46 protein-coding genes, 1 tRNA gene and 3 pseudogenes are annotated in these 41896 nt (G+C 42.6%); 27 read left to right on the forward strand and 23 right to left on the reverse strand.

What is annotated here, in order from left to right; genetic code table 11:
• The first annotated feature begins 233 nt into the window (after positions 1-233).
• Positions 234-485, forward strand: a complete 252-nt coding sequence (locus PUQ00_RS17815) for a hypothetical protein (RefSeq protein WP_300419043.1) — start codon at positions 234-236, stop codon at positions 483-485.
• Positions 482-877, forward strand: coding sequence for a PIN domain-containing protein (locus PUQ00_RS17820; RefSeq protein WP_300419045.1), 396 nt, complete (start codon positions 482-484; stop codon positions 875-877). The genes PUQ00_RS17815 and PUQ00_RS17820 overlap by 4 nt, the downstream gene beginning before the upstream one ends.
• Before the next feature lie 582 nt (positions 878-1459).
• Here PUQ00_RS17820 and PUQ00_RS17825 read toward each other — a convergent pair.
• The 3 genes and pseudogenes from PUQ00_RS17825 to PUQ00_RS17835 form a co-directional block, all read right to left on the reverse strand.
• Positions 1460-2424, reverse strand: a pseudogene (locus PUQ00_RS17825) (DUF4351 domain-containing protein).
• Positions 2425-2667: 243 nt separating this feature from the next.
• Positions 2668-3051 (reverse strand): toll/interleukin-1 receptor domain-containing protein, encoded by a 384-nt coding sequence (locus tag PUQ00_RS17830; protein WP_300419047.1) that lies wholly within the window; start codon positions 3049-3051, stop codon positions 2668-2670.
• A gap of 3 nt (positions 3052-3054) precedes the next feature.
• Positions 3055-3565: pseudogene (locus tag PUQ00_RS17835) on the reverse strand (hypothetical protein).
• 186 nt (positions 3566-3751) lie between these two features.
• Between PUQ00_RS17835 and PUQ00_RS17840 the strand changes: the two are divergent.
• From PUQ00_RS17840 to PUQ00_RS17855, 4 genes are all read left to right on the forward strand, one after another.
• On the forward strand, positions 3752-4072 hold the full coding sequence (locus tag PUQ00_RS17840; protein WP_300419049.1) for a 2Fe-2S iron-sulfur cluster-binding protein: 321 nt from the start codon (positions 3752-3754) through the stop codon (positions 4070-4072).
• 139 nt (positions 4073-4211) lie between these two features.
• Complete coding sequence (locus PUQ00_RS17845; protein WP_300419051.1) at positions 4212-4391, forward strand: hypothetical protein; 180 nt, start codon at positions 4212-4214, stop codon at positions 4389-4391.
• Between the two features lie 171 nt (positions 4392-4562).
• A complete protein-coding gene (locus PUQ00_RS17850) occupies positions 4563-5699 on the forward strand; it encodes a DUF3326 domain-containing protein (RefSeq protein ID WP_300419052.1) in 1137 nt (378 codons plus the stop codon).
• A 209-nt stretch (positions 5700-5908) separates the two neighbouring features.
• Positions 5909-6511: a CPBP family intramembrane metalloprotease gene (locus PUQ00_RS17855; protein WP_300419118.1), complete on the forward strand. Its 603-nt coding sequence runs from the start codon at positions 5909-5911 to the stop codon at positions 6509-6511.
• A 465-nt stretch (positions 6512-6976) separates the two neighbouring features.
• On the opposite strand, the gene PUQ00_RS17860 is transcribed toward PUQ00_RS17855, so the two are convergent.
• Positions 6977-7050, reverse strand: a tRNA-Pro gene (locus tag PUQ00_RS17860).
• A gap of 136 nt (positions 7051-7186) precedes the next feature.
• Here PUQ00_RS17860 and lipA point away from each other — a divergent pair.
• The 3 genes from lipA to sigC all read left to right on the forward strand — a co-directional run bounded on the left by lipA (position 7187) and on the right by sigC (position 11017).
• Entirely contained in the window at positions 7187-8065 is an 879-nt protein-coding gene (lipA, locus tag PUQ00_RS17865; RefSeq protein ID WP_300419053.1) for a lipoyl synthase, read from the forward strand.
• 68 nt (positions 8066-8133) lie between these two features.
• A complete protein-coding gene (locus PUQ00_RS17870; protein WP_300419054.1) occupies positions 8134-9060 on the forward strand; it encodes an NAD(P)H-dependent glycerol-3-phosphate dehydrogenase in 927 nt (308 codons plus the stop codon).
• 706 nt (positions 9061-9766) lie between these two features.
• Positions 9767-11017, forward strand: a complete 1251-nt coding sequence (sigC, locus tag PUQ00_RS17875; protein WP_300419055.1) for an RNA polymerase sigma factor SigC — start codon at positions 9767-9769, stop codon at positions 11015-11017.
• 461 nt (positions 11018-11478) lie between these two features.
• Here the strand turns inward: sigC and PUQ00_RS17880 are convergent, their stop codons facing one another.
• Positions 11479-13299, reverse strand: a complete 1821-nt coding sequence (locus tag PUQ00_RS17880) for an ABC transporter ATP-binding protein (protein WP_300419056.1) — start codon at positions 13297-13299, stop codon at positions 11479-11481.
• A gap of 88 nt (positions 13300-13387) precedes the next feature.
• Complete coding sequence (locus PUQ00_RS17885) at positions 13388-14188, reverse strand: DUF6816 family protein (RefSeq protein ID WP_300419058.1); 801 nt, start codon at positions 14186-14188, stop codon at positions 13388-13390.
• Between the two features lie 305 nt (positions 14189-14493).
• On the opposite strand from PUQ00_RS17885, the gene PUQ00_RS17890 reads away from it, so the two are divergent.
• A complete protein-coding gene (locus PUQ00_RS17890; protein ID WP_300419059.1) occupies positions 14494-14832 on the forward strand; it encodes a carbon dioxide-concentrating mechanism protein CcmK in 339 nt (112 codons plus the stop codon).
• Positions 14833-14837: 5 nt separating this feature from the next.
• Here PUQ00_RS17890 and PUQ00_RS17895 read toward each other — a convergent pair whose 3' ends face one another.
• The 5 genes from PUQ00_RS17895 to ffh all read right to left on the reverse strand — a co-directional run bounded on the left by PUQ00_RS17895 (position 14838) and on the right by ffh (position 18777).
• Positions 14838-15242: a ChuX/HutX family heme-like substrate-binding protein gene (locus PUQ00_RS17895; protein ID WP_300419061.1), complete on the reverse strand. Its 405-nt coding sequence runs from the start codon at positions 15240-15242 to the stop codon at positions 14838-14840.
• Positions 15243-15326: 84 nt separating this feature from the next.
• Positions 15327-16280 carry a PhoH family protein gene (locus PUQ00_RS17900; RefSeq protein WP_300419062.1) on the reverse strand — a complete coding sequence of 318 codons (954 nt, stop codon included), beginning with the start codon at positions 16278-16280 and terminating at the stop codon, positions 15327-15329.
• Positions 16281-16536: 256 nt separating this feature from the next.
• Complete coding sequence (locus PUQ00_RS17905; RefSeq protein ID WP_300419064.1) at positions 16537-16971, reverse strand: KH domain-containing protein; 435 nt, start codon at positions 16969-16971, stop codon at positions 16537-16539.
• A complete protein-coding gene (rpsP, locus tag PUQ00_RS17910; RefSeq protein WP_012409382.1) occupies positions 16934-17194 on the reverse strand; it encodes a 30S ribosomal protein S16 in 261 nt (86 codons plus the stop codon). The genes PUQ00_RS17905 and rpsP overlap by 38 nt, the downstream gene beginning before the upstream one ends.
• A gap of 113 nt (positions 17195-17307) precedes the next feature.
• Positions 17308-18777 (reverse strand): signal recognition particle protein, encoded by a 1470-nt coding sequence (gene ffh / locus PUQ00_RS17915; RefSeq protein WP_300419068.1) that lies wholly within the window; start codon positions 18775-18777, stop codon positions 17308-17310.
• Positions 18778-18858: 81 nt separating this feature from the next.
• On the opposite strand from ffh, the gene PUQ00_RS17920 reads away from it, so the two are divergent.
• The 7 genes and pseudogenes from PUQ00_RS17920 (at position 18859) to PUQ00_RS17950 (ending at position 26048) form a co-directional block, all read left to right on the forward strand.
• Positions 18859-18984 carry a hypothetical protein gene (locus tag PUQ00_RS17920; protein ID WP_300419070.1) on the forward strand — a complete coding sequence of 42 codons (126 nt, stop codon included), beginning with the start codon at positions 18859-18861 and terminating at the stop codon, positions 18982-18984.
• 245 nt (positions 18985-19229) lie between these two features.
• Positions 19230-19679: pseudogene (locus PUQ00_RS17925) on the forward strand (DsbA family protein); the annotation flags it as partial.
• Between the two features lie 583 nt (positions 19680-20262).
• A complete protein-coding gene (locus PUQ00_RS17930) occupies positions 20263-21165 on the forward strand; it encodes a cation diffusion facilitator family transporter (RefSeq protein WP_300419072.1) in 903 nt (300 codons plus the stop codon).
• A 269-nt stretch (positions 21166-21434) separates the two neighbouring features.
• A complete protein-coding gene (locus PUQ00_RS17935) occupies positions 21435-21683 on the forward strand; it encodes a hypothetical protein (protein WP_300419074.1) in 249 nt (82 codons plus the stop codon).
• A gap of 32 nt (positions 21684-21715) precedes the next feature.
• A complete protein-coding gene (locus PUQ00_RS17940; RefSeq protein WP_300419076.1) occupies positions 21716-23665 on the forward strand; it encodes an alkaline phosphatase in 1950 nt (649 codons plus the stop codon).
• 338 nt (positions 23666-24003) lie between these two features.
• The gene (locus PUQ00_RS17945; protein WP_300419078.1) at positions 24004-24510 is read left to right on the forward strand and encodes a PEP-CTERM sorting domain-containing protein; all 507 of its coding nucleotides are present in this window, start codon (positions 24004-24006) and stop codon (positions 24508-24510) included.
• 335 nt (positions 24511-24845) lie between these two features.
• Entirely contained in the window at positions 24846-26048 is a 1203-nt protein-coding gene (locus PUQ00_RS17950; RefSeq protein WP_300419080.1) for an argininosuccinate synthase, read from the forward strand.
• A 159-nt stretch (positions 26049-26207) separates the two neighbouring features.
• Here the strand turns inward: PUQ00_RS17950 and PUQ00_RS17955 are convergent, their stop codons facing one another.
• Complete coding sequence (locus tag PUQ00_RS17955; protein WP_300419081.1) at positions 26208-26840, reverse strand: DedA family protein; 633 nt, start codon at positions 26838-26840, stop codon at positions 26208-26210.
• Between the two features lie 495 nt (positions 26841-27335).
• Here PUQ00_RS17955 and PUQ00_RS17960 point away from each other — a divergent pair, with 495 nt between their 5' ends.
• Positions 27336-27689: an STAS domain-containing protein gene (locus PUQ00_RS17960; protein ID WP_300419083.1), complete on the forward strand. Its 354-nt coding sequence runs from the start codon at positions 27336-27338 to the stop codon at positions 27687-27689.
• Positions 27690-28169: 480 nt separating this feature from the next.
• Here the strand turns inward: PUQ00_RS17960 and PUQ00_RS17965 are convergent, their stop codons facing one another.
• A complete protein-coding gene (locus PUQ00_RS17965; protein ID WP_300419085.1) occupies positions 28170-28730 on the reverse strand; it encodes an Npun_F5560 family protein in 561 nt (186 codons plus the stop codon).
• A gap of 266 nt (positions 28731-28996) precedes the next feature.
• Positions 28997-29323: a 30S ribosomal protein S6 gene (rpsF, locus tag PUQ00_RS17970; protein WP_300419087.1), complete on the reverse strand. Its 327-nt coding sequence runs from the start codon at positions 29321-29323 to the stop codon at positions 28997-28999.
• Between the two features lie 405 nt (positions 29324-29728).
• Between rpsF and PUQ00_RS17975 the strand changes: the two genes are divergently transcribed.
• Complete coding sequence (locus PUQ00_RS17975; RefSeq protein WP_300419089.1) at positions 29729-30502, forward strand: fumarylacetoacetate hydrolase family protein; 774 nt, start codon at positions 29729-29731, stop codon at positions 30500-30502.
• 3 nt (positions 30503-30505) lie between these two features.
• On the opposite strand, the gene PUQ00_RS17980 is transcribed toward PUQ00_RS17975, so the two are convergent.
• On the reverse strand, positions 30506-30982 hold the full coding sequence (locus PUQ00_RS17980; protein ID WP_300419091.1) for a Tic20 family protein: 477 nt from the start codon (positions 30980-30982) through the stop codon (positions 30506-30508).
• An 81-nt stretch (positions 30983-31063) separates the two neighbouring features.
• Positions 31064-31264 (reverse strand): hypothetical protein, encoded by a 201-nt coding sequence (locus PUQ00_RS17985; RefSeq protein ID WP_300419093.1) that lies wholly within the window; start codon positions 31262-31264, stop codon positions 31064-31066.
• A 598-nt stretch (positions 31265-31862) separates the two neighbouring features.
• Here PUQ00_RS17985 and PUQ00_RS17990 point away from each other — a divergent pair.
• The 7 genes from PUQ00_RS17990 to PUQ00_RS18020 all read left to right on the forward strand — a co-directional run bounded on the left by PUQ00_RS17990 (position 31863) and on the right by PUQ00_RS18020 (position 38504).
• A complete protein-coding gene (locus PUQ00_RS17990; RefSeq protein ID WP_300419095.1) occupies positions 31863-34715 on the forward strand; it encodes a hypothetical protein in 2853 nt (950 codons plus the stop codon).
• Positions 34716-34923: 208 nt separating this feature from the next.
• Entirely contained in the window at positions 34924-35562 is a 639-nt protein-coding gene (locus PUQ00_RS17995) for a glycosyltransferase (protein ID WP_300419097.1), read from the forward strand.
• A 76-nt stretch (positions 35563-35638) separates the two neighbouring features.
• Positions 35639-36784 (forward strand): hypothetical protein, encoded by a 1146-nt coding sequence (locus PUQ00_RS18000; RefSeq protein ID WP_300419099.1) that lies wholly within the window; start codon positions 35639-35641, stop codon positions 36782-36784.
• Between the two features lie 10 nt (positions 36785-36794).
• Complete coding sequence (locus PUQ00_RS18005; RefSeq protein WP_300419101.1) at positions 36795-37478, forward strand: hypothetical protein; 684 nt, start codon at positions 36795-36797, stop codon at positions 37476-37478.
• Positions 37459-37707, forward strand: coding sequence for a hypothetical protein (locus tag PUQ00_RS18010; RefSeq protein WP_300419103.1), 249 nt, complete (start codon positions 37459-37461; stop codon positions 37705-37707). Before PUQ00_RS18005 ends, PUQ00_RS18010 begins: the two co-directional genes overlap by 20 nt.
• 294 nt (positions 37708-38001) lie before the next feature.
• A complete protein-coding gene (locus tag PUQ00_RS32850; protein WP_366145964.1) occupies positions 38002-38130 on the forward strand; it encodes a hypothetical protein in 129 nt (42 codons plus the stop codon).
• A 131-nt stretch (positions 38131-38261) separates the two neighbouring features.
• Positions 38262-38504, forward strand: a complete 243-nt coding sequence (locus tag PUQ00_RS18020) for a hypothetical protein (RefSeq protein WP_300419107.1) — start codon at positions 38262-38264, stop codon at positions 38502-38504.
• Between the two features lie 61 nt (positions 38505-38565).
• On the opposite strand, the gene PUQ00_RS18025 is transcribed toward PUQ00_RS18020, so the two are convergent.
• Positions 38566-38778: a hypothetical protein gene (locus PUQ00_RS18025; RefSeq protein ID WP_300419108.1), complete on the reverse strand. Its 213-nt coding sequence runs from the start codon at positions 38776-38778 to the stop codon at positions 38566-38568.
• A gap of 99 nt (positions 38779-38877) precedes the next feature.
• Here PUQ00_RS18025 and PUQ00_RS18030 point away from each other — a divergent pair, with 99 nt between their 5' ends.
• On the forward strand, positions 38878-39027 hold the full coding sequence (locus PUQ00_RS18030; protein WP_300419110.1) for a photosystem I reaction center subunit VIII: 150 nt from the start codon (positions 38878-38880) through the stop codon (positions 39025-39027).
• A 178-nt stretch (positions 39028-39205) separates the two neighbouring features.
• Here the strand turns inward: PUQ00_RS18030 and PUQ00_RS18035 are convergent, their stop codons facing one another.
• The 6 genes from PUQ00_RS18035 to PUQ00_RS18060 form a co-directional block, all read right to left on the reverse strand.
• On the reverse strand, positions 39206-39325 hold the full coding sequence (locus PUQ00_RS18035) for a photosystem II reaction center protein J (RefSeq protein WP_292759492.1): 120 nt from the start codon (positions 39323-39325) through the stop codon (positions 39206-39208).
• 70 nt (positions 39326-39395) lie between these two features.
• Entirely contained in the window at positions 39396-39518 is a 123-nt protein-coding gene (locus PUQ00_RS18040; RefSeq protein ID WP_012411802.1) for a photosystem II reaction center protein L, read from the reverse strand.
• A gap of 8 nt (positions 39519-39526) precedes the next feature.
• On the reverse strand, positions 39527-39664 hold the full coding sequence (psbF, locus tag PUQ00_RS18045; protein ID WP_012411801.1) for a cytochrome b559 subunit beta: 138 nt from the start codon (positions 39662-39664) through the stop codon (positions 39527-39529).
• Between the two features lie 9 nt (positions 39665-39673).
• Complete coding sequence (gene psbE / locus PUQ00_RS18050; protein WP_012411800.1) at positions 39674-39922, reverse strand: cytochrome b559 subunit alpha; 249 nt, start codon at positions 39920-39922, stop codon at positions 39674-39676.
• Positions 39923-40144: 222 nt separating this feature from the next.
• The gene (locus tag PUQ00_RS18055) at positions 40145-41167 is read right to left on the reverse strand and encodes a photosynthesis system II assembly factor Ycf48 (protein ID WP_300419114.1); all 1023 of its coding nucleotides are present in this window, start codon (positions 41165-41167) and stop codon (positions 40145-40147) included.
• Between the two features lie 115 nt (positions 41168-41282).
• Positions 41283-41618, reverse strand: coding sequence for a rubredoxin (locus tag PUQ00_RS18060; protein ID WP_300419116.1), 336 nt, complete (start codon positions 41616-41618; stop codon positions 41283-41285).
• Positions 41619-41896 lie beyond the last annotated feature (278 nt).

Below are 41896 nucleotides of genomic sequence, written 5' to 3' on the forward strand. Positions count from 1 at the left end.
AAACCTCTCCGTATTCTCTCTTAGTCTTGTTCAGAAATCAAATAGGAGTCCTATAGCAGTCCTGAATCATTTGTGAGACAATAGATCGCCGACAACTTTTACGAAGTAGGATCGCACTTTTACTTCATACTCAACAGCGATCGCAGAGTTTGAAAAACCATAATCGCATCTTCAAGTTCTAGAATACAGTACAATATTTTGTATAATTCACCGCAATTGTTCAGGTCAAGTTGATGAGTCCGTCACTTGAAAAAATTTTAAGCGAGATTGAGCAATTGACTCCAGAAGAGCAATTGATAGTGATGGGGCATTTAGTAGAGCGTGTAAAAAAACACGTCACTCAAGCGCAAGCAAAACGCAAGTGGAGCGACTTGAAAGGTATGGCTTCCTATCCGCTTTTTGGTGAAGATGCTCAAGAGTGGGTTTCGCGGAATTGGCGGGAAGGTGATGAGCTTCGAGAAAGGTTCTTACGGACACAGCAATGAAGATTAGTGATGCTTTAAACGGAGTTTCTCGCTTATTTATCGATACAGCACCTGTGATTTATTTTGTAGAACGGAATCCGCAATTTGTTGATTTAATCGATCCAATTTTTGAGTGTTTAGATACTGACATTACAGCAGTAATATCTGGGATAACGTTGTCAGAGTGCTTAGTCGGTGCTATTCTTCTGGGGTTAGCAGATTTAGAGCAGGCTTTTGTTGATGTGTTGCAACAAGATGAAGTGGTTTTTGTGGAGATTAATGCTGTAATTGCACGAGAAGCAGCAAGAATGCGAGTACGTTATAACCTTCAGTTACCCAATGCGTTGCAGGTAGCAGCAGCTTTAATGGTTAGTTGTGAAGCTTTTTTAACCAATAGACCTATCCACAAATAAACCTCAAAATAGCTGAAACCCTTACATAGCTGACTTTTTAGCTTATATAAAACAGGAACCTCTAAAACCCTCTCCAGAGCTAGGTTTCAGCCAAATAAAGTTCTCATTTCCGGATAAGTCTAATGATATAGCTTTGAAGCAAGTGAATGAATTGAGAGTTTTGGTAGTAAGTGAGTTGGAAGTGATGTAGTCAACAGCGATCGCTTTAACCTTAAGCCTTAATGTTGTAACCTTAAGGCTTGATGTTCTAGCTTTAAGGCTTGATATTATAACCTTAAGCCTTAATGTTGTAACCTTAAGGCTTTATGTTCTAGCTTTAAGACTTCATCATATAACCTGAAGCCTGAATGTTCTAGCCTTAAGGCTTAATGTTGTAACCTTAAGGCTTGATGTTATACCTTTAAGGTGAGTGCAATCATCGCTACATAGTGTAGTTAAAGCTAAAAACTAAAACTAGCGTAGGTTGGGGAGCCACTGCCTTGGGCGGGTTTCCCGACTTGTTCGCTTTTAGCGTTCCCGCAGGGTAGCAAGTGGCGTTTGAAGAACGTAGCTTGCTTACCGCAGAGTAACCCAACATTATTATTAGTTTAACCAAGCTTCTAAATCAGCAACACTATAAAAATCTAGCAATGCCTCTCCTAAATTCTCTAATTGTTCAATAGATAAGTCTTTAATTCGCTCGATTAATGAGGCATCAATTTCACCAATACGGCGATTTAATAGACGCAGTATCAAGTCTTGTTCTCCTTTTTGTTTTCCCTCTTGCCTTCCCTCTTGCCTTCCCTCTTCTTTGGCTTGTTCTCTATCTCTTTGATAAAGTGGTTCTAGTCGCATAATTAACTCCCGATCATCTGCTTCTAATTGTTGATTTACTCTCAAGTTTTCGCGCAAGTTATAAACTAATTCCAAGGTTGCTTTCTGGTATGGATAATCTAATGGTAACTCTTGCAACTCGATAATCGCTTGCGACTGCACGCTTCCCCTTCCTAAAAGCCTCAACCATAACGTTTCCGGTGTTTGCGGTAGTTGGTGTATCGCCACAATTGCTGTCCGCAAAGCATCTGGTAGGAAATGTACTCCTGATAACCAACCTGCTTTTTGCATAGTTCCAAAGCTAGACAATCTAGTTTCAGATATGGTTGGTGTAAGAACCCACAATTTGGGCATATCTGAGTCCGGAAGTTTGGTTTTATTGGCTTTAGCTTCTCGTCGCAATAAAGCCTTGACTTCTAATAATTTGAGAATACAATCGCAGATTTCATCGGTAGAAGCTGGATTGCGGTATGGTGAGCCAGCGCGGTCTTGGGGGTTTCCCCCATGAGCGACTGGCGAACCCGTAAGGGTTCTATTATTGCAGGATGTTCAGCCAATCTTCCTAACAAACCGAGTATTTGTAAATTAGAGTTTTGCTGTTTGGTAGGAGTGAATAAAACATCTATTTCTTTAATCTCTCCTGCAACTTTTTCTGATGCTTTGACTTCTCCGTAATCTTTTAATAATTCTTCTAGATAGTCTTTAGCAAATTTATCATGTATAAACCTGGTCATTCAATTTTCAGATTGCAGAAGTTCTCGGTTAATGCAAAGTTTTATTATATAGCAGTCTTGAATCATTCGTGAGACAATAGATCCCCGACTTCGTAAAAGTTGTCGGGGATCTAGACACCTTGAATGTCATATTTGGCTAACTAATTTTAATTTTTCATGTCTCGCCCTCAACGCAACTTTCAATCAGGTTTCTGCTACCACATCACGACTAGGTGCAATAACCGCGAATTTCGTCTAACGCGCTTAGAATGCCGCGAAGTCTTTCTGTATGCCATTAAGAAGGCACAAATAATAGAAATCCTCTGGAATATCATGAATACCAGGAAGCAAGATGGGAATCACGCGAAAACCTTGTGCTTTGTTTTTTCTGAGAAAAAATAGGATAATTCTACCAAGTTCAAGATTCTCCTGAAAAGTCCCTAATCCATTTTGGCTAATAAAAAAAGCACCTACTTTAGACTGCGAAATCCCTTGGAAGACAACTTTCTGAATATTGTCTCCTGCAAAAATTTGCTCCTCATCTAACCACGGGTTCAAACCATTGGCTTTGAGATATTTAGCAATTTCTATAATCTCAGGCTTGTCTAAACTATTGTGAGCAAGAAACACATCAAAGGGCTGTTCCACTTATCACTCCTCCACCCCAGCAATTTTTGCCAACGCCTTGGCGTAATCTTCCAACCCACCTCGCAAAGCTTCCAACTCACTTTGCAACTTGGGTTCCTCCGACCAACTCTGCTCATGTTCTTTAGCACTCACCCCCAAAGGTCGCCAAACTTCTCCCATGCAACAACGGATGCCATTTAGCCAAAAACGGTCTTAAACCATTATTTAACACTGCGATGCCTGCGGCGGGCTGCGCCAACGCAATTCCTCCCACTGAATCACGAGAAGCACCCACATCCGGCCCGGCTGCTTTGAGAACTCCGCGGGTAGTGCCAAATAAACTATAAAGAGAGTTCAAAGCTTCCCGTACCAAACCCTGGTCAACTTCCAATGCTTACACAGCAATGCGCGTCACCAATTCCACATAAAGCGACCAAGCGGCTTTCCGTTCTGTGGGGTCAGTATTCCAAGACATCGAACCAATGTCAAAAGGCAGACTGACAGATACAGTTTTTAAGACAACGCGATCGCGCATATATATTTATAGTAAATTTAACTAATAATTCTAATTATAGTAATTAATGTTACTAGTCTAAAAATTGTTCAGAATTAGTGACTATAATCTCAGTATTTAACCTAAACTTTTATGGTAGTATCTAGATATTTTTAACTAATTCAGATAGAATAATAAATTTGTTCGTTGCATCACCTTCGTTTCTATATGCCCAAAACTTACACAGTAGAAATTCATCACCAAGGCGAAATTCATACCTTGCAAGTTCCTGAAGATAAAACAATCTTATCAATTGCCGATGCTGCTGGTTTGGATTTGCCGAGTTCTTGTCATGCAGGTGTTTGCACAACTTGCGCCGGTCAAATAAGCGAGGGAACTGTGGATCAAACTGATGGTATGGGCGTTAGCCCTGATTTGCAAAAGCAAGGTTACGTATTGCTTTGTGTTGCCAAACCCCTTTCTGATTTGAAAGTTGAGACAGAAAAAGAAGATGTAGTTTATCAGTTGCAATTTGGTAAAGACCAATAATCAGTGAACAGTTATCACTATACGAGTTGATTATTGATAACTGTTCACTTACATTACCAAAGCTGAGAAATAACATAAGTATTTCTTAGCAACTGATATCAGCTATTCTAGAAATTACAAATCAACAGGATTTACTAAGATGACGACTCATTTTATTACCGCAGAAATTGATTTACAAGAAACTCCCGCAGAATTACTAGAAGCAATCGAAACAGAGTTGAATAAACAGGGGGAACCCCTTCGTTGGGCAATTACTTCTGTGGACGTTGACCAACAAAAAGCGACAGTTGAAGCCGTGGTGACTACACCTAAGAGTTAGGAGTTAGGAGTTAGGAGAGACGCGATTAATCGCGTCTGTACAAAGTTAGGAGTTAGGAGAGACGCGATTAATCGCGTCTGTACAGAGTTAGGAGTTAGGAATTTGGAGTTAGTATTTGATGGCTTCTGATTCATAAATTTATCACTCATAACTCAGCACTCATAACTTAAGATGAATCGTCCATACACCGCTATCTTAATTGTACCAACTGGCGTTGGGGCTGCCATTGGGGGTTATGCAGGAGATGCTTTACCTGTTGCCAAAGTTATAGCACAGGTCTGCGATCGCCTAATTACTCACCCCAATGTCCTTAATGGCGCTTCTTTGTACTGGAATCTTCCCAACGCTTTCTATGTTGAAGGTTACGGGCTTGACAAATTCGCCTCTGGATGCTGGGGTTTACGTCCAGTCCGCACCAACAAAGTAGGGTTGCTTTTAGACCAAGCCATTGAGCCAGAGTTACGACTACGACATATACAAGCAGCAGATGCAGTCAGAGCAACTCTGGGATTGACCCTAACAGATTATGTAATTACTGATGCACCATTAAATGTAGAATTACGGACTACACTATCAGGAGCTAGTTGGGGAACAATTGGCAACCCAGATAGCTTGTTACGCGCAGCTGAGATATTAATTAAAAAAGCGGGTGCAGAAGCGATCGCAGTTGTTGCCCGTTTCCCCGATGATATAGACTTAGAAGCAGTACAGAAATACCGCCACGGTGAAGGTGTTGATCCTTTAGCAGGTGCAGAAGCCGTAATTAGCCATTTGCTAGTGCGAACCTTTCAAATTCCTTGCGCTCATTCTCCCGCCTTTTTGAGCGAACCTCCAGAACCTAATTTATCGCCCCGTTCCGCCGCCGAAGAATTGGGCTATACCTTTTTGCCGTGCGTCCTTGTAGGATTAAGTTATGCCCCACAATTTATAATAGAGAAACGAGCGATGTCTACGATGGTCACTGAGCTTTGCCATGCACTGAGCTTGTCGAAGTGTCGAAGTGTGGGCTATGCCGACAAATCAGATCAAGAAGATATTTGGGTAGATCAAGTAGATGCTGCGATCGTACCTGCAACAGCTTGTGGTAGCAATGCCTTACTAAGCTTAAGCCAAAGACGATGCCAAATTATTACAGTTGAAGAAAATAAAACTCTTATAAAAGTTCCTCCCCAACCCTTGGGGATCAAAGCTATACAGGTAAACTCATATTTAGAAGCAGTGGGTGTATTAGTAGCACACAAAGCAGGTATCAATCCCTCCGCTCTCCGTCCCAAATTATTACCTTTGCAGTCAGTGGGCAGGAGTTAAAATTCATCCTATAGGGCTTCTGTGTTGAGTCCAATACAGACCTAACCCTCAGCCCCTTCCCTACAACGGAAAGGGAGTAAGATTCAAAACCTCTCTACTAAAAGGAGAGAGGAATGGAAGTGAGGTCAGAGTGTATTGCATACAAAAAACCATTCTCCCTTGCTCCCCTTACTCCTCTTGCTCCCTCTGCCCCACTCCCCTTAAAACCCGTGGTTGAACAACACAAACAAGAGCCAGAAATTCCATACCTGACCCGCATCCAAGTACTTGGGGCGATGGGAGCGACTGCAATCATTTTGTTGATAGTCGCCAAACTGTCGTTGCACCTTGGTAACTTTTCCCTATTTTCTTGGGATTTGAACCAAAGAGAGTTGCTGTTGGGTGTAGGGTTGGGGTTCGTCATCACCGCGTTAAGTGGCTTAACTTATCGCCTTTGGACTGCCTATCGTAAAAGTGCAGATTATTACCTAGAAGTGGTACTGAAACCTTTAGCTTTACCAGACTTAATTTGGCTGGGGTTGCTACCAGGATTGAGTGAAGAATTATTATTTAGAGGTGTGATGCTGCCAGCTTTAGGCTCTGATATTACAGCTGTAATTGTATCCAGTCTTTGCTTTGGTATCTTGCATTTTAGCGGTTCCCAACAATGGCCTTATGTGATTTGGGCAACCATTGTCGGGATGATATTAGCATATAGCGCCTTGTTCACTGGCAACTTATTAGTGCCGATTGTTGCTCACATTATTACCAATTGGATTTCTAGCTATTTCTGGAAAATGTGGCAATTCCGGCAATTAAAAAGTAAATTTTGAGCTTGAGGGAAAGTTGCACATAACGTTAGTATTGTTGAATTTTTATTTAAATTCCAAGCTTTTTGGGAGGGTTGAAAGGTACACTTCCTTCGAGATTATCCTGAATGTTTGCAGATATAGCGGTTCTCGACCCAGTGAGGTACAATTTTGACCTCGCTTCCATTCCTGTCTCCTAAAAGGAGGAGCCACTGCGTTGGGCGGCTCTGCCGACTTGTTCGCGCAGCGTCTCCCCTTGGGAGAAGCATGTGGTGTCAGAGGCTTTCAATTGTTCCCCCTTCACCCTTAGGGAAGGAGGTTGGGGGGTTAGGTCTATTTGTATACCTGTACTTAACTTGATTGAAAATGGCTATATATTAGAATTATGGTGAGCTTATAACTGAGCCTCCTACTCAACTCAAAAAAAGTCAGCTATATTTAAGTCCATAGGAGAGCGGTTGACAAATAATTTGTCGCTTTACAAAAGAATCGGGATGACTGGATTCGAACCAGCGGCCCCTTCGTCCCGAACGAAGTGCGCTACCAAGCTGCGCCACATCCCGCCATAAGAATGGCATCCTAAATAAAGAATATCACAACCTGTGCCAAATCAGAGAATTACATATATATATGATCACTTCATCAAAGGCTTTGCTTGCTACGATTAAATTTATATAACTCTAATGGTAAAAGCGGATTGTGACTGTAAAACCAGACTGGTTGCGGGTGAAAGCACCTCAGCGTGAGCGCATCGGTAACGTTAAAGAAATTTTGCGGGATTTAGCCCTCAATACAGTTTGTGAGGAAGCGTCCTGTCCGAATATTGGTGAATGTTTCAAAGCTGGGACTGCCACCTTTTTGATTATGGGCCCGGCTTGTACACGCGCTTGTCCCTACTGCGATATTGATTTTGAGAAAAAACCCAAACCACTAGACCCCACGGAACCTGCACGACTGGCGGAAGCTGTTCGCCGCATGAAACTGAATCATGTAGTAATCACTTCTGTAAACCGAGATGACTTGCTTGATGGTGGTGCATCTCAGTTTGTGGCGTGTATTGATGCGGTTCATTGTGTTTCACCCAATACGACAATTGAGGTGCTAATTCCTGACTTATGCGGTAATTGGAATGCTCTAGAGATAATTCTACAAGCTGCGCCAGAGGTATTAAACCACAATACAGAAACTGTCCCACGCCTGTATCGCCGGGTGCGTCCCCAAGGGAATTATGATCGCACATTAGAATTATTGAAGCGATCACGCCAACTTTCTCCTAGCACATACACTAAATCCGGTATCATGGTTGGACTTGGTGAAACTGATGCCGAAATCCACCAAGTCATGCAAGACTTGCGAACTGTAGATTGCGACATTTTGACAATCGGGCAATACCTCCAACCAAGTCAAAAACACTTGCAGGTAAATGAATTTATCAACCCAGAACAATTTGCTGCTTGGAAGGCATTCGGGGAAGAAATCGGATTTTTACAAGTTGTTTCTTCGCCATTGACAAGAAGCTCGTATCATGCTGAACAAGTCAGGGAATTAATGGAACGTTACCCCCGCAACCAATTTTAGATTTTAGATTTTAGATTTTAGATTGCTAAGAAGATGGTGTGATTGGGTGATGGGGAGACTCTTGATTAATGACTAATCTAAAATCTGTAGCAATTCTTGGTGCGGGTGCTTGGGGTGCATCTCTAGCAAATCTCGCCGCAGCGAATGGTCATCAGGTGCGCGTCTGGTCGCGTCAAGGTTCCCAAATCCAAGCAGTTTTAAAAGATGTCCAAATAGTCCTGTCCGCTATCTCAATGATTGGTGTGAGAGATGTTGCTTCTCAAGTCCAGTCTTTCCCCCTTTCTCCAGAGACAATTTTTGTGACGGCGACGAAAGGCTTAGACCCCCAAACTACCTGCACGCCGTCGCAAATTTGGCAAACAGTATTCCCTAACCATGCAGTGGTTGTCCTGTCTGGGCCTAATTTATCAAAAGAAATTCAACTAGAATTACCAGCAGCAACGGTGGTAGCCAGTAATATTCCCACGGCTGCGGAAGTAGTGCAGTTAGTATTTTCTTCTCAACGTTTCCGGGTATATACCAATCCCGATCCCTTGGGGGTGGAACTGGGGGGAACACTGAAAAATGTCATTGCGATCGCAGCTGGTGTGTGCGATGGTTTACAGCTGGGAACCAATGCCAAAGCTGCTTTAGTCACCCGTGGACTTACAGAAATGGTTCGCATTGGCAATGACTGGGGTGCAAAGACAGAAACATTTTATGGTTTATCGGGTCTAGGAGATCTGTTAGCAACGTGCAATAGTCCCTTAAGTCGCAATTACCAAGTCGGCTACCAGCTAGCTGGTGGTAAGTCACTTACAGAAACTCTCGCAAATTTACAAGGAACTGCTGAAGGAGTGAATACTTGTCGGGTTTTGATGCAACGAGCCAAGCAACAAAACATCGCAGTCCCAATTACTGAGCAAGTTTATCGGTTACTTCAAGGCGAAATCACACCCCGACAAGCACTTGATCAACTGATGCTGCGAGATATCAAGCCAGAATACAACTACTAAGCACACTACGGCGTAAATAGCGCAAAATCTGAGCGGCGGTTCCCGCCGTTGGCATCAGAACTTTGCAAGACAACATACCATTTCAAATGGGGCAAGAGCTTGAAATACAGTTCTTTTGAGTTTTGACTTCCGCCTTGCGCTACTAGTAGTCTGTCAATTTGAAATTGACGGGTTAAGACTGACACAAAAGAGGACACGTCACTCACTCTTTGCATCTTCTATCTCCGTGTCGAGAGAATTTTTGCCGTTAATACTAATCACTCCTCCAATATTTATTAGTTCTACTTATACCTGAATAATCCTGAGAAAAAATTGCTAAATCGTCAGGATATTACTTTTGTTGCCATGTAAATGTGACTATGCCAATTAATAAACATGATATTCACTGAAGTATGTTTATACCGTGTTATAAAAGTTACTATCACGAACCTTGAAGGTTGAAATGTTAACTAAGTAGTTTAAATATTGAAAACCTAGCTGTGGATTTGAATAGCTATTGGTTCAATCAAAAGTTTAGCAGCCGATTAAGTTCAGTAATAGTGTATCCAATCAAACCTTTACAGTTAATTTCTAAAAAAATTGTAATGGAACCTTCAACTGTGTTAGTTCATCGTAAATCACGGGAACAATAGCAACAGTTGAATAGCTGACCGTAATCTAAGCTGACCGTAATCTATTGTTACCTGGAGCCATTGAGACGATCTTTATGCCAGCAACATCTTTTTATGCAGATGCCCCCTACAATACCAGAAAGTCCCGCCAGGCTTTGGACTCGGATCTGACGGTTGATGACAGTGAGTTATCGGTAGATGACCTACAGGAGCTGGAGATGGCTTCTGTTGACCATGCTAACTTTGCTGCAAACAATAACCGTCGTAGTACAGACCTAGTACGTCTATATCTTCAGGAAATTGGTCGAGTTCGCTTGTTAGGGCGAGATGAAGAGGTTTCAGAAGCTCAAAAAGTCCAACGCTACTTGCGGATGCGGATAGTGCTTGCTAATGCCGCCAAGCAAGGCGATGAAGTGATTACACCCTATCTTCGATTAATTGAAGTTCAAGAACGTCTGACCTCCGAACTCGGACATCGCCCGTCTTTGGAAAGATGGGCTGCCACTGCTGAAATAATTTTATCGGATCTCAGACCGACTTTGGCAGATGGCAAACGTCGCTGGGCGGAAATTGGCAAGTTGACAGTCGAAGAGTTGGAGCAAATTCAGTCCCAAGGACTGCAAGCAAAAGAACACATGATTAAGGCTAATCTTCGCCTAGTTGTGTCTGTTGCTAAGAAGTATCAAAATCGCGGTTTGGAATTGTTGGATTTAGTCCAAGAAGGCACACTAGGTTTGGAGCGGGCTGTAGAAAAATTTGACCCCACTAAGGGTTATCGCTTTAGTACCTATGCTTACTGGTGGATTCGTCAGGGAATTACACGGGCGATCGCTACTTCTAGTCGGACGATCCGCCTACCTGTTCATATTACCGAAAAGTTAAACAAAATCAAAAAGGCTCAACGCAAAATTGCTCAAGAAAAAGGTCGCACTCCGACTTTAGAGGATTTAGCAACTGAGTTAGAGATGACACCGACTCAAGTACGAGAAGTTTTGTTGCGGGTGCCTCGCTCCGTTTCTTTAGAAACCAAAGTAGGCAAGGATAAAGACACTGAGTTAGGCGAATTACTCGAAACTGACAGTGTAACCCCAGAAGAGATGTTAATGCGAGAATCTTTACAAAGAGACTTGCATCATCTTTTGTCAGATTTGACTAGCCGGGAGCGCGATGTAATTTTGATGCGCTTTGGTTTGGCAGATGGTCATCCTTATTCTTTAGCAGAAATTGGCCGCGCTCTCGACTTATCGCGGGAACGAGTCCGACAAATAGAATCCAAGGCTTTGCAAAAGCTACGTCAACCGAAGCGACGCAACCTCATCCGCGACTATTTGGAATCTCTAAGTTAGTCATTTGTCATTAGTCATTTGTCATTAGAAAACTGCACTTGACAAATGACTAGGGACAAAAGGCTGATTTTATCCTCAGGTCAAAAGCCTTTTAGAGGCTTGTAGTAAATGATTTGCATTTAATTGTACAAGAGTTTCCCCAGACCTTTGCTGAGATATTTTGAAGGTGGTGATTAACTAAGTATTTCATTAATTCGTAGCGAATTCTCTGCCCTTTCCTCTGCCCCCATACCCTGCGGATCGCGCCGCGCTTATGCGTTTCAATTTCAGCAATCGTTACAAGTATCTTAACTATTAACCCAAGTTGCTAGTTATGCGGGAGTGCGATGCCTACTCACGTAACCACTTAAGCAATAAAATCCCCTCCAGTCAGAAAGTTCGGGGGTGTATAGGTTATTAGGGTAAAGCATCTATTCAAAACCTTTCCCTTTTCCCTTTCCCCGAACGTATTGGTATGTCGCCTAACTCAGGAGTTCTCCTGTTTCTTGCAAGGAGTGCAAGCGGCGGTAAATACCCTCGTGACGCAAGAGTTCATTGTGGCTACCCACTTCTACAATCTTTCCTTGCTCCAGAACCACAATTTTATCTGCTTCTCGCACTGTGCTTAAACGGTGGGCAATGACGATAGTAGTGCAAGTGCCCTGAATTGATCGCATCGCTAGCTGAATTGAACGCTCAGACTCATAATCTAAACTAGAGGTGGCTTCGTCAAAAATTAGTACGTCTGGTTCCACTAGCAACGCCCTCGCAATTCCCAAGCGTTGTCTTTGTCCTCCAGATAACCTGACACCTCGTTCTCCCACGACGGTGTAATAACCTTGGGATAAGTGCTGCACTACTTCATCGACTCTGGCAATTCTACAGGCTTCGTGAACCTGCTCCAAACTAGCATTTGTCCTACCATAAGTCAGGTTATCCAATATAGTACCGTTGAAAACGTCTACTTCTTGGTGAACGATCGCTAATCTTCGTCTATATTTACCCACATCCAAAGTCCGAATATCTTGACCATCAATCAGAATTTGACCTTCTTGAGGTTCAAAATATCGCAACAGCAATTTCACTAAAGTAGACTTACCAGAACCGGAACGTCCGACTAATGCTACTGTTTGGTATGGCTCAATCAACAAGTTTATATCTTGCAAAACTTGACGATTGGCATCATACCCAAAACTGACGTGCGACAACTCAACTTTTCCAGTAAATTTATAAGGTGATTCTGTCTGGTTGCTCTCTTCTAAAAGATTAGCTGAATCAGATGCAGTTGGCTCTTGAAGAAATTCGTGAAACCGTAGCATGGAAGAATAACGACGGGCAAAAACTTCTGCCAAATTGTTAATAGGTTCTAATTCGGCATATGCCATGCTAGAAAGAGTTAAGGTCATGATAAAGTGACCGAGAGAAATTTTTCCATCTACTGTTGCTGCTAGAGTCAAACCCAGCATAATAAACACGCAAAACTGAATTACAGTCCTTTGCCAAGTAGCCAGTTTCACATAACCTTTGTGGATGCGATACTCAACCAGCATTAATTCACGATCCAAGCGTTGCTTTTGCCGTTTTAGTTCCTTAGTTTCTGTACCAAATGCTTTTACCGTTTTGATGTTGGTGATCAGTTCAGAACTGCGGCTTTCTGTATTCTCTGCATATTTATCCAGAAGAGTTTCGTGCAAACTTATCTGCTGTAAATTCCTCAAGCTCAAGGCAAGAATAACTACAAAGGAAATCAGATATAAAATCGCAATTCGCCACTCAATCACCAAGATAAACACGAAAATTCCCAGTACACGAGCTAGTCTAGGAATCAACTGTCCGGCAACTTCGGGGTACGTAAAAGTGTGGTTAGTAATACCTCTAGCTATTCTTCCAGCAATGCGCCCGGGGTTATTTTCATCATAAAATTCTAGTGGAAGTGTGAGAATTTTTTCTATGGCTGTTTGGGTTTTCTGCCGACGCAATCTTAAGGATATATCCCAATGAAACCAATGGGTTAACCAAGGTTGTGTTGGCGCTCTCACTACGCTGACAACGAAAATTAAACCCAGTAATACAGCCAAAGATAGACTTTTAGTAACTGGGTAATTGGTGATGTCGGAAACAGTTGCGATCGCACTTTGAAGTGGTTTATCCAACGGTTGACCAGACAAAACGTTTAGAATCTGCCCGATCGCATAAGGGACAACCAAATGAATAATCTCGTAAATGCTGGATGTTGTAATACTGAAAACACTCAGCTTCCAATCAGAGCGAAAGTAATTGACAATATCTTGAAATTTGGCCATGATGCACACCGTCCAAGAGCGCGATCGTAAGCTTGGAACTAATATGTTACAAGCGTATTACAATTTAGTCAAGGGCTATAGGTTTAAATTATTCCTTTGGAGTTGTAGGTATTTGTGCGGGGATAAATTCTAAGCGATAGCGATAGAGAGCAACTGGTCGAGAACCAGCTTTAAAGTAATCTGGATCTTGTGGTGAAAGATAGACAGCAGTAACTTGATCTGCCTCAATTGCCGGATTAGCTGTTGAAAGTTTATGATAAGCAGTGGTAGATTCTACAGAGTTTAAATAGGGGCGTGAACCGCCTTTGAATAGTTGTTGAAACACTTCTGTGGTGATGAACTTGCCATCAGGGGTAGTTTCTATCGCTCGTGCAGTCACAATGGAAACTAGTTGGCGACTGCTACGCAAGAACGTAATTTGACGATTAGGTGAATCTGGATCTACTTTGACTAATAACACTGCTTCATCCCCTAAATAAGCCCTTGCCAAATTTAAGCTATTAAACGCTCTATCTGCTACTAAAATTGGGGATTTATTATCTATCTGAGGAAATATTTTCAACCCAGGAACATGTGGTTGCTCTTTCACAAATCTTACTACAAAACTCACAGGCTGATTTAATTGTCGGCGATTACCTTCAAATCCAGGCGTTACGATATCTGGTGCTAAAGGCGCAACTAAATCCACCAACGTACTTGTAACTTGCCAAGTACCAGCCATCCATTCAGGGTAAACCAAATCACCCGCAGCTGGTTGCACTGAAGTTAATTTTTCCCATTGGGGAAAATTTGTTAACCGCTCAGACAACTCTCCTGCAAGAGCTTCGCCACCCCACAATAGGAATAAAACCAGCAAGCAACAACTCCAAATTACCTTCATTGTACGCATTAGCAATTTTGTATTTATTGATTAAAAATTAAGTAATTTTTTGTAAAAAATTAAAAGTTTCTAGTAAGTGGTTCAACGCTCAAGCGCTTGCTAAAAAGTAATCACAGAGTTTTACTTTTTTTTGGATAGTTCAGTTTATTTGCGCCAATTTACTTAATCTATGAGATAATAATGAACTTAAGCTATTATGTATTATTCTGCTAGCTATTCACCCACTGAATATCGTTTAGTCACTAATTTTCCATCACAAGCAGCCAACATAGTTAAAGATACTTAACCCCACAATCCCAAATTATGGTAACAGCATGACGTTGGCATTAGGCATGATTGAAGTTTATGGCGTTCCCACAGCAGTAGAAGCGGGAGATGCCATGTGTAAAGCTGCCCGTATTACCCTTGTTGGTTATGAAAATACTGATTTGGGACGAATTACCGTGTTAATTCGGGGGGTTGTGGGCGAGGTAAATGTGGCGGTGACAGCAGGACTAAAGGCGGTTCTGCGAGTTAATGGTGGCGAGGTGCTTTCTTATCATATTATTCCTCGCCCCCACGGAAATTTAGAATATGTTTTACCGATTCATCGCAGCGTTAATGTGGAGCAGTTCAGTGCAGATATCCGATTTCCTCCACCCCTATCAGTTTAGCTGTATTAAATTTCTGCTGGTAAAGGTTGCCAAATATCTCCATACTGTTCTCGTAAAGCTTGCCAAGTTTCCACCTGTCCGGGTTCATATTCTCCCGGTTTACCCCATTGCAAAAATAGGCTTAAAGCAGGCTCCTGTTTCTCATCTAAAAACCGAATAGCAAAAGTTGTAAAATTACCCCTCTTCGCTTCACCTGTTTCAAATTTCACTTGAGTAATTTTGTCCATATTCAAGTGAAACTCAAAGCCTTCGGTGTGCATATTCGCGTACTTACCTTTGGGCAATTCTGCATAAAATAACTTTTCTAGTTTACCCCTTGCTTCTAATACAGCAGCGCTGCTAGTCACAATTAGACGCAAAGTTCCTAAATTTTCACAAGCGGCTAAAAATTCTTTTAATGTTGTGGTCATTTGTCATTTGTCCTTTGTCATTTGTTAAACGATGAGTCCTAACTAATGCCCAATGCCCAATGCCCAATGCCCAATGCCCGATACCTATTTTTCGTATTGTTCATAAGCAGCGACAATGCGCTGAACTAGGGGATGGCGCACGACATCTTTTTGGGAAAATTCGCAAAAGGCAATGCCTTCAACGTGTTTTAGAATTTGTAAAGCCACTCCTAAACCCGATTGTTGGTGAAGTGGTAAATCAGTTTGTGTCATGTCGCCTGTAATCACCATCCGTGAACGGAAACCCAAACGAGTTAAAACCATTTTCATCTGGGCGGGTGTAGTATTTTGAGCTTCATCCACAATTACAAAGGCGTTATTGAGGGTGCGTCCCCGCATATAGGCGAGTGGTGCGACTTCAATCACACCGCGTTCCATTAAACTAGGTACTTTTTCTGGGTCAATGAATTCATAAATAGCATCATAAAGTGGGCGAAGATAGGGATTAACTTTCTGCTGTAAGTCTCCAGGCAAAAAACCGAGTTTTTCACCAGCTTCGACGGCAGGGCGAGTTAAAATTAACTTTTCAAACTGGTTAGCAAGGAGTGCTTGCACGGCGACAACAACAGCGAGATAAGTCTTACCAGTACCAGCAGGCCCAACGCCGAAGGTGAGATCACGTCTACGGAGTGCATCGATATATTGACGCTGGCGGAAGGTTTTGGCACGGACTTCTTCACCCCGGCGACTTTTGGCGAGGACATCTCGCTGTAAGTCTTGCAGTTCCCCTTGACGATCGCTATCTATGGCTTGACGGGCTGTTAAAATATCGGCAATGGAAATAGTATTGCCTTTAATCCAGAGGTCTTTAAGCGATCGCACTAATCGAGAAGCCAGATCAATTTGCCCTTCAGTACCAGAAATCAGTAATTCCTGTCCACGTAGCACTAAAATAGCTCCTGTTTGCCGAGATAAGATTTTGAGATTTTCTTCTCCATCTCCGGCTAAAGCGATGGCACTGGGAACATTCGGCAGTTGAATTGTTAAGGACCCTGCCATAGTATTTCTTAATTCGTGAGGATCTGTGTTTGACAAAGGTTGGTATTTTCTCGCTAATGGCGAAATTAGGCTTTTATTACTTACATTTTGGAAAATCTTTGCAACAAATTAATCGGCAGTAGGGGCGTACATCTGTACGCCCCTACTGGTGAAGAGTCCAAAAAAAGATCCAAAAATCTTTTTGCTACTTTCCATCCTGACAAAAATTCTGAGCGGAGGTAACGACAACCGCTCAGACTTGCTCTCTAGTTTTAATCTAGCGGAGGCGGGGTTTAACAATGGGTTTAGGCCCATCATTTCCACGTGGTTCTCTCCTAGTCGGCGGTGGCGATCGCTCTTCTGTGTCTTCATCAAAAGACATACCCTCGCGGCCCGGCGTGGTGCTGCCGTAGATATCCAGGTATACTGATTGCCCAGCAGTAGCAGCTGCTGCGGCAATTACTGTACGAATCGCCTGAATATTGCGTCCTCCTCGACCAAACACTTTTCCTTTATCTGTGCTTTCAAAGGCGATGCGAACCCAAACCCGGTTGAGGGTCTGAGAAATTTCACAATCGACGCTTAGAGTCTCTGGAGATTCCAAAAACGGTTGCACCAAAAAATTAACCAGCCCAACATAATTGGGACTAGCTATTGGGAATTTTGTTCCAAAATTATGATGCGGCTGTTGCACTGACCTGTTCAAAAACATTAGCTTTTACTAGAATGCGACGGACGGTATCAGTGGGTTGAGCGCCTTGTTGTAGTCGCTTGACGATGCCAGGAACGTCTAGTCGCACTTCATCGGTTCTGGGGTTATAAAATCCCAACTCTTCTAAGGGACGGCCATCGCGGCGAGCGAGGTTGTTAATGGCGACAATGCGGTAACTTGCTTCCCGCTTTTTACCGAATCGCTTTAAGCGCAGTTTGATCATGGTTGAAGAATCATTCTCCTGTTAGTAATTATGCTGAAATGCTAATTCTAGCACTGACCTAGCGTTTGCTGCTATTAGTCCTGAGTCAATGACTAATGACCAATGACTCTTAACTAAAGATTGCCAAAACCTTTTTTCTTTTTCTCTTTCTTTTTCTTTTTGGTGGCTGGGGCACCACCACCATAACCTCGCCATCCGGGGGCTGCGGGACGATCGCCTGCACCTGCGAAGGCATTACCCATACCGCCACCACCACCGCCGAACATTCCCGGCATTCCAGGAAAGCCACCTTGACCCATTTGCTGCATGAGCGATCGCATTTTTTGGAAATCACCCACCAGTTTTGTGACATCGGACTCTCTATAGCCGGAGCCAGAAGCAATCCGCCGCCGCCGACTGGGAGAACTGGCTAATAAATCGGGGTCGTGGCGTTCTTGGCGAGTCATGGAGTTAATCATCGCCTCACACCGCTTCAGCTGCGTTTCTCCCTGTTTGAGTTGATCATCTGAGAGCTTGTTCATCCCTGGAATCATTTTGATCAAGCCTCCCAGAGATCCCATATTCTTCAGCATCCGTAACTGCTTGAGAAAGTCAGTAAAGTCAAACTTCGCTGACAGGATTTTCTCCTGCATTTTCTCCGCATCTGCTAAGTCAAACTCTTCTTGAGCTTTTTCTACCAGAGTGAGAACATCACCCATTCCCAGAATCCGCGATGCCATGCGATCGGGATAAAACGGTTGCAGTGCCTCGACTTTTTCACCCACGCCCACAAACTTAATCGGCGCTCCCGAAATCTTTCGCACCGAAAGCGCTGCACCGCCACGGCTATCACCATCCAACTTGGTGAGAATCGCCCCAGTAATTCCGATCTGCTCATGGAAGGTGCGGGTAAGATTAGCTGCCTCTTGACCAGTCATCGCGTCCACCACCAAGAGAGTTTCATGGGGTTGGACTGTTGCTTTGATGCGGGCTAATTCCGCCATCATTTCTTCGTCAATTTGCAGGCGTCCAGCAGTATCAATAATTACTGTGTTTACACCTTCTGCTCTAGCGCGTTCTACACCCTGTCGAGCAATTTCTACGGGATCTGCGTCGCTTCCTAGTTCAAATACTGGTACTTCAATTTGCTTACCCAACGTCACCAGTTGGTCGATCGCGGCTGGGCGATATACGTCTGTCGCCACCAATAAACAGCTACGATCTAATTTTCGCAGATGTAAGGCTAACTTAGCGGTAGCTGTGGTTTTACCAGTACCTTGCAACCCAGCCATTAGCACAATAGTAGGCTGTTCCTGGGCTTCTGCTATGGGAACGTTTTCTTCTCCCATCACCTGCACCAGTTCATCGTGAACAATTTTGATGAACTGTTGGTCAGGTCGCACGCCGGTAATCACCTCGGCTCCCTGTGCTTTGGCTTCGACTTCGCTAATAAAATCTTTGACTACCTGGAGATTGACATCTGCTTCCAACAGGGCGCGGCGCACTTCGCGCAAAGCATCTTGAATGTTGGATTGAGAAATTTTGTCCTGTCCCCGCAGTTTCTTCCAGGCGGATTCTAAACGGTCAGATAATGCATCAAACATAATGTAATTACAAGTAGTTCGCCAATGGAGAATTCTAAACCGCCGATGAATGCGATTGCGAATTTCCGCTAAAGTTTTAACGTGCTATTTACCAGCTTAGTATTTTTCACCCCGACTGTAGCAACCAGATACTTAGGATGGGCATGGGGCATGGGGACTCTGATGCTTGAATACTCTCTAATGCAACCCGATCGCGGCGATCGCTAATTCGTAATATTATGAGTTAGGTGTCTATGCCAGCTAAGATGTCGCAGCGAATCAAAGTGTACTCCTACTCGATATACCACTCGTCAAATTCATATATTGGTATTGCTCTTGCGGAAAAAGCATTGCGGGGATTGCCGGTTGATATTGAACGACGACCAATCTATATACCGAAGGAGCGCGGGATAAAGGTAGCTGACCTACAAGGACGAAGTGAAAGCGCCTTGTGATCGTCGTATCACAAAGAAGATTGTCTGCGGTGGGCGAAAAAGTACGGCATTGAAATTCGGCTCAAGGAGTATGAAGAATTTGGTAGGTGGGTCAAGCGCTGGGAGAAAATGAAGTTTGGTCGGGAAGAACTGCCCGCCAGAGCGTATTACGCTGCTTGTGGAACCGGGAAGGAGCATCTGCTTGATGCCGCTTTCTTTCGAGCGTCGTACATTGACCTGCTTGATGTCAACGATGAGTCTGTGATTAGGAAAGTTGCAAATGATGTTGGGCTGAATGGCGATCGCATTCTGGAATTAGTATACGGCGAAGCAGCTAAACAAGCAGCAGTCGCAGCTTTGGCAGAATACGAGCAATTTGGTTGTCCTGGAGTCCCAACCTGGATAGTGCAAGGTGAAAGGTTTTGGGGAAAGGATCGTGTCGATTGGGTAACAGAAAAGGTCAAACAATTAGTAATTAGTTATTCGTAGCGAATTCTTTTTGGAAAAACTCTTCCTCACCTCCCCGCAGGGTAGACGAAGTGCCTATGGGCTTACTTTGCGTCTTTCTGGCTTTAAAAACGCTAGGATTTTACCAAAAAATAATGGTTATCATTTTCATAATTTAGAGTCAGGTTGTTTACAAGTTTTAATTACAAATAAAAGTAATTGTGTAATTAGTAAGAAGTTACTAGCAGGATTGTATTTAATTTGTAAATAATGGATGTTAATCTGCTATGATTCATAATTTTTAACGTAATCATTACCATTCCTTAAATTAACCAAGATAATTTTTATATAGTCTTGGTAAATTAATACATTTTAAATTATCTATCTCTAAAATAGAAAATTAGTGAGTAATTTCCAGAAATATATAGTCTCTATTTGAAGATAATGTTTGATAACGTAGCATTCTAAATTTAAAACAGGGCCATCACAAATATTGAGGTGGGGATTTTTGAGGACAATACTTTAGATTTAAAGGTTTTTTTGGTTAATGCTTTTACTTAAAGGGGATAAATGTAGGTGCGAAAATACTTCGGCGAAAGTACTTAAAAGTCGGCAAAAAGCCAAGATGTTGTGGATAACATTAGGTTTACTTGCTTGTTTTTTTGTTGCTGAGTGGAGTGTGGGTTTGTGGAGTCAAAGTTTATCTCTACAAGCAGATGCAGGACATATATTATCTGATATTACAGCCTTGCTGATATCAGTATTTGCAAGTTTATTAGCACAGCAACCAGTTAAGAGTCAGGCAACATTCGGACATCAGCGTATCGAAGTTTTAGCAGCTTTGTTGAATGGATTAGGTTTGCTAGCGATCGCTACTTTTATCACATGGGAAGCTATTGGGCGCTGGCAACATCCAGCAACAATTTTGGGCTTACCAATGTTAGGAATTGCGGTGTTAGGTTTAATCGTCAATTTACTCAACATTACTTTGCTTCATCCCCACACTCACGACGACTTAAACTTACGGGGTGCTTTGCTTCATGTCATCGCCGATACTGCTAGTTCTGTTGGCGTAATTATAGCTGCTTTAGCAGTTCATCTTTGGGATTGGTGGTGGGCAGATGTCGCGATTAGTTTAGTAGTTGCAATTTTTACTGGTTTAAGTGCTTTACCCTTAGTCCAAGAAAGCCTGAAGATTTTTTTGGAGTATGCACCGGAATCAATTGACCCCATCGAGGTGGAAATATCTCTCAAATCTTTTCCTGGTGTTGTCCAAGTAGAAAAACTTCATATCTGGGCAATTAGCTCAAATAAGGTAATGCTTTGCGCTAATTTGACAGTTGAATGTGTAACGACCCAAGAACGCGATCGCTTACTCACTCAGTTGCAAGCTCACATCCAAAAAAACTTTAATATTGCTGAAATAACTTTGCAGCTAACTAGCTGTAAAAACCCTTCATTAATGCCAATTCATCCTTTATTTAATCAAGATATAGTTTTAATGTTGTCTGCGAGTAAAACAAATTAAAACCAAATAATAGCTAAATATCTAATGCTAGTATAGCACGGTCTAAATCCAGCTACCATCTCAATTAACTAGGCAATTAGCTCAGAGTAACTTATTAAATGTAGACAAACTTTTTCCACAGTCTACTAGGAATAATTATGATTTTTTAGTTAAGGATTTTGGCTATTGTTTGCATAAGTCATGTTTTTCTAAAATCAATATTTAAATATGATGCTTATTGGCATTATTTCGATTTTCAATCGGTTATTTACTCGGAGGTTTACTCAATCATGACTTTAATTCCAAAATCTCAAATGATTTCATTACTGAAACAGTACAAACACTCATTAGTTTGGTTCATATCTGGTCTGTTTGTGGCAATCCTATTGTTCTTCGGAACATCGAATCAACAACCAGCAACTGCCTCTAACCCTGCCTCTAACCTGAGTCATACCACACCCTCTACTCAACTAGATGTAACTGCTACGTACTCAGACTTCAGTGCTACTCATCTAGAACCCAATTTTTATCAGTATTAACGGCTAACAAATTAACTTTAAGGCGCACTGAAATGATTTCATTTTTGCGAAAGTACAAGCGATCGCTATCCTTGACTATGGTTGGCTTTCTCTGTACCATTCTGCTGATATTTGCTAATTCTGTTTTTCAGCCGACTATGGCCGCTGGTAATGGAATTAATGTAATTATCATGATTGGCGATGGTATGGGTTGGAATCTGGCACGGGCCGCAGCCGTTGCCAAAGGTGCCCCCTTTTACACTAGTGGTAAAGGCTCAGGTCTGAGCTTCCAAAAGCTAACTGGATATGCACTAGTGACCACTTATGGCACAACAATTCAGGGAAATACACCAGAAAAGCCAACAGGTCAGCCCCACTTAACAACTAACTCTGCTCTGGATGGGTCTGATACATTCACAGGTGCAAGTCCTGTTCGTCCCAACTTCTCATTTCAGCCTACTCCTTTTAATCCAGGCGATCGATTTGATGGCAACAGTTTGGCAGATGGCAATCTGACAGGTTACGACCCTACTAAGGGCGGCCCTGTTCCCTGGATTCCTCTGACCCCTGCTAATCCTGGTACATACGACAAAGAGTACATCAAACACAGTTATCCCGACTCTGCTAACACCGCTACGACTCTTTATACGGGTGTAAAGAGCTTTAACAACGCGATGGGTGTAGACATTTACGAGAAAAAGTTGAAAACCATCCTGGAAATTGCCAAAGAAAAAGGTAAGTCTACAGGACTAGTTACTTCCGTACCCATTAGCCACGCAACGCCTGGTGCTGCCGCTTCTTTTGTAAATCGTCGCAGCAAATACGACAGTAAGTACGACCCCACCAAGACTAATCAAGACAGTATTCTGCAACAGACATTGCTAAACTTTCAGCCTAATGTCTTGTTAGGTGGCGGTCATCCTAAAGACTTTGACAATAAAAGTAGTACAACTACAGCCGAAGGTGTTTTTAACTACATTTATATTACAGAAGACACTTACAAACATCTCAGTGATAACCCTAAGTCCAATCGTTATGGCTATACCTTTTTGGAACGTGGGCCAAATGCAACTCAGACACTGCTAAAGACGGCTGCTAACATCGGCCCAAATAAGGGAGGCAAATTATTTGGTCTATACGGTGCCCGTGGACAAGAAGGCAACCTTCCTACTAGCTCTTCTAAGGGAGACTACAGTTTGACAGGTCTGAACAACGCCTCGCTCTATAGCTCTGTTGTTAAGAGTGTAAGTCCCTGTCCATCAGGTAAGATCATTCCTGGTACAGTTGGGGATTGTGTTCCTGTGGTTGACGCAGCAGGGAATCCAATCGCTGGCCCGACACCTGATATTGTCCGTCCTCTAGCTCCCGGTGAAACCGATGCTAGCTTTATCGCCAAAGAGATTAATGAAAATCCAACTTTGGCTGATCTGAGCAAAGCAGCTCTAAAGGTTCTAGGTAAAGACAAAGACGGTTTCTGGCTGATGATTGAGGGAGGTGATGTAGACTGGGCTGCTCATGACAACAACATGGATAACCTAATCGGTACCATGAATGATTTTGATAAAGCAGTCCAGGAGGTCATTGGTTGGGTAAACAAGCATGGAGGTTGGAGTAAGAACCTGTTGCTTGTTACTGCTGACCATGACCACTACCTGACTCTGAATAATGACTTTGTTTCAAAGCTAACTCCCAATCCTGATCCTAATCAGGCTAGAGGCTTGAAGTATAACGCCAAGGACATCACCTTCAACAAGCACAACCCTAAAGACGCTGGTCACTTCTGGGGAGCTGATCCAAATTACAAGTACCTCTGGGGTAGCCATAGCCGACGAATTGTACCTGTTTACTACCAAGGTGCTTATTCATCAACTTTGACCCAATCCTTTGGAGAAAAGCTCAAGTTCACAGATAGCTCTGGTACTTACAGTGCGCCCGGTGTTCGAGGAGTGGTTGATCAGAGTCATATCTTCCAGGCGATGAAAACTGCGATCGTCAGTCCGTGAACTTAATACAGCGCTTCACTGAACACTGACTGAATTTTAGATTTTGGATTTTCAATTAAAACAGGACTTACGCACTCAAAACCTGAAACCTAGATCCCCCCTTAAAAAGGAGTGAACTTTAAAAGCCCCCTTTTTAAGGGGGTTGGGGGATCTCTTGTGCCTAAGTCCTATAAAAGATCCAAAATCCTTATAGCAAGCGGATTGATCCGTAGGGTCAATCTAAAATCCAAAATTGTGTAACTGAAAAACTTTGTGTTGCAGAGACGTGCGAACACACGTCTCTGTTTCATAAAACTATTTCGGTATTTTTATATCTGTTGTTTAATCAAGGTAAAAAAATGACTGACTCCATCTTTAAGAAGTTAGCAGCTGTAACGGTGGGAACTGCTCTGATTTTTGCGGTAGGGGAAACTATGCCCGTCCAAGCTAGACAACTCACTTATAATTTCTCTAATGAGAATAAAACTCTCACAGGCACTTTTTCGTTTGACGAAGCAGCAGCAGACGATCAAGAAGTAACGATCGCAGAAGGTTTAAAGATTTTTGCTACCTACGGTGGTCAGTCATACACTGAAGCCAATGATCCTTTAGCATCAGTTTTAACCGACTTTTCGGGAACAATTTTGAACCAAGCGGGGTTGGGGTTGAATTTTACACCTACCAGGTTTAATGTCTACCGTGATACTTTTATCGATCTGAATGATTCGACTGCTGCGGGTGTTCAAACTATTATTTACACAAGTGTTCCAGAGCCAAGTTTTATGCTTGGATTGTCTGTGTTTGGGTTGGGTTTGTTGTTGGCGAAAAAAACAGCATCCTCTAGGTCATCAAGTACAAAAGCTTAAACCAAATTATCAAAAATAAACTGTTAAGCGGTTGATTGGCATCTATAATCTCTTTACTCTGTGTTCTCTGCGCCTAATAAGGTTAAATAAATTACTTTTAAACCGCAGAGACGCAGAGAGCGCTGAGAGAAAAAAGAGATTTTACTAGTCACCTTGAAAGGGCTAATTATATATATAACAGGGTGGGATTATCCATACTGCAAATTTGATTATACAGATGGTGCTATCTAGGTTTGCTGACAATCTGCCTATAGGTTGTTACATCAAGAAAATATACATGGATTAGTTCAGATATAATAATGACTCATTGTTTGTTTTCCTAACTGGAGAAATTAATGGGTCGCGCCAAAAAGGTTGTCCTGGCATATTCTGGCGGAGTGGATACCTCAGTTTGCATCCCCTATCTCAAACAGGAGTGGGGTGTGGAAGAGGTGATTACCCTGGCAGCAGATTTGGGTCAGGGAGATGAATTAGAGCCAATCAGAGAAAAAGCGCTGAAATCGGGTGCAATTGAATCCCTAGTGGCGGATGTTAAAGACAGCTTCGTTAAAGATTACGCCTTTGGAGCGATTCAAGCCAACGCCCTTTATGAGAATCGTTATCCTCTAGGAACTGCCCTTGCCCGTCCACTGATTGCTAAGGTATTAGTAGAAACGGCTGAAAAATATGGTGCTGATGCGATCGCTCATGGTTGCACCGGTAAAGGTAATGATCAGGTTCGCTTTGATGTCTCCGTCACGGCCCTAAACCCCAACCTGAAGATCCTCGCACCAGCCAGAGAATGGGGGATGAGCCGTGAGGAAACGATCGCCTATGGTGAAAACTTTGGTATCCCCTCACCAGTCAAAAAATCGTCTCCCTACAGCATTGACAAGAATTTGCTCGGTCGTAGCATTGAAGCTGGTTTACTCGAAGATCCGTCATTTGAGCCACCAGAAGAAATTTATGAAATGACCAAAGCTGTTGCTGACACTCCCAACGAGCCAGAATACATCGAAATTGGTTTCCACGGTGGTATTCCCACAACCCTTAACGGTATAGCCAAAAAGCCAGTTGAGCTAATTGAACAACTCAATCAGGTGGTAGGAAATCACGCCATCGGCCGGATCGATATGATTGAAAACCGTCTGGTGGGGATCAAATCGCGGGAAATCTATGAATCACCAGCGATGTTAGTCCTAATTCAGGCACATAGGGATTTAGAAAGCTTGACTTTAACAGCAGATGTTACCCATTACAAACGCGGGATTGAAGAAACTTACAGCCAAATCGTTTACAACGGTTTGTGGTACAGTCCACTCAAAGTTGCACTGGATGCCTTTATTCAAAAGACACAAGAGCGAGTCTCTGGAACTGTGCGAGTGAAGTTGTTCAAGGGCAACTCTACGATAGTTGGGCGTTCGAGCGATAATTCTCTCTATACTCCCGATTTGGCAACTTACGGAGCCGAAGACAAATTTGACCACAAAGCTGCTGAAGGCTTTATCTACGTTTGGGGACTACCGACTCGCATTTGGTCACAGCAAACTAAAAGTTAGGAGTCATTCAATTTTAGATTTTGAATTTTGGATTTTGGATTAAAGGAGAAATCTAAAATCTAAAATCCAAAATTGGTAGATTTAGGAGTTAAAAATGCAAAATACAAGAAGTGAAAGTTAAAAAAATAACTTTTTACTTTACTCCTAACTCCTAACTCTTCACTCCTCATTACTCACTTCCTTAACTTGGCGAGCCTCTAACCACAGGGGCACAACAATTAAGGCAGCCAGAATCAGTAAGGCTGCGATCGCAAATTGACCCACCCAAGCAACCAATTGTTCTAAAGAGATAATTTTGCCAGCAAAGAAAGCCAATGTCACCATCAAACTAGCCCAACCAACTGCTCCTAACAAGTTGTATAAAAAGAATTTTCCGAAGGGCATTTCGGCTATACCAGCAAGTGGTGCAGCAAAAACTCGCAACAATGCCAGAAAACGTCCAAAAAATACCGCTTTAGCAGCATTTTTACTAAATTGCTCTTTAATATTCAGTAGACGCACTTCCGAAATCCGAAATATGCTACCAGCTTTTACTAGAAAATCCCAACCGCTAACTCTACCAATCCAATAGCCACAAGTGCCGCCAATGACAGCACCCATAATTGCATCACCGAGAACCAGCCAGAAATTTAGTTCATCGCTACCAGCTAGAAACCCGCCTACTAAGGTCACGGTTTCACCAGGAAGGGGAATGCCTAAATTTTCTAGCAAAATGCCCAAAAAAATTGCCCAATAGCCGTACCTATGGGCGACTTCCTGGATATTTTCTAGTGAAATCAACTCTAAAGACATTCCGCACCGCCGCCTTTACAAATTTTTACTTTTACTATATTTTTGCTTGTTTTTGAGTAGGGTGTCAATCAAACCCCTACATTCAGTGATTAAGTCATTATCATTAGTTATTATTCTGAATAATCCATTACTTATAGTCTATGGTATTTATTAATTTTTGACTATTAACTAGGCAATTATTAGAAATTAATACCACAAATTAATATTTTCTTTTAAAAAAAATAAAAATTTTATAAAATATTTATAAATATCCCGTACAATTATGAAAATCTTGTAAAAGATACGGTTGATACCGAAATTGTTAGGCGCTTATGCCTATATTGATGAAAGTTATCACAAATTATACGGCATGAATACTGAAATAATCGCTCTCAATTGCAAAATTGCAATTACCCAAATATCTGGGTAAAACAGTCATTTTGCCGTTGAAAGAGAGGAGGTATTGATGTCTTTTTTCAATTTTCTGTCAAGTGTTCCAATTACCCTCTTAAATTCATGACTCTCACACAAGAACTTCAAGTGATTTTGTTTAAACCCCAAGGAAGTATAGATTTGCAAGGCGGTAAGGTTTTGAGTGAACAGATGGCTGGAGTAGTACCCCAACCTCATCAACTCTGGGTTATCGACCTCACAGAAGTTAATTTCATGGACAGTTCTGGGTTAGTGCCTTTAGTAAAAGGGTTGAAGGCTGCACGTCAAAGTGGTTGCCGCTTGGTTTTATGCAACGTGCAAGCTCCTGTACGGTTAATTTTAGAACTTACCCAATTAGATTCAGTGTTTGAAATTTTTCACACTTACGAAGATATTTTTACCATCGGCAAAGATAACAATCTGATGCTAGGACGCTAACTAAATAAATCTACCTATAGAAGGATGGTGGAGTCAAGCAATATTTGCATTCTTTCACATTTTCAAAGATAACAGTTTGGTGCTAGCAGGCTGATTTTCTTTTCTGTGTCGAGAAGAATGTTAAGAAAAACTCATGGTTTTGAGCTAGGTAATATCAACGGCAGATGAATGTATCTGCTTGTTGTCAGCCGGTCTACTTAAACCAGTAAAGTAGGAAATGGCCAAAATTGGTCAAAGCAATGCAATTGTTTGTGACACTCCCCAGCCTCTGAGAGAGGGCTTTTCAGATTACTCTGAGCTAATTGCTTTATGTCCGACGCAACTAGTTTAAGGAAGCAGGAGGTAAGAAAGTTTAGAATCTCAGCCTTTGCATTATTTCTAACTTTATAGTTATTTTTGCCTTGATGTACTACTTGGATATCTTCAAAACCCTTTGCCCCGCTAATTTCTTACCTATTTTATCCCACCATGATGGTAACTTTAGGCATTCTGGGGAGTCGAAATGTTAGTTTCTTCGGATGCTGGGCGGGGAAAATTTGGTAAATCAATGCCACTGTGACTAGCATTGCGAGTTTTGAGTGCTAAACGGTAACTCACACTTTGCAGTTCTGCTTGTAGTTGGCGGTTTTCCCGTTGTAGCATTGCTACCTTTTCTCTGACTGGTGTCATCCGCTCTTCAAACTTCCGCCGGTAAATTTGAGGTAACTCTTGTACTACTTGCTCCAACATCCGACTGCGATCGCTGAGTTCTTGAACTGACTGTCGCAATTGGTAAATTTCGGAGTCACGAGTTTTAATTTGCTCTTGGTAGAACGCCACCTGCTGCTCTACAGCTTGAAGTTGTTCTTGCAAAGCCTGTAACTGGGTGAGATCGTGCTCAAGCTCCGGCTGCTGGGGCATAAAACTCGTGTTACCCTTTACCAGCCGGAAGAGTTCTTGAGATAGTTGTTGCACTAATTGATCGCGAAGTTGCAACTCTTGGCGTAGCTGCGATACTTCCGTAGAGAGAATTTGAGTGTTGGGTGTATCAGATTGGCTCACAGTAGCTTACAGCTCCCATTCAGAATCTTGTCCACTCTTAGGTATAACTGCGGGAGTACTACCTTTGGCAAGTATTTGTTAATTTAGCATTCCCAGACAAGTTACGGAAAAAGAAAAAGACAAAATTTTACTGAATGGAATTGGGAATTGGGAATTGGGCATTGGGCATTGGGCATTGGGCATTGGGCGTTGGGAAGAATTTATTCACTATTCTTTACTCCCTAATCTCCCCTACTCTCTACTCTCTACTCCCTACTCCCTAACCACTAAACCGTTGCAGCTACTTTAGCGGGTTTTTCCTCTTCGATTTCCTGCTTAACTGTCAGATAGCGAATCACTTCTTCACTCAAACGCATGGCTCGTTCAAAGGGGGCGATCGCAGTTGCAGGCGCATTGTAGTTTAACTGGATGTAAATGCCATCGCGGTGTTTTTTGATTTCATAAGCCAGACGTCGCTTACCACGATTTTGAATTTGGATATCCTCAGCGCCTTGCTCGCGAAGCAAATTCTGATATTTAGTAATTGCTTGCTCTGCCTGTTCGTCTCCCAGGTCAGGACGGAGAATGTACATTGTTTCGTAACTTGTAGTCATATTTTCAGTCTCCTCATGGACAAAAATGGCTGCTGATAATAATTTATACCTGCTTTTAATTTAAAATGCCAGTATTAATCAACATCTGAAGCAACAAGGAACTATAATCTTACCAGTTTTCTATTTGAATCATTAGCCAAACTGCCAAAGTTTGGATTTTTTGGATGTCCTTAATGAAAACTAGGTCGGGAGGCGACCCGGATATTTCTTTAGCAAGTAAGAATCCAGCTTTTGATGCTGGCCAGCAAGTTGATCTATCAGCTTCGCCAACGAGTATCTTTCTTTAAGGGCATCTATAGCGATCGCTTTTTTGCTCAAGGCTCAATCGGTTCCCTAAATAGCTAACTGAGGATTGCTACCCGCTCACAGCTTCTAATCGCAGAAAAAAGGATATTCATCAAGGTTATGGCGCAGCGCTATGTGCGAATTCAAAATCAAGAAGGGCAGATTTACTATGGGTTACTCCAACTATCCCTCAATGTCCAGGTGCTAGATGCTCCGCCCTGGTTACAAGGACAACCTACTGATTTAACTTTGACACCAGAAAATTACCAAATTCTAGCTCCTTGCGCTCCCTCAAAAATTGTGGCGGTGGGTAAGAATTATGCAGACCATGCAGCTGAAATGGGAACTCCAGTACCTTCTGAGCCACTAATCTTTCTCAAGCCACCCACATCGATCATTCCGTCTGAGAGGGAAATTAAGTATCCTCCGCAGTCACAAAGAGTTGACTACGAAGGAGAGTTAGCATTAGTGATTGGCGATTACGCCTTTGAATGTACACCAGAGGTAGCCCAAACCAAAATTTGGGGCTACACCATCGCCAATGACGTAACAGCAAGGGATTTACAAAAACTGGATGGTCAATGGACGCGAGCCAAAGGTTTTGATACTTTCTGTCCTTTGGGCCCTTGGATTGTGCGGGAATTAAATCCAGGAGCGAGATTGCAGACTTTTGTGAATGAGGACACCAATCCAGTCCAATCTGCCTGTATCGATCAGATGGTGTTTTCGCCCGATGTTCTAGTTTCCTATATTAGTCAGGTGATGACACTACTACCTGGTGATTTGGTGCTTACAGGTACGCCGGAGGGTGTAAGTCCATTGCATCCAGGCGATCGCGTCCGCGTAGAAATTGAAGGTATTGGTCGCCTGGAAAACACCGTAGTGGCTCGTTAACTTCTAACGCACTTGCATATAGACTGCATCGGAAATCGCCGGAATTTCCGCATAACGCCCGCTTACAGACTGGATGACTGAATATGCAACTGCTCCCACTATGCCGATAAAAATGGTTGTGGATAGAGTTTGGATTGCAAAACCACCAGAGGGAACTAGTCCCACAACATCAGTCAGGATGCTAAACAAAAAGATAATGATGTCTAAAAGGATTGCTTGCATAGTGTTGAAACGAATAAAGTGACTAATTTTTTCGTTTCTCACTACCAGCAAAAATAAAGCAAAGAAAATAATCATTCCTGCATAACGCACGCCGTAGTAGATTTTCAATAATGGCACAAGCGGCAGAAATATCAGTTGTAGCGGTGGAAACTCTGAGAGCAAATATCTACCAAATACAAAAACTTCAATTAGAGGAAGCAAATAAGGCAAGGAAGCAAAAATCCGATCTGAAACGGTTGTAGACCCACGCCAAGACATTATGCGTTCTCCTGTGGTTAAATTTTTATAGTTACTTGAGCTTAGGATAACGCAGTTGTTTAGTCTTGCTGGCAAATTCAACTATGTTTCTATATCGGCGATACGAAAGCCCATCATACACTCATACTGGTCTGCCTGCTGTTGAGTAAGTTTGCGAATGGCTTGACCACAGCGCAGTTGACCCCCACGCCAACGGGGTTGACCGCGACCGTCAGCGAGTAAACAAGACTGGCAAACTTGCTCAGGGGCAAGGATTTGCTCGTCTATTAAAATGACTAGCATCGAATCCCTCCTGTAAATTCTCATTGTCACCCACATTTCACTTAGGTGAGGACACGCTTTGTAGCGGCTCTTTAAACCGCTTTAGATAGATTGGATGCGTTTTGCGCGGTTAAGTGTTGTAATTGGCGATCGCAGAGGACACTTAAGAGCCACATCCTACCTCTTTGTAGCAAAAATATGAACAATCACAATTCAGTAAAAATTGTCAAGTGAATCTTAATTTATTGTATGTTGTGTCTATTGCAAAATGAAATTTTAGTAAAAAATAATACAAAATTACTCGCAATAAGTTTAGCAGAGTCGCCAACGGTATTCATCGCAATACACCTGAGAATAGTCAATGCGTGCCTGTTAATTTAGCAATAGATAGTGTCAAACTTAATATTTAGGAAACAACAAAAGCTTTACACATAAGCAACACGGCAACCCTTTTAAATTCATTTGACGCGACTAGTTAAAGGGCGAGAATTCAAGTAAGTAAAACTGAGTTCACTTGATAGCCATTTAAGTGATGCATTTACAAAATACTGAGGTAAACTGGCAAGCAAGGTAATACACAATATTATTGGGCGGCTCGTCGGTCTGGGCATCACTCACAATGGAACACTGGCAATTTCTGATACAGAAACAAGGCGCTCGCTCGTGGCATATCCTAGAATCGCCAAATTTGGAAATTTTGGAAGGGCAGTATAGAGTTTTGGCTCGTTCTAAACTTCCTGATACCGACGTGGAAGTGCGAGTAACTCACTCTTCAACCCAGGAAGTTCAACCCATGCGGCGAATTTTGAAGCGATCGCGTCGCACTAACTCAGAAGGCTTAATGGCGGTAATTCCTTTTACCTACTTTCAGACAGGAGTTTGGGAGTTGCGCTGTTCCGGCGATTTGATGTCGGATCTGTTCGGTAAATCTTGGCAGTACAGTATCCAACTTCAAGTATTGCCCCAGGAAAGAAAGGGGGAGCAAGGAAAGCAAGGAAAGCAAGGGGAGCAAGGGGAGCAAGAGAAGAATGTAGAATCAAATTCACCTGATCACCCAGATACTGTTTCTGAAAACTTGGAATCTATTGCCCCAACAGAACCCACAATTACCTTAGATAAAGCGATCGCTGTCTCCCCAGAACTGGCAATTGCTACAGACAGCAACCCTGCTACCATTGTTCAAGAAAACTTGGAATCTATTGCCCCAACAGAATCTGCAATTACCTTAGATAGAGCGATCGCTGTCTCCCCAGAACTGGCAATTGCTACAGACAGCAACCCTGCTACCATTGTTGTGCCAGATGAAACGGAAGAAGATATAGTTTTTGATGAGCCTGTAAGTCCTGTGTGGCTTAAAGGTGAGACGGCAGAGCAGATTTTACAAAATTTAATAGATTTAGCTTTACCCGCTTCTGAACCTCTGGTAAAAGATGAAAAGATTACAGATTCTCCAGCAACACAACCACTGCCACCATTACGGCTAACTTTAGGTCAGGATACTTACATTGCTCGTTGGGGACAAGCTCTTACAATCAATGGAGAGATAGAACTCAAAGAAAAGACAAATCTAGATCAGGGTGAAACATTATCCCCAAAAAGCTTGCGGGCGCTTGAACTAGAAATTGAACTGCGATCGCCCAAGAACTCGAAAATCTTGACCGAGGTACGGCAACGCTTGCCAGACCAGGAGTTACCCTTTACGATCAATACCTCAATTGATATTCCTGCTGACTGTGAATCTAAGTTAATTTTGGCAGATATCAGTTTGTATGGTAGATTCGCCGATGTTGGTGAAGTCATCCGGTTAGCTAGTCAGTCGTTCACCATTACAGCAGATGTAAAAGAATTACTGGCAATCACAGCCCTAGCAAAACCTAGTACATCAAATGGAAATGGCCTTATAGCACCATCGGACTCATCTGCTACTTTCACAGAACCAGAGACAGCTATGAGGCTCGATTTGAAACTATTCAATCTGGTCAAGATTCCAAAAACACACCAGTCTCTAATACTCAATCCATCCCCAAACACACCCCTACCACCCCAAATTAACCTGCAACTTCTGCGAGAAGCCACCCTGCGGACATCTAAGCTCAAGAATTCCGGCACTTCGCCTCAATTGCCGAAACTGCCACCTGTTCAAATCGATGCCAACCCTTCTACAGATGTTGTTGCAGAACGCGCTACACAGCAGGAGCTTCTAGAAAAGGATGCTACTATAGCTACGATCAACTTGGAGCAGTTGGTCATCAGCCAACGTCGAATGCCAATACTCAACACTACTTTTCCATACTTGAGACGGCTACAAGCTTTGCCAGGTGATGCAGAGGAAGTAAAAAGCAATGTCCCCTCAGATGCATTGCAAGTTTCAGCTGCTGAAGACTTGCCGCAGTTGGATGCAACTGTAGCTGAAGATGAAAATACACCTGAATTAGTAGTAAGTGATGCACAATTCCAGGAGGAATCTGTTGCTGAGGTAGTAGCCCAAACAAGTACACAATTCCAGGAGGAATCTGTTGCTGAAGTAGTAGCCCAACCAAGTACAGAATTGATTACAACAGGCAACCTTTACTCATCTCCCCTACTCAGGAAGTGGATGCACAGCCAAGGATACTCTTTACCTGAATCCATCAATGATCTGCAACCTCAAGACTACGATAACTATGTTCTCGCGCAGCAGACGTCGCTTTCTCTAAGTGCAGAAAATGGGAATGTTGATGTCAATTTACCGTTAAACCTAGATGCCAACACGGAGACGGGCAAAGGACAGGGGAAATGGGAAGAAGTCCAAGAGTTGGCTTCCGAACTGGGGAATTTTGGGGAAGATGTAGACACAGCGAAAGAAGCGGATCTGGGGATAAAAGAAAATACGGAAGTAGAAAAAGTATTAGAACCAACAATCTCATCGGCTCTGTTAACACAACTACCCCTCCCCTCTGCTGCGATAAAAATAAATATAGCTTCAGCTTGGTTAGCCCAGGAAATCGTTGTAGATGATACATATAATGAACTGGAAGTCGATGCAACTAGAAGTTACCCCTTTGAAGAAGAGGAGCAACCACTGTTAAATTTATCGCCTTCCTTACCTATAAATGCGGTAGCCACTGAGCCTTTGCCAATTCCCCAACTGCATATGCCGGAAGGCGAACTAATCGCTGGTAAGCCTATCATAGTGCGCGTAGTACTGCCTGAAGTACCTCCGCAAGTTGTTGTCAAGTTATGGGTTGAAGATTATCAAACTCGCTGGTTACTAGATGGACCCCATTTATTGACAAATTTACTATCTAATGCCTTGGGAGGGTTAGAAGTGATGACGCAATTAAACATTCCCTTTGGGTGTTTGGAAATTCGCTTGGAAGCGATCGCACTTGATCTAACAACCCAACAGGAGAGTCACAAAGTCACAATATTACGAACTGTGATTCCTCCAGACTTGCCAAACTTGCAGCTAGATGAATTATTGGGTATGTGATCTGAAGAGGTTTTGGTAAAGGTGCGGTGCGATCGCTATTTTGGCGGCATAGCGCAATCTGCTTGCCACTGCCAGGAATTGAGGTAAGTAATTAACAGCGTAAAAATAGTACCAAGATTGAGCAATGCCTACTCAATAGTAAATATTACCGAGTTGCTGAAGTTAAAATTCACAAATATTTCCGTAGACTTCGTGGCGGCAAGTGTTAATGCTTAAGCTTCCCACTTACAATCGGAAGCACTATCTGAGTTCTGCTCTCGATAGTGTCTTTTATCAAACCTATACTGACTACGAAATTATTATTATTGATGACGGCTCAACCGATGGGACTGCTGATTGGATTCAAAAACACTATCCACAGGTCAAACTCTTACAAATACCCACTAATACTGGTGCTGCTGCCGCTAGAAATTTGGGCATCAAAAACGCGCTGGGACAATTTATCGCCTTTCTCGATAGCGACGACCAATGGCTACCAGACTACTTGCAACATCAAATTGAAACTCTCAAACAAACACCCACTGCTGTCCTCAGCTACTGCAACTATATCGCCATCACTAGTGAAGATCATAAAGGCGACCGAATGAGCCTCAGTCCAAGCCATCCAGATGACCTAATTCTTTCAATGCTTTGGCGATGCTTCATTCACACACTCTCTCAAGTCGTCATACCCAAATCTGTCTTCCAAACTGTTGGTTTATTAAACGAACAGTTGAAAGGCTGTCATGACTGGGAGTTTTACTTAAGACTGTTTGCACACGGGCAAACAGTACATATCCCCAAATATTTAGGAGCAAATCCTTGGAGATGGCTACATCGGAGGACAAAATCACCAATTCCTTCTTAACCCCATTTCTACAACAGCAACACCCAAAGATGGCATTACTGTAGGCAATATTTCCACTCAAGGTAGTTCTGTCTTTTTGCAGGGACTTAAGATTAATCTCACTGGCTCCAAAGTTGTCACCAAAGGCGGCAATATTACTTTTGATGGCCCCACAATCCTCAATAGCAGTACGGGTGCTTACACTTTTAACTCTGCTAAATCTACTGCTATTTCCAAGGGCGGCGATATTACCTTTAAAAATACTCTCGATAGTAATAGTGCAGGTGCTTCATCCCTCAGTCTGACAGCAGGTTTGGGCAATATTACTTTCAATAATGCAGTTGGTGGTAATGCTAGCCTTAGTTCTATGGGCGATAGCGAGGAGCTAGCCAAAGAACTGGGTGTCAGTTCTGGGCAAATTGAGCGGGCGCTCTCTGCTATCCCACCAGGAAAGGTTCGGCAACTGCATGGGGAATTACCTCAAGATTTATTCGAGAAACTGCTTGGCAAAGACGAGAAAGTGATCAAGGATGTCTCGCGGGAACTAGACTTCGCTGGTAATGATACAGCAGCTGTTGATGGGATCAAGACAACTTTGCGTTCTAAAAAAATTCAAGATGGAGAGCTAGAAAAAGCATTTTCAGAATTGGTGAAGTTTTCGGAGCGTTATCAAGGGAGAGTTTCTGGTGAATTTGCTTATCGCTTTGGCAGAGCAAATTCACCAAAGATAGATCCAATTGGAGCTACAGGTGAAATTAGAACTGCTGAAGATATTTTGGAAGGCAGGACACCATTAGGAAGCATCCGTGAATTAGACGCAATCCCTGAAAACACAACCTCAAAGGGTGAAACTACACAAGAGTACACAACCCCTGATTTTTTGGTAACTGAATCAAATGGCGTTACCCGTCTAGCAGAGGTAAAAACACCAGATGGTCTTGTAACAAAGAATAATATCGACGGTAATCTTAGAGATGCTATTAGCTCAATCAAAAATAGCAATAAGAATCCAACAGGAAAAGCCTATATCCGCCTTGATTATAGACAAGCACCGCCTACAAACTGGACTCGCGACGAAATTTTTCGAGCTGTTAATGGTCGGATGGTCAGAGTTGACAAAGAAACAGGAATAAAAGGAGCTGATGTTGTGGAATTTGTGGAATTTCTTTACAAGAATGCAGCAGGTCAAGCCCAGAAGCTTGTCTTCCAAGTGCAAAATAGTAAATTAGTTATACTCCCTTGAAAAAATTAATATGCACAATCAATCAATTGATAAAACACAACCTCCAATCGCACCTTTACATGACACCTGGGCAGGTAAAAAGAGTGCTGGTAAGTGGTTTATAGTTCCACCATTCGATTTTACGAACTTCTCTATTCAATTAGTCAATGCTTGGTACATCGATAGCACCATAGGAACTATAGATGCTTTTGACGAGCTAGCAAGAGTTTGGGAAGTTTTCTTTAGCCCAAGCAGTGAATCAGATATTAAAGGAGTGGTGCTGGAGTGGCAACCAGGAAACTCCTATGAAGAATACATTGAACAGGTATTACTCGCCATAGGCAAGTATCCTGCTGCCATTGAAGAGCTAGTAATGCAAGTCGATCTGCTGGTCTTTGTCCGCACTGAACAATCCCCCCATCAGCCAATTCGAGCTTGGGTGAGATACTTAGGCGAGTTGATGATTCGTGGTGGTCCAGAGTACGGAGAGCCGTATCTCTGCTTCTCTGTGCATCACACGCTTTTTTATCCATTTTCTCATCATAACGGCGCAGACAATAGCGAACTGTACTCTCTCAATCAGCCCCTACTGGAGAATGCCCTGCGACGGTTGGAGGAACGGTTTGGTTCAATAAGCGAAGTTGAGGGATTACAAGGAATTTATGAATACGGGTTTAAGCCAGAAGAAGAATGGGGTGCAAAATCAACCAATTAACAAAACAACAGATATAATTCAGCCTTTGAATGACACTTGGGGTTTTAAAGGAGCAGACGATAACTTCTGGGCAATAACTTCCTCTTTAGATGATGAAGTTTTGGCTTTAATTGAAAGCAACGCAATAGTCCAAGACTTAGTGGAGTATTTAGAAGTTATCTACAATGATTCTACTGGACAAGAGCAAAGGATAACTTTTCAAGTTCAAAACGGGAATGTGGTTATCTAACCCAGCCATTATCGCACAACTAGGTGTTGGATTTTGGCATTTGCACTTGATTCAAATTATCGCATCTCGCCAAATTGCTGGATATATTCTACTAACTCTTTGGTATGCCCCCCTTCAGAAATTCGTGCCAAATTCCCCACCAGGATAAACAGTTCTCGCGCTCTGCTGACAGCAACACCTTTGTAAATTAGGTCGGCGATTAATAAACCATAGACTCTGCGATCGCTCGACAATTTTGGCCACAGCATCTGGAGAAAGAGCATTAGCGCGTTCGTTGGCAAAACTGCTGATGCTATCAACGACTCTGGTACTGTCGTAGGTTATTCCTCCAACAACGGTAATTCCCCATTCCACCCTTTCCTCTACAGCAATGGCAAAATGACCGACCTCAACAGCTATATAGTCGTGCGTCGCCATCAATGATGCTGGTCAAATCATCGTTGATGTATCACGTTAGGAGGAATTATCATGCCTAAGATAAGGTGTTTGTGTGATAAATCATCAACTTATCTCCGATTCCCAATCCACAAGGATTCAATCTCATCTGGGAACCTTTGCATGAAAAACTAATTGAGGATTTGATCGCTGCATATCAGCAAGCCATATCTAAGCAGGAGTTTGAAGATCAAGCCTACAAACTTCTTTATCCAAAGAAGCCAGAGTTTCCTCAAGTTTATGAATGTCCCAATTGTGGTCGTTTGGCTGTGTTCGCCCATACCTCTGACCCTAGTCCTGCGTTCTGGTTTCATCGGGAGCAGACTGGTGGAGAAGCAGATTCTCTACGTTCCTTGGTTTAGGAAACCGGAGATAGCTAGGAGACTTTGAAGACTGGAGTTTAGACTAGAATGGGGTGCAAAATCAACCAATTGACAAAACAGTACCTCCAATCGAACCTTTAAATGACACCTGGGCGGGTAAAAAGAGTGTTCGCAGGTGGTGTATAGTTCCACCGTTCGATTTGACTTCCCTCTCCACACTGCTATCAGTCTTATGGTTGACCTGGTTGAGAAAATGATCGGGTACATAGGGAACAGGCGATCGCAGCCCCATATCCTCTTCCTCATCTCCCAATATTGGCTGTGTTAAAAATATGAAAGAATTTCAAAAATCTGGCAGAATTTGCAGTAAGCTCATTTTGAATTGTAGTGTCATTTCATAGGAACCTTTACTATGGCAGTTTCTTTTTTGCCTTCTATCTTGGCTAGTACTTCGTACTTGTCTCCGATCTTCATTTCCATAATTGGTTGGGTTTTGCCAGCTGTTACCTTCGCGTTTCTATTTTTATACATTGAAAGCGACGATATCAGCGATATTAAGTGATGTAGTCATTAGGAGCCACTGAGTTGCTCTGGTCAAGTATCAATTCCGTCAGATACATTTCTAGATTATTGGCCAAAATTAATACCGCCCATCTCATAGAGACAGGCGGTTTTTTTAACGTTGATTTCTCAACAAATGCTAGAAAATTTTCACTTATAGTGTTCGGTTCAAACTAATCTTAAATCGAAGAACCGATTCCGGCGTAGGCACCATAAAAGAAAATGCCCAAGACTGTAATTATACCTAATCCTGCGATCGTAGCGACGACCCACAGAGGAATTCTTCCACTTTCAGACACAGCTTCTCTCCTCCCTTAACAACAAATCAACATACGTTCAATAATCAAAGATTAACACCAGTACTTCCACTTAGTTAAAGAAGTAACTGGAAAACAGAATCCCCAGAACGAAAACTAGAAGTAGTCCCAGGTATAGCGAAGTCCGGTTTAGTTCAACCGGCTGATTATTGGGATTGGGCGATCTTTCGACCATAATTGCTCCTAACGGTGAATAAATTGCATTGCGGCGATCGCGCCTAAAAAGAATACAGTTGGTACACCTAATGTGTGAACTGCCAGCCATCTAACGGTAAAAATTGGATAGGTAACTGGTTGATTGATGTTATTGCCGCTAGTCATGATCTCAAACTACTTTCCAATAAATTGTTCAACTTGTTTTTTAGCTTCAAAACGATTCTTCACAATTGGCACTTCCTGCCGCGCTGGTGTGAAATACTCATTGGGGCGAGGTGTGCCAAATGCATCATACGCCAGCCCGGTGCTGACAAATAGCCAACCGGCAATAAACAATGCCGGGATGGTGATGCTATGAATTACCCAGTAACGAACGCTGGTAATGATGTCCGAAAAGGGACGTTCTCCAGTGGTACCTGACATTTAGATCCCTGCCTTTAGATACAGTGTTATTGAGTTTATTATCCTACAAAGTTAAGAAAGAGTTACAAGTTGCAATGTTATTCTCAGAAATAGTGCATTGGGCAAAACAGTTCCTCTTTTGAGAGTTAAGAGTCCTGAGTAAAGAAGTGAGATTTCCCACTCAGCACGGACTAAACGCCCCGAAGAAAGCTAACAGCACTACTCCCCACTCCCTCTTAGTAACTAAGCCGCCTCTGGTGGGGAAGTTGTTTCAGGGTTTGGTAGATATTTGAGCAAAACGCCGCGATCGCCAATTATAAATCCCCGCTCTGGCTCTAAAAACACAATCTTATACAAATTAGCAGCAACTTCTTCCACTGCACGGTCTTTTTCCCAGGTTTTGCCACCGTCGCCACTTCGTAGCAAATTACCGCTACCGCCACTTATCCAGATTTCATTGGGTGTACGATATGCCAAATCCAGTAAACCCCAACTGGTGGATAACTCTGGATATTTTGCCTCTTGCCATTCTTCAGGTTTAGTTGGGTCACTAAACTGAATTTGACCTCCCCTAGCTAGTAACCACAATTGCCCATTGTCAGCAAAGCCCATATTTTCTACCCGCCGAGAACTATTGCGGTTATGGGGTACCCAAGCATCTTGTCCCGGTTCCCAAGTCGAGTAGAAACTACCCTTAGCGGAAACCGCAACATATTTACCATCAGCAGAACGTTCTAAGTTACGCACCACACCCACTGCTGATTCCACCTGCGCTTTCCAGTTTTTGCCGCCATTTGTGGTCTTATATATGGCTCCGACATCAGTAGCCATCTCAGCTGTACTGTCTGCCAGTGCCTTAATTGCGATCGGGCTACCTGGTAGCTTTTCGTTCAGGGGAATACGCGACCAAGAAGCACCTTCATCGGTAGTGTGCAGTAATAGTCCAGGCTCTCCCGCAATCCAGCCTTCTTTACCTGCAAAACTTACTGAGTCAAAGCGATACTTTTGTTCATCCAGTTGCAGTGTTATTGGTTTCCAGGTATTACCACTGTCATTGGTTTCCAACAGGGTGGCATTGCTACCTACTAAGTAACCATGCTCAGGATTATCAGTAAAAGCAATATCCAGCAGATTCGAGTCTGTTGGCACAGAAATGATTTTCCAGGGGTTGTAGCTAACAGAGGGAATTTTGCTACAACTTATGCACATCAAGACTAATATCAACAAGGTAGCTATTCGTTGCCAACTTTTCACAATTGAATGCATCAGTATTTCTTATTTTTTTCTAAATTTTTGTAGGAGTCGGCAGTCAGGATGCTGGGCAATCCTGGGTTTTTCATTGTGAATTTTGAATTTTGAATTTTGAATTGCTTAACGGCTGTCATTGTAAGCCGTAGAGACTGATAAAAAACAAGAAGCCAAGAGCCAAAGCGCCAAAAATTAGAATATTCTTTTGGGTTGGCGTTAGGTTGTTGACACCAAAACCGTAACCGAGATTTTCTTTGAAGCCGGATGCAGTACCCGCAGGGCCGATGTTGGCAAAAGCGGTTTTCTTAGCAGTACAAACTGGACAGCGCCAATTTATAGGCAGTTCTGCAAAGGGTGTCCCTGAAGGAATATCATCCTTGTCGTCTCCCTTCTCAGGTTCGTAAACATAACCGCAGGCTCGACACTCGTAGCGGTCTAACACCGGAGTCTCAATAGCTGGTTCGCTCATAGCTAAGTCCTCGCAAAGGAGAAATCTTAAATATACGTTAAAAATTATGACATAACTGTTAGAGTTTTCTATCACTACCAAAAACGAATCAAATACCTGAAGTGCATCTGTTTCACAGATTTCAGAAAAATCAAACAGATATAATGTAAAAGAAAGTTACGTAGTTAAGGGATTGGGAATTGGGAATTGGGCATTGGGCATTGGGCATGGGGCATGGGGCATGGGGCATTGGGCATTGGGCATTGGGCATTGGGCATTGGGCATTGGGCATTGGGCAT

The sequence above is a fragment of the Nostoc sp. S13 genome (assembly GCF_029379315.1).
GTDB lineage: Bacteria > Cyanobacteriota > Cyanobacteriia > Cyanobacteriales > Nostocaceae > Nostoc.

Excerpts from the sequence above, each read along its gene's own strand:
- PUQ00_RS17815 (WP_300419043.1), top strand. The coding sequence starts at position 234 with ATGAGTCCGTCACTTGAAAAAATTTTAAGCGAGATTGAGCAATTGACT.
- PUQ00_RS17820 (WP_300419045.1), top strand. The coding sequence starts at position 482 with ATGAAGATTAGTGATGCTTTAAACGGAGTTTCTCGCTTATTTATCGAT.
- PUQ00_RS17840 (WP_300419049.1), top strand. The coding sequence starts at position 3,752 with ATGCCCAAAACTTACACAGTAGAAATTCATCACCAAGGCGAAATTCAT.
- PUQ00_RS17845 (WP_300419051.1), top strand. The coding sequence starts at position 4,212 with ATGACGACTCATTTTATTACCGCAGAAATTGATTTACAAGAAACTCCC.
- PUQ00_RS17850 (WP_300419052.1), top strand. The coding sequence starts at position 4,563 with ATGAATCGTCCATACACCGCTATCTTAATTGTACCAACTGGCGTTGGG.
- PUQ00_RS17870 (WP_300419054.1), top strand. The coding sequence starts at position 8,134 with ATGACTAATCTAAAATCTGTAGCAATTCTTGGTGCGGGTGCTTGGGGT.
- sigC (WP_300419055.1), top strand. The coding sequence starts at position 9,767 with ATGCCAGCAACATCTTTTTATGCAGATGCCCCCTACAATACCAGAAAG.
- PUQ00_RS17880 (WP_300419056.1), bottom strand. The coding sequence starts at position 13,299 with ATGGCCAAATTTCAAGATATTGTCAATTACTTTCGCTCTGATTGGAAG.
- PUQ00_RS17885 (WP_300419058.1), bottom strand. The coding sequence starts at position 14,188 with ATGCGTACAATGAAGGTAATTTGGAGTTGTTGCTTGCTGGTTTTATTC.
- PUQ00_RS17890 (WP_300419059.1), top strand. The coding sequence starts at position 14,494 with ATGACGTTGGCATTAGGCATGATTGAAGTTTATGGCGTTCCCACAGCA.
- PUQ00_RS17895 (WP_300419061.1), bottom strand. The coding sequence starts at position 15,242 with ATGACCACAACATTAAAAGAATTTTTAGCCGCTTGTGAAAATTTAGGA.
- PUQ00_RS17900 (WP_300419062.1), bottom strand. The coding sequence starts at position 16,280 with ATGGCAGGGTCCTTAACAATTCAACTGCCGAATGTTCCCAGTGCCATC.
- PUQ00_RS17905 (WP_300419064.1), bottom strand. The coding sequence starts at position 16,971 with ATGTTTTTGAACAGGTCAGTGCAACAGCCGCATCATAATTTTGGAACA.
- rpsP (WP_012409382.1), bottom strand. The coding sequence starts at position 17,194 with ATGATCAAACTGCGCTTAAAGCGATTCGGTAAAAAGCGGGAAGCAAGT.
- ffh (WP_300419068.1), bottom strand. The coding sequence starts at position 18,777 with ATGTTTGATGCATTATCTGACCGTTTAGAATCCGCCTGGAAGAAACTG.
- PUQ00_RS17930 (WP_300419072.1), top strand. The coding sequence starts at position 20,263 with ATGTTGTGGATAACATTAGGTTTACTTGCTTGTTTTTTTGTTGCTGAG.
- PUQ00_RS17935 (WP_300419074.1), top strand. The coding sequence starts at position 21,435 with ATGACTTTAATTCCAAAATCTCAAATGATTTCATTACTGAAACAGTAC.
- PUQ00_RS17940 (WP_300419076.1), top strand. The coding sequence starts at position 21,716 with ATGATTTCATTTTTGCGAAAGTACAAGCGATCGCTATCCTTGACTATG.
- PUQ00_RS17945 (WP_300419078.1), top strand. The coding sequence starts at position 24,004 with ATGACTGACTCCATCTTTAAGAAGTTAGCAGCTGTAACGGTGGGAACT.
- PUQ00_RS17950 (WP_300419080.1), top strand. The coding sequence starts at position 24,846 with ATGGGTCGCGCCAAAAAGGTTGTCCTGGCATATTCTGGCGGAGTGGAT.
- PUQ00_RS17955 (WP_300419081.1), bottom strand. The coding sequence starts at position 26,840 with ATGTCTTTAGAGTTGATTTCACTAGAAAATATCCAGGAAGTCGCCCAT.
- PUQ00_RS17960 (WP_300419083.1), top strand. The coding sequence starts at position 27,336 with ATGACTCTCACACAAGAACTTCAAGTGATTTTGTTTAAACCCCAAGGA.
- rpsF (WP_300419087.1), bottom strand. The coding sequence starts at position 29,323 with ATGACTACAAGTTACGAAACAATGTACATTCTCCGTCCTGACCTGGGA.
- PUQ00_RS17975 (WP_300419089.1), top strand. The coding sequence starts at position 29,729 with ATGGCGCAGCGCTATGTGCGAATTCAAAATCAAGAAGGGCAGATTTAC.
- PUQ00_RS17980 (WP_300419091.1), bottom strand. The coding sequence starts at position 30,982 with ATGTCTTGGCGTGGGTCTACAACCGTTTCAGATCGGATTTTTGCTTCC.
- PUQ00_RS17985 (WP_300419093.1), bottom strand. The coding sequence starts at position 31,264 with ATGCTAGTCATTTTAATAGACGAGCAAATCCTTGCCCCTGAGCAAGTT.
- PUQ00_RS17990 (WP_300419095.1), top strand. The coding sequence starts at position 31,863 with ATGGAACACTGGCAATTTCTGATACAGAAACAAGGCGCTCGCTCGTGG.
- PUQ00_RS17995 (WP_300419097.1), top strand. The coding sequence starts at position 34,924 with ATGCTTAAGCTTCCCACTTACAATCGGAAGCACTATCTGAGTTCTGCT.
- PUQ00_RS18005 (WP_300419101.1), top strand. The coding sequence starts at position 36,795 with ATGCACAATCAATCAATTGATAAAACACAACCTCCAATCGCACCTTTA.
- PUQ00_RS18030 (WP_300419110.1), top strand. The coding sequence starts at position 38,878 with ATGGCAGTTTCTTTTTTGCCTTCTATCTTGGCTAGTACTTCGTACTTG.
- PUQ00_RS18040 (WP_012411802.1), bottom strand. The coding sequence starts at position 39,518 with ATGGTCGAAAGATCGCCCAATCCCAATAATCAGCCGGTTGAACTAAAC.
- psbF (WP_012411801.1), bottom strand. The coding sequence starts at position 39,664 with ATGACTAGCGGCAATAACATCAATCAACCAGTTACCTATCCAATTTTT.
- psbE (WP_012411800.1), bottom strand. The coding sequence starts at position 39,922 with ATGTCAGGTACCACTGGAGAACGTCCCTTTTCGGACATCATTACCAGC.
- PUQ00_RS18055 (WP_300419114.1), bottom strand. The coding sequence starts at position 41,167 with ATGCATTCAATTGTGAAAAGTTGGCAACGAATAGCTACCTTGTTGATA.
- PUQ00_RS18060 (WP_300419116.1), bottom strand. The coding sequence starts at position 41,618 with ATGAGCGAACCAGCTATTGAGACTCCGGTGTTAGACCGCTACGAGTGT.